The sequence below is a fragment of the Sporolactobacillus vineae DSM 21990 = SL153 genome (assembly GCF_000377985.1).
GTDB lineage: Bacteria > Bacillota > Bacilli > Bacillales > Sporolactobacillaceae > Sporolactobacillus > Sporolactobacillus vineae.
The window spans coordinates 1-52,150 of record NZ_KB899052.1 but is presented as its reverse complement, the minus strand read 5'-3'; the positions used below and the strand labels follow the sequence as shown (position 1 = coordinate 52,150).

Below are 52,150 nucleotides of genomic sequence, written 5' to 3'. Positions count from 1 at the left end.
TGCTTACTTTCATTGTAACTGAAAATGGCGATCGGCAAAACAGGTTTTCGAAATTTCAGATAAATCATGCTGAAATAGATAAACATGCGTTCCGGGAATGTCTTCTGATAATAGTTCTGCGCTTCCAGATGGATGATCAGGATCAGGTCTTTGGCTGATTTCAGTTTCGTTTCGGCAATGACATCGGCCCGTTTCTTGTCCCCGTCGATCAGATCCGGAAACAGCTCTTCCGAAAGAAACTTTTTATAGGACAGATCGAGCTGATGGTAGATCTTCGGGAAAAACGCTTCGAGAAATTCATCCAAAAAAGTGTGCAGCAATTCCTTAAACATACGGTCATGATCAATGGACATATAACGTCCTCCTGAGGAGTTTTTTTGCGGGGCCAATAAAAGGGGTTGGGGCTTATTGAGGATAGTTTCATTGTAACTGAGGATGAAGTGAATTGTCTGTGACGGTTTTCTGAAAAAAACCGGCTTAAGCTGTCGCCGGAACGTGATACTTCACAATCCTGAACTGATTAATTCTTCTGTCAACGCAATGTGACCCATTATATCGCACTGGGAGTCCTGCAAGGCACGAACTCACAACAATCATGAATTTTCACCTTATTCTCAAAAAAGAGTACTGTTTCCTCTGCGCGTCCAATTTGCTCTGAGTGATCAGTCTGATTTCACTTTTCTACAGGAGCAGCCGGTAAGAATGTCCCAGTTTTGTTTTCTTATCACTTTTAAATCCGCAATTCTGAAAAAGTTTCCTTGAACCCGTATTATAATCATAGATATCCCGGACATAGAGCTCGGTCATGCCTTGCTCTTTTGCCCTCCGGATCAGTACCTGAACCACCTGAGTCCCGATTCCCTTTCCCCTGAAATTCGGGTTGCCGATGACAATGGGCAGATCATCAGGTTCCAATGTGACGTCACCGATCGGCAAGAATACACCAGCTCTGATGGCCTCGATATAATAGAGCTCACCATGATGATCCAGAAATCGGTACATCCGTAACAAAAGGGTAGGATCATATGGCTTACGATTAGGTCCGTCAACCAGGCGCAGAGTCTGAGGATCCTGATACCAGTCAAGTGCCCGCCCATCCACCTCATGAAACTTGTGCAACCTCAGGTGCTGATTGATAGCAATAAACTCGGGCTGCTTTTCCTTAAAAATATCCATTTTCTCACCAAGTTTCCCCTGATCTCTTTTACTTTGCGTCGCCCCTCAGTGCATTACTTGTTTAACTTTTTTCCCGACTGCCGGGCTCTGTTCAGGAATTAGCAGCCTCATTGCGGCCAACCCGAGAACCAGAAAACATAACACCGAAAAAATAATAGTGACCAGCGGCGAGAGAAACTGAAACATGACGCTGTACACCAGCATGCCAAGCGGCTGTAAGGACGTTGCTCCGGTGGTCAGAATGGTGAACACTCGCCCCTGATAGTTCGCTGGAATCGTTTCCTGCATATAGGTTGGAACCAGAACATTGATGTAGACTATCGCAATCGAATTAATCAGGTACACCAGACCGAAAATAGTTGTGGTCGCCCAGGAATTCAGCGAAACAAGCAACGGAATAATAAGCACGATTGCCGGCACGCCGACAAAGAAAATGGCACGGCTCGCAGCTTTTAACGCATTCTCTCCGAAAGTCTGTTTTGCAACGATCAAACCGCCGAGAACGAGTCCGACCGAAAAGATCGATTCAGTCAGGCTGTACTGGAGATTCTCAAGCCGCAGCACATGGATGATCAAGTAGGGAAAACCCATATTAAATAAGGAAGTAAAAAAATTAAACAGAGAGAAAATCAGGATCAGATAGAGAATCACTTTCCGCTGCCTTACATAGGCGAGCCCATGCTGCATCGATGACCAGACCGTTTCCTGCCGAATGGCGCCGTCCTTCTCTTCTGGAACCTCTATTAAATGAAAGCTCATCGTGCTGACGATCAGAATGACCAGCAGCTCAGAAACGATTTCAAAATAGATGAAAATCTGAAACGGAACGTATGCAAAGATCACACCGGCCACAATTGGGCCGACAATCTGGGCCAGCGCTGTGGACGACTGTTCCAGCGAATTGAGTTTCTGCAGGTAAGGTGCGTCGACCATTCTCGACGCGGCTGCTCGATAAGTCACGGAAAAGATGCGAATGTTCAGACCAATCGTAGCGACAATCAGCAGAATCAGCAGAAAACGTGTTTGTGTTAAATTGACAAAAGCAGCACTGTACATGAGCAGCATGACGACACAGCCGGTCTGGGTAATCATCATGACGCGCTTATTGTCAAAATGATCCGACACAAAACCGGTGATCGGTGCAAAAATCAAACCGATCAGCGGACCGATCAGCAGCGTGATCCCGAAATTCAAAGCTGATCCGGTCAACCGCAGGATATACAGACTGATCGCGAAATTGAACAGAGAGCTGCTGAAACTGCCGATAAAATCACTTGTGACCGCTTTTCGGAATCTGTTTCATAGACGCGCTTTTCAAAGACATCGCCGACATCACTTTTCTCTGGGAACTGTTTTTTCTTTGCGAAGTGATCCTCGCTTGTAGATTGCTGCTCTCATATTGACTGCAAAAGGCGAACACCTGAAGCGCAGAATTGCCTGACAAATCTTCCTTAACTACCTTTTAATCATAACGCTGTGTGTCAACGGATCCATCGGTCTGCGGACGGAGTTTACAAATCTTTTTTCTCATAAATCTTGATCGACGCGTACATGGAAACAAAAGTAATCACTACAGCAAATACGTACATCAATAAAATTTGACCCGTCTGCGAAACAGGCAGCGAAAAAGAAAAATGGATGCCAAGCGACTGATACCAGCGCAGGATTGGCCCGAGTGAAAACGGGATTAAGAAAGCTAAGCCGAAAAAGATCCACCTGACCACGTCAAAACCGAACTTGATCTGGCATGGGATGAGCACGCCGAAAAGAAGACTCACCATCAGGAAAGCTGCACCAACTGCATTCAGGTTCAATCCTGTCTTAAGGGACGGCAACAGAAACGATGCGACAATCTGGGCGAACAATATCCCGACGAAAGTGACAAAGACAAAAAGATACTTTGCTTCAATGAAGGTCCGCCGTGTATAAGGTGTCGCACATATGAATGCGGCACCGCGAGAGATGCTTTCAAACTTTGATACTTGCAGGTACGTTGCGATTTCAGTGATCATTATGAGATAAAAGGGCATGAGAAATAATAGCGAGTCGTCCTTTGTCTGACTGGCAATGACAATCGGTGCAGCCAGTGCGAACAAGACGAGAAAAAGCAGATACTTTTTCATCAGCATGAAGTCTTTGATCACCAGATTAATGAGCAATCTCAGCACCTCCCACATAAGCCAGCATAATATCTTCAATCGTCGGTCGCTCGAAGACGGCATCGGGCATCTCCTGACGCAGCGCCTCTTTCTGATGGGTCAGGCCCTCAAATCCATACGGTGTCTCCCGCAAAGTCAGAAACAGGGGACGCGTTCGTTCGTTGATCCACCGGCTGTCGCCTTTTATCCGCGCATGGTTATCCAGCAGCGTATCTTTTTCTTCATTTAAAAGGATCTTTCCGCCATCGATCAGAATCAGCATGTCCGCGACTTTATCCAGGTCGGAGGTGATGTGCGTGGAGAAAAACACGCTCTTCCCCTCCTCCTTCATGAAATCAAGCAAAATAGCCATCAATTCACTGCGCATCATCGGATCAAGTCCGCTCGTCGGCTCGTCCATGATTAACAGATCGGCGTGATGCGACAGGGCCAGCGCAACGGCGAATTTCATCCGCATGCCCGTGGACAAACTGGCAATCTTCTGATTCGGATTCAGCCCGAACCGCCCGATCCAATTGGAAAAGGTCTGCTCGTCCCAGCTGCTGTAGGCCGGAGCAATCACGTTCTTCATTTCTTTCACGGTCAGCATCCCATAGAAATAGCCTTCATCCAGCACAAATCCGATCCGGTTCTTAATTTGCTTCTCCTGACGATTCATCTCCATCCCGTCGAAACGAATACTTCCGGCTTCTGGATTGATCAACCCGAGAATGGATTTAATCGTTGTCGTTTTTCCCGCCCCGTTCACTCCGATGAAACCAGTGATACAGCCTTTTTGCAATGAAAAGGAAAGGCGGTCCAGGCTGAACTGATCGTACGTTTTCGTCAGATTGTTCACTTCCAGAATCGATGTCATGATTCGTCGTTCTCCTCCTCCATCAACAGATCCAGCATCGTGTGAAGCTCTTCCGGCTTGATGCCGAGCTGTCGTGCCAGGCGGCAGACTTCGGTCAATTGCTTCTCAACCATCCGCCGCTTCGATTCCAGGTACAGTTCCAGATTTTCCGGCGCGACAAAAGAGCCCTTGCCGACGCGGCTCAGAATGAATCCTTCAGCTTCGAGATCGGTATAAACTCTTTTTGTCGTCAGAACACTGACGTGCAGATCGTTGGCCAGCGCCCGGATTGAAGGCAGCTGCTGCCCCGCCTTCAACTCGCCGTTCAGGATCGCTGTCTTGATCTGTTCCTTGATCTGCTGATACAACGGCAGATCGGATGAATTTTTCAGAATGATACGCATCGTAAAAACCTCACACTGAATCATTGTGATTTCTGTGCATGTACTATATATACAATATGAGCAATATTAGTTTAGCCGAACTCTTTTGATTTGACAAGTGTCCATTTGATTTAACATTCTTAGGCGTTTGTATTCAAAAGGGGGTACAGAGTATGGGAAAGCGACTATGCGCTTTAGATTTTAAGACAGCAAACATCATAATGAATAGAGGAACTTTCGTAAAAGGAGTTCAGGTACAGGTCTAATGATGCTTTTCCAAAAATCGAGATACCCGTTGAATCACACGGTCACTCTCAGGACCCAGACAAATGTGATGCCTTGAAAGCGGAAGATAGTGAAGTTCCTTATCTTTTGATGCGACAACCCGAAAAATCCATTCAGAACTTTTCGGATCCACGGTTTCATCCATTTCGCCATGAATAAGACAGATCGGAACAGAAATCTGGCGGAATACGTTTTTTGCCTGACGGACAACCTTCTGAAACTGGAAGACATTATGGACAGGAATCGAGAAGATGGAAAATGAATTTATCGTTTGGTCTAAAGGTGATTGACTCGGCACTGAAGCATGAAAGAATTCCCTCAGCCTCTTACTTAACAGGTGAGGTGTCAGCACATATACCGCCGGAGAAAGTAAGACTAGTGTCGTGATCTTATATCGATCTGCCATGATTGATGCGATCATGGCCCCCATGGAAAATCCGATCAAGTGAACGTGTTTTTCTTCATCAATGGCACGTTTAATGATCGTCTCAATCATCTCCAGCCAGTCCATCGCAGTGGCCTTCTCCATTCGATTTTTGTCCATGCTGTGTCCGGACAATAAGGGGGTGATGATTTCGTAATCCATTTTCACCAGGGCGTGTGCCAATGGCTCAACTTCGTGAGGATTGCCCGCAAACCCATGAATAATAATGCATAACTCCCGCTGCATGACGGCACTCCTTTGGCGACATGAATCAATTTTAGTGGCGATTCTTTTCAATCGACATTCGGATACAGGCAGAGAAATCGGGGAAGATAATCATGATTTCCCACTTATAGTATGGACAGGCTGAGGTGATCAGATGTGCCTTTTTTAACGAACGGCGATTGCAGGCTTTATTATACGGTTCAGGGGCAAGGGACACCGATCCTCTTTATTCACCCCCCGCTGCTGACGCACTTCAATTTTTTCAATCAAACAAAAAAATTATCGGAATCCTTTCAGATCATCACCTTTGATATCCGCGGGCATGGCAGAAGTTCCTATTCCAGACAGCCTTTGACGTATCCGCTGATTGTCGAAGATATGAAGCGATTACTGGATCATCTAAAGATCCGAAGAGCATATATTTGCGGCTATTCTACGGGTGGTTCAATCGCTCTTGAATTTTTACTGTCCCATCCGGATCGCGTGTATGGCAGCATTCTGGTCAGCGGTCTTCCCGAGATCAGTGACCGCCCGTTAATCATTCAAATACATATGGCGATCACACTTATTCGTCTCAAAGCGATGCCGCTGTTATCCCTGCTTATATTTGGCGGAAATATGAATACCATGGCTTCATTCTGGAAAATGATGAGGGAGGGGCGAAAGGGAAGTCCCCAAAATATTGAACAGTATTATCGGTACAGTTTGTCCTATAACTGTACCGATCAGCTGGAAGACATCAAAACTCCTGTTTTGTTGATTTATGGCCGCAATGATCAGGGCTTTTTCCGTTACGCTCAGATCCTGCACGAAAAACTCCCTCATAATGAACTTAAGTGGATTCGGGATGTGAAGCATCAGATCCCAACGAAAGCAGCTGAAGAATTAAACAATCTGATCAGGCAGTTTGTCTGTGCACAAGATGGATCCAGATAAGCATTCTCTCTGCTGTATGGCGCGTCAGGTGCACACATTTTTCAGTCAAATCTTCGGATCCCGGGGACAAGAAGAATCAGCAGGTTAGCCAGAATGATGCTGCCGCTCATCAGGAAAATAGTGGCAATCCCGCCAATCACTCCGGACAGCCAGCCTGTGAGCAGGAATCCGACGGGCAAAAGCGCAAAGGAGCCGACCATGTCGATACTGGCCACACGTCCGAAAGCCTCCGGCGCAACCAGTTCCTGCAGGCTCGTTTCCCAGATCAGCCCGAACAGCATCGTCCCCGCGCCTTCCAGCGCCATCAGCACGATCAGCAAAAAAGTTTGATGCGTCAGCGGCATGAGCAGCAGGGCCGCCCCCGACAGCGCGATCCCGCCATAGGCCAGCGGTCCCCGGAACCGCCACCTCTTTCTCGTCCCGAAAACAAAGGCGGTCGCAATCGCTCCCAGCGCCGACCCGGACATTGCCATCCCGTAAACGTACGCCGGCAGATGCTCGTGAACCTTGATCAGCCAGGGGATCAGGACAGCGACAATACCCGTGGAAAAAATATTAATGATACTGAAAAAAAGAATTGTGACCCAGAGCCAGGTATTTCCTTTAATGATCCGGATGCCGGCGAAACATTCACGGAAAAAGGATTCCGTCTGCCGCGGCCGGCGCTTCACCCTTCCTTCCTGTGTTAAAAACAGCACACAGATAAACGAGATAAGGTACGTGAGCCCGTCAATGCCGAAGCCTAATGAAGCGGTGGTCAGTGTAATAATCAGTCCTCCGACTGACGGGCCGAGAAGTCTTAATAGCTGTTCAGTAAACTGGCTCAATGCATTGGCGGCATTGCGAATATCCGGCACGAAAACGACGGCGCGCATCGCAGAAAACGCCGGTTGAAAAAGTCCGCTCACCAACCCCATCGCTGCCATCATCACCATTAGCGCGGGAATCGATAACCTGCCAGCCAGCCCGAGAACCATGACACTGAGTGTCAGGAGAAAACGGATCAGATCCGCCATCCTCATGATTTTCGCGCGGTTCAGCCGGTCGACGATGACCCCGGAAACGGGTAGGATCAGGAGCTCGGGGATCATATAGGCGGCCATAATCAGGCTCATCGCCATCGGTGAACTGGTCAGTTCATAGACCAGCAGCGGAAGAATGACATTTGTGATCGCCGAGCCGAATGTCGACAGTGAGTTGCCGATCCATAGACAGCGAAAAGCCTTTGAAATGATGACCGGACGGAACAGCTCCGGATATTTTTTTCTGTTTATGTTTACTTGCGTCATTTGATCACATCCAGCATGAATTTATTGCGAACGGAACTTACGGATCATTTCTCAGGAAAAAAGGCGAGATTCGTATAATATGTTTTCACCGGTTCCGTGGTCTTCCGCTCGCTCCGGCTCTGCATATATTGGTAGAGATCTTTGATTTTTTTTCGGACTTCCTGCTCCTCTTCCCTGGTCAGTTCGGCTCGGTAAGGAACAAACAGAAAATCCCGGTTTCGAAATTCTGCCCGGGCAATGTTCTTTCGAAGCTCCTCCAGGGCGCAATAGGCATTCTCTTTTAAAGCACTGTCCCAGTCCGGAACGTCTTCCCCGTTCAAAAGCGACGATACTTTCTCAAGCGAGATGTTTCGGGCCACAGGCCGGTAAAATTTCTGGAGAATACCGTTTTTGACCTCCGTGCGCACCACTTCAATCAATCCGACCCGTTCCAGTTCCGTTAAATGATAGCGGATTTTCGACGGCGACAGATGCATTTCTTCGGATAAGATCTTCCCGGTCTTCTCGCGTTCATCCAGCGACCAGAGAATTTTTGTCCGCAGCGGATCACTGATCACTTTCAACTGATCGAGCGTTGTAATATAGAAAAACTCTTTCATTTTATCCCGTCCGATAATTATATTTTAACGTACAATTTTATTTGTACGTTAAAATATATTTTATTCCCTTATCTTTCGGATGTAAAGTCAGCTTGGAGAGACATTCTACCTTATTGACTCGTCCAGATCCGCTTAATCTTATCCAGTGAATTCGCATCATGTCCTCGCACATCCGCAAATAGTTCCGGCAACAGATCACGCCGGCGGTATTGCCCGCTCGAATTTGAGGAGTAGATCGTTCACCCTGAGATCCAATAATTGATTATGCTATAATCATTTTGTTCAGTAAAAAGCGGCATATTTTCGCATTTCGTGCAGCACTTCGGGATTCGTCGATTTAAAAGTTGTGAGGTGACTTCTGTTGTATATTCTGAAAGATCGGGTCGGTGCGAGCCGGACAGGAGAAACCGGTCTGATGAGGTTTTCGGATGCGATTGAGGTGATTCAGGATTGTTCCATGTTCTGGCTGGAATCAGAGCCTTCCTTTCAGAATTTCTTAAAAGCGAACAATCTGGGGATGATTCTGCTCTCCAGGCAGGCAGACATTCTGCGTTTACCTGCTTATGGAGAAAAAATAACGGTGCGGACAAGTATATTCGGCTGCGATAAGTTTTCCGGATATCGCAATACCGTGCTGTATGGGGAAAATGACCGGCCTTGCGTGGCCACATGGTGCATCGGCGTATTTGTCAATTTGAAAACCGGAAAAATGTCGAAAGTGCCTGAAGAGGAGCTCGATAAAATCACCATCGATCGAAAAATAGATATGGATTATCTGCCAAAACATATTGTCGTACCGGACAGCCCCGGGCAGCGTCTTGACTCTTTTACCGTAAGACGCGGCGATATTGATATGTATCATCATATGAATAATGCCAAATATGTCAGGGCAGCGCTGGAATTCCTGCCGAAAGATTTTACCATGCACAGAATGCGGATTGAGTATAAAAGGTCGGCAAAAGCAGGATATACGCTGTATCCTGAACGAATACAGACCCCGTCAGGAAAATGCTACATCCTGCTTGAAAATGCAAAAAAAAGGCCCTATGCTGTTCTGGAATTTTCCTGATGCTTTAAAAATGGAATACCATCTGGAAAAGAATGTCTGGCGCTAACAGAGACAGATTTTCGTCTCATTATTCATCGGAACCCGATGAAATTAATGATGCTGGCCATTTTCCTTTTTCATCATCATTGGCATCATGAACAAATGCATGAGCGGGCAGACGAGCAGGGCGGCCAGAATCAGCAGACCATTTGATCCGGAGAGGCCTCCGGTGAAAAAGAGACCGGCAGCTGCAGCGACCGGAATCAGCAGGCAGCTCAGCATCATCAGCAGATGGCTGGGCCCATGCGCACCCTGAGTGCGACCCTCGGCCTGATTATTATGGCTCTGCTGGTCATGATTGTGATTTCCGCAGCAATTCATCATACATGCCCCTTTTCTCGTTTTCGATTAGTCTTTGTTCTTCAGCTGTTGAAGCTGTTCACGAAGTAGTGCGTTCTGTTCTTTGAGACCTTTCAGCTCGTTCCCGCCTTCCTGATGATCGTTATCTGAATGGTGTCCTTTCATCATCAGCAGCATCATCGGGAGCATCATCAGGGGACAGGCAAGCAGTGCCAGCCAGCTTAGATCCATTCGCGTTCTCCTCCTCTCATTCTCTGACTCTAAGTGTAGCCGGAAAATGTGGGGATTCTGTGTAGATTACAAAGGAAAATGGAGAAATCAGTGAAAAGTTTGAGGCATTCATTTTTTTCTCAGACTGCGGATTAAGAAGAAAAGAAGAAGGAGCGGGATCACCGGGCAGAGAAACCAGACGCAGACCCGGAAAAATGTCTTTCCAAAAGAGAGAAGGCTTTCCTGTCCGAAGGCCGTAGCCGAAAAAGTCATACAGGTGATGCCCATGAGGATCAGGAAGACTGCACAGAACCATTCAAATTTTTTCATGTCTCATCATCCCTCTCCCGCGGCCCTACGTCGGGGAAAAGCAGTGTAAACGTCGTCCCCCGGCCGACCTGACTGGTCACATGAACAGATCCGCCCTGCCGCTCGGTAAATGCTTTGACAATCGAAAGGCCCAGACCGGTGCCGCCGTATTGCCGCGCCCGCGATTTCTCCACCCGGTAAAAGCGCTCGAAAATATAGGGCAGCTCTTGTTCAGGGATGCCAATCCCCGTATCTGATACGGAGATTGCGGTGGTTCCTTCCTGTCTTCGCACGCGAACGGTAATCCGTCCCTTTTCCGTATAGCGAATCGCGTTCTCAAGCAGATTGAGCAGAACCTGAACCATCCGCTGCCGGTCGCCCCGAAGCGGCGGCACCGTGTCAGGAAGATCCGTCCGCAGGTTTAAGTGCTTTGTCTCTGCTTTAAGCCTGACCTTCCCGGCTGCTTCAAGAATCACGGATTTCAGATCCAGCGCGTCCCGTTTTATCGGAATTCGCCCCTCCTCCAGCTTTGCCAGATCAAACAGGTCGTTAATCAAATGACCCAGGCGAACCGATTCCTCATAAATAATCGACAGATACTGCGCTTTTTCCTGCTCAGAGGTGACCCGTCCGTCAGCCAGTACCCTGGCATAGCCCTGAAGATAGGTCACCGGAGTGCGCAGCTCATGCGAGACATTGGAGAAAAAAGCCTGCCGCGTGTCTCGATAGCGCTGAAGACTGGCTGCCAGATCGTTGATCGAATGGCCGAGTTTACCGACCTCGTCATGGCTGCCCTCATGCAGACGGACTGCCCAGTTACCCCTGGCCATCTTTTCCGTCATCTGCTGCATCCGGAGCAGGCGTCGGGAAAGCAGGTTGCTCAGGATCAGGATCAGCCCGGCGGCAAGCAGGTAGGCTCCGGCGCCGGAGAGAATCAGAAGACGGCGCAGCCGCCAGAGCGATTGGTCGGCGGACGCCATCGACGAAAGGATATAGATGGCGGCATTCCCGGATGCATTTGTTTTAATGGTCCGTCCGACTGCAAAATAGCGTCGGCCCTGCGCATCACGTACCGGAAATTCAACCTGCCGCCCGGATAACAGTTTCTGCGTTTCACTGGACGGAATCATGGAAAACCCGGCCGTTTGACCATCTTTGGTGAGCGCCTGAACTTTTCCATTCCCCTCCAGCCGATACACGCTGACGCCGGAGAATCTGGCGAATGTCCGGATCATCTCCTGAGAAGACGCACCGCCCGGCGACGCCATCTCCACAAAGTGCGCGGCCAGTTCTCTCGTTTGCTCTTTCATCTGCATCTCATAGAAATTCGTAAACAAACGGTCGACAGCCAGTCCGGAACAGATCAGGACAACAGCCATTAAGCCAAGAATGACAGACCCCAGTTTCAGTCCGATGCGGTTAATCGTCATTTTTCCTCAGCCCCGGCTGAAAATTGATAACCGACGCCCCATACCGTCCGGATCGGATCATAGGGCAAACCGGATTTTTTCAGCTTTTCTCTCAGATTTTTTATATGAATATCAACGACACGGGCGTCACCGTCAAAATCATAGCCCCAGTTCTTTTCGATCAGCTGTTCCCGCGAGAACACACGGCCGCTGTTCTTCGCCAGAACCGCCAATAGATCAAACTCTTTGGGTGTCAGCGCGACGCTCCGGCGGCCGACGAGAACCCGGCGCCCGTCCCGGTCGATCGTCAGATTCCGGAAATCCATCGTATCCGTCTCCTTCTGGCCGGCCGGTTTCAGAGACGCCCGGCGCAAAAGGGCGTGAACCCGGGCAATCAGCTCTTCGGGATCAAAGGGTTTGGTCAGATAGTCGTCTGCGCCCAGCCCGAGGCCCTGGACCTTTTCACGGGTTTCGCCAAGCGCCGTCAGCATCAGAATCGGAACCGACTGTGTCTTGCGGATCGACCGGCAGACTTCCCAGCCGTCCATCCCCGGCATCATCACATCCAGAATGATCAGATCATAGGCGCGTCTACCGGCCATCTGCAGTGCTTCCTGTCCGCCTGATGCCTCATCCGTTTCAAAGCCTTCCCCGGAAAGATAGATCCGCAGCAGATTACGCAATTTCCAGTCATCGTCAACCATTAGGACAGAACGTTTATTCACCGTCATCACCTGATTTCATTTTACCGCAGCTTCTGCCTGAACCACGAATGAGAGAGACAATTTTTTCATCGCTTTCATTTCTATCCGGTTCGTGAAACTCATGTGGAGATGATTCATTAGATCATGACTGTGCCTCGTACGCTGAGCGTCGGGGTCATTTATCTCATTTTACACCGCATAGCAAAACAGGGCAGCCTGAAGCAACAGCCGTCCTGCTTTCCTTCCGATCTGTATCCAAATTGCACGAGATGTTATCGGATCAGTGCTGGCCAACCACATCGTAGCCCTGTTCTTCGACGGCATCCTTCATGTTGTCGAACTGCACTTTTGATTCGTCATATTCGACGGCAGCTTTTCCATTTTCCAGATCAACGGACACGTTCGAGACCCCATCCAGTTCTTTCAGCGCATTGGTGACGGCCATTTTACAGTGGCCGCAGCTCATACCATGGACATTGAGTGTTGTTTTTGCCATAATTTTTTAACTCCTTCTTATGGTTTTACTTCCGAATCAGTGCTGGCCAACCACGTTGTAGCCTTGATCTTCAACAGCTGCTTTCATTTTGTCATACTGCACTTTCTTTTCATCAAAATCAACATCAGCATGGCCCGACTTCAGATCAACGGACACTGCGGAAACACCGTCAAGGCCTTCCAGTGCCTTGGTTACCCGCAGCCTGCAGTGCTCGCCCATCATACCTTTGACATCGAGTGTTGTTTTTGCCATGAATTTTTTACTCCTTCTATGATTTTGTCCCTTGTTACCATTTGATAAAATGTCTTTTCTAAAGTCAGATCTTCACGCGTTTCAGTCGCAGGCTGTTCGTGACGACCGAGACAGAGCTGAACGCCATCGCCGCACCGGCAACCCATGGGGCCAGCAGCCCGAGCGCGGCAACCGGGATGCCGACGGTGTTGTAGAACAACGCCCAGAACAGGTTCTGGCGAATGTTCCGCATCGTTTTCCGGCTCAGGTCAATTGCTTTCGGAATATGGAGCAGATCGCCGCCGACCAGCGTGATATCCGCAGCTTCGATCGCGACATCGGTTCCGGTGCCGATCGCCATGCCGATATCGGCCGTGGCCAGTGCCGGTGCGTCGTTGATCCCGTCACCGACCATCGCGACTTTCAACCCCTGTTCCTGAAGCACTTTCACTTTCGCTGCCTTTTCTTCCGGCAGCACTTCGGCAAAGACGTGATCGATCCCGGCCTGCCGGGCAATTGCCTGCGCAGTCCGTTCATTATCACCGGTGATCATGTAGACGGAGAGGCCGCGCGCCTTCAGTTGTTCGATCGCTGCTTTTGATGACGGCTTGATTGTATCGGCAACGGCAATGATGCCCAGAAGTTTCTCGTCGCCGGCGATAAACATCGCCGTTTTCCCTTCCGATTCGAGCTGCTTCATCCGGGGCTCAGCCTCATCAAAGGAAATGTTCTCCTTCTTCATCAGCCGCCGCGTACCGACAGCGAGTGTCTTGCCGGAGACAGTTGCTCTGATCCCGTATCCGGCGAGTGCTTTAAACTGATCCGGAGCCGGGAGCGCCGGATGTTTCAGCCGCCCATAATTAACGATCGCCTGAGCGAGCGGGTGTTCACTGGAAGACTCGGCGGCAGCTGCCAGCCGGATCAGTTCGTCCGGATCCGTACCATTCAGCGGTACGACATCCGTGACTTCCGGTTTCCCGTTAGTGATGGTTCCGGTCTTGTCGAACAAAATAGCCTGCAGATTTTGCGTCGTTTCCAGATATTCACCTCCTTTAAAAAGAATCCCGTTCTCAGCCCCTTTGCCGGTGCCGACCATAATCGATGTCGGTGTAGCCAGACCCAGCGCACACGGGCAGGCGATCACCAGTACGCTGATGGCAGCGACGAGCGCCGGTGCAAACTGGCCGGGTGTGACAAACAGGATCCAAGCGAGAAAAGCCAGTGTTGCGATACCGATCACAATCGGAACGAAAATTCCGGAAATACTGTCGGCCAGACGCTGAATCGGTGCTTTCGATCCCTGGGCTTCCTCAACAATTTTCACAATACCGGCAAGCGCTGTGTCCTTACCGACTTTTTCTGCTTGCATCGTCAGTGTGCCGTTCGCATTGACTGTAGCGCCGATGACCCTGTCCCCGAATGATTTTTCAACAGGGATTGATTCGCCGGTGATCATCGATTCATCAACCGATGAACTGCCGGAGGTCACTAGACCGTCCACAGGTATTTTTTCACCCGGTCTGACACGCAGGACATCACCGACGGAAACCTGATCAACCGGGATTTTCCGTTCCTTTCCATCCTCGATCACAGTCGCTTCTTTTGCCTGAAGGCCCATCAGTTCGGTAATCGCCGCGGTTGTCCTTCGCTTGGCGCGGCTCTCAAAGTATTTGCCTAACAGGACCAGTGTGATCAGGATGGCACTCGTTTCAAAGTAGAGATCCGGGCTGGTCAGGCCGCCGAACTGATAGCGGAACGTTTCAAACGCGCTGTAAAAGTATGCGGCACTCGTCCCGAGCGCGACCAGCACATCCATATTGGCGCTTTTACTCAGCAGCGCTTTGGTGCCGCTGACATAGAACTGACCGCCGATATAAAACTGTACAATACCGGCCAGAACAAGCTGGAACCATGGATTCATCAGCAGATGCGGCATCGGCAGCCCGGTCTGGAACGGCAGATGGCCGATCATCGTATAGAGCAGCGGCAGTGACAGGACGATGGACACGATCAGTTTCTGCAGTTTTCTCCGCAGCTCCCGGTCCTTTTCATCCGCTGCCTGCGCCTTTTTCGGCACGGCCTTATAGCCCAGCTTCTTCACCCGGGCATAGATCGCGTCGGGATCGGTAATTCCCGGCTGATAGATAAAAGTTCCGGACTCGGCAGCCAGATTCACCTGAGCGGACACAATCCCCGGCATCCGGTTCAGTCCCTTCTCAATTCGTGCGGCACAGGACGCGCAGGTCATCCCCATGATGTCAGTATCCAGGCGCTGTGTCCGCACGCCGTAACCGAGCTTTTCGATTTTCTGAACGATGTCGTCCGGTTTCGCTTTTTCTTCATCCAGAGAAACATTCGCCGATTCCAGTGCCAGGTTCACATTTGCAGCGACCCCGTCCATCCGGTTCAGCGATTTTTCTATCCGCGCGGAGCAGGACGCACAGGTCATTCCTGTGATCCCGATCTGTAATGTTTTTGAAGTCATTCGCTTCATCCCCTTAACTCTGTTCATCCGGAACAAGCGGTCCGGCACTTAAGGTATCTGTTTCTTCTTCCTCTTTACAGCTACATTATACCCACAGGGGGTATAGGTGTCAATGAGCGAACCCCGCAGATTTTCCTGGTTTTTTGATTTTCTTACGATAGTTAGTGTACTGCTTAAATATGATGATTCTGTTTCGAAAAGATTAATTGGATAAGTGTAAGATCTACACAGTTTCCCCACATTTGTGCGCTACACTGTAAGTAAAGATCAAATGATATAAAGGATGGTGATGAATCATGATGGGCTGGAACGGCGGAATGATGTACGGTTTTGGTGCAGGAATGGGATTGATCGGATGGCTTGTGCAGCTGGCACTGATTGTCGCCCTGATCTATCTGGCGGTCATTCTGATCCGAAAGCTGACCGGCAGCGCAGATGAAAGCAAAAAAAGCGAATCGATATTAAAGGAACGATTTGCCAGAGGAGAAATTTCAGAAGAGGAATACGAGCGAATGAAGAAGATTTTGCATCAGTAAAAAGAGTGAGGGCACCGATCCCCCACTCTTTTTTCATCTTCCTGAGTTCGCAGATGACGCGATTTCGGTCAAAGGATATACTGTAAGCATGACAGAACCCTGCAGATGTATCGGTTCCGTCACACCGCAGAGCTAACTGAAAGGGGTCCATTCATGGAAACAGCGACAAAACAGTTATTACAGACCTACCCGATCCTGCAGAAAATGAGCCGCTATGAAAAAATTTTCTGGAAAAATCCGCATGATCAGGAGCACGAAGAATTGCCCTTCTCGCAGGCATCCATTTTCGATGCGGCCGCCCGCTGGGACCGCTTTGCCCCTTATCTGGAGACAGTCTTTCCGGAAACCCGCGCGGCGCACGGGATGATCGAATCACCGCTGATTCCTATTCCAGGCATGAAAAAAGCCTGGGAGGCAGAAAACCAGACCAGGCTTCGCGGAGATTTATTTCTTAAGGCAGACCACCTGCTGCCGGTTTCCGGTTCGATCAAATCACGCGGCGGGATCTACGAAGTTCTGAAGTTTGCTGAAAAGGTCGCTCTGTCTGCAGGCGATCTGACCTTTATGGATGACTATTCCGTGCTTGCCTCAGAGCGCTATCGCCGTCTGTTTTCGCAGTATGGCATTGCCGTCGGATCGACCGGCAACCTGGGCTTAAGCATCGGCACAGCGGCCGCATCATTTGGTTTCCGGACAACGGTCCATATGTCGGCAGACGCGCGGCAGTGGAAAAAAGATCTGCTTCGCGCCAGAGGGGTCACGGTGATTGAACACCCGGGCGACTTCACAGAAGCGGTGACAAAAGGCCGCGCACAGGCCGCCGCAGATCCGAAGACCCATTTTATCGACGACGAGTCGTCCACCGACCTGTTTCTCGGCTATGCGGTGGCCGCCATTCGGCTGCAGAAACAGCTGAAGGATCAGCATATCTGCGTGGATGCGGATCATCCGCTGTTTGTTTACCTTCCCGCCGGCGTCGGCGGCAGCCCGGGCGGCGTCACGTTCGGTCTGAAACAGATTCTCGGTCCGCATGGGCACAGCATTTTTGTCGAACCCACACACGTCCCCTCCGTGACGCTCGGCATGATCACCGGTTTGAATGAAACCATCTCCGTCTATGATCTCGGACTGGACGGAAAGACCAGAGCAGACGGACTAGCCGTTGCCCGCCCGTCTGCTCTGGTCGGCCGGGTGATGCGGACGCTTCTGACAGGCGCGGCCACCTTTGACGATCAGGAGCTCTTCCGGTACCTGGCTCTGCTTGCTGATACGCAGCACCTTTTTGTTGAGCCGTCCGCAGCGGCCGGATTCACCGGAATCAGGCCCGTGCTTGACGCGTTCGGGAACTCAGACCAGGCGACCCACATTGTCTGGGCCACTGGCGGCAGTCTGGTTCCTGAAACGGAAAGAAAGCAGGACTATCAGACAGGTAAGAAACTGATTAACGGTTAAGCCGCATGTCAGTCACTGATCACGCCTCTGTTTTTCCGGTATGCATAGGCCGCTGCCAGCAAAATAAACCATACGGGTGTGACAAACAGGGCGACACGCGTATCCTGAGCCCAGCCGATCAGAACGAGCAAAAAGGCAAAGAACAGGAGGATCAGCCAGTTCATCACCGGAGCAAAGGGCGCCTTGAACTTGGATGATACGGCAAGGTCAGGCCTTTTCTTCAAATAGATGAGATGAGCGATCAGGATGATGCTCCACACCCAGATAAAACAGATCGCACTGATGCTCGTCACGAGTGTGAACACAAAATCCGGCAGAAAATAGTTAAGCACAACGCCGACAGACAGGGCAATCGTCGAAGTAATCAGTCCGAGGCTGGGCACAGAACTTCTTCCCAGTATCGAAAAAGACTTCGGCGCGTCGCCCTTTTTACCCAGTGAAAACAGCATCCGGCTGGTGGAAAAAAGGCCGCTGTTGCAGGCTGAAGCGGCTGAAGTCAGAACGACGAAGTTAATGACTCCTGCCGCTGCCGGAATGCCGATCAGCGTAAATACTTTGACGAACGGACTGCTGTCGGCGCTGAGCTGTGTCCATGGATTAATACATAGTATGACGAAAAGGGCGCCCACATAGAAGAGCAGCACACGGACCGGCAGACTGTTAATCGCGCGCGGCAGCGTTTTTTCCGGATCGGCCGTCTCGGCTGACGTGACGCCGACCAGCTCAATCCCGACGAAGGAGAATACGGCCATCTGAAAGCCGAGGAAGAAACCGGATAACCCGTTGGGGAACAGGCCGCCGTACGCCCACAGATTCTGGATGGAAACCCGGCCGGTATCTGTTTTGAAGCCCACGATGATCATGACGATCCCGACGAGTATCAATGCGACGATCGTGATCACTTTAATCAGTGCAAACCAGAACTCGATTTCCCCGTACATACGGACCGTCAGCAAATTCAGAATGGTTAAGACCACGAGACAGAGCAGTGCCGGAATCCACTGAGGTATTTGAAACCAGAACTGAATATATTTTCCTACGGCCGTAATATCTGCCATCGCTGTCATGATCCAGCAGAACCAATATGTCCATCCGGTGATAAAACCGGCCCATGGGCCTATGTACTCGTCAGCGAAATCGATAAACGATAAATGATCCAGATTGGACAGGAGCAGTTGGCCCAGTGCGCGCATCACGAAGAACAGCGCCACACCAATGATCAGATAGGCAAAAAGGATTGAAGGACCAGCCAGATGAATCGATTTGCCTGATCCGAGAAAGAGTCCTGTTCCGATTGCCCCGCCAATGGCAATCAGTTGAATATGTCTGTTCTTAAGCCGTCTCTCAAGTTTTGTACCGGCCAACGTCATTTCCTCCCAGTTTTTCTTTTTCTTAACGAACACTGCCGGACAGACGTTATTGTCGATGCCTGTCACTCATGGATTGAAACAGAAAGTGCGGGACTCCTGCGGGAACAGCGAGCGCAGAGGCCCACGGATCGCCCGCGGAAAGCGAGCGCCTGCTGCGGAAATCAACCAGGTTAACAGAGCATCTCAGTAAAACGTCGCAGTGTTTCTCCATTATAACAAAGTTCCATTCCTGATGTTTCGCTATTCATTGAATTGGCCAATGGCTAATGGAAGGAAAATGGTTCCGGAAAACGCTGACTTCCCGAATCGGACAGGTAAATCACGCACAGAAATTTCCTTCCATTTCGCAAAAAATGTTCACCGGCTTGACTTCACAAGTAAGCAGGATATACTAGAAAACATCGTATCCGGACACGCAGCCGCCTTGCCACGTCCGGATACAATTATTTTTATACTTGCAATTTGTTGGTTTAAAGCGTCTATGCAGAAAAAGAGAGAGTGAAAAAATGATGGGTCAGGCAACAGAAGAGAAACAGGAACTACGGCGCGGTTTGCAGCCGCGCCACATTATGCTTATGGCCATGGCCGGAATGATCGGCACGGGCATTTTCAAAGGGAGCGGCGATACCCTGAATATTGCCGGCCCGAGCGTGATTATTGCTTATTTGCTTTGCGGGCTGATCCTTTTTGTGGTCATGGTTGCTCTGGCGGAGCTGGCCATGGCCTATCCGGGGCTGAACATCCAGCATCTGATCCACAAAGCATTTGGATTTCGTACAGCGATTATTGTCGGCTGGCTGTACTGGATCAACTGGATGATCGTCACGGTTGTCGAAATCCTGGCTGCCGGCAGTTTTCTCGAGTACTGGTTTCCCCATACACCGCTCTGGATCCTGTCCGGACTCTGCGGTCTGTTTATTATCGGCATCAACCTTTTTCAGGTAAAAATGTATGGGGAATTCGAATTCTGGTTTGCGGGCATCAAGATTGCGGCTATTATTTGCTTTATCATGCTTGGATTTCTGATTTTGCTGGGAATCATTCCAACCCATGTCCAGCCGATAAAGAATCTCTTCGGGTACGGCGGCTTTTTCCCGCATGGTCTGTCCGGCATTGTTCAGGCTTTTCTCGTCGTCATTTTTTCTTACGGCGGTTCGGAGCTAATCGGACTGACGGTAACGGAGACACGGGATGTGGAAAAGACATTGCCTAAGGTGATCAAAAGCGTCGTCTTTCGCGTAGCCCTTTTCTACATCCTGCCGATCACGATCATCTGCGGACTGATGCCGTGGAACAGCGTATCCGCTACACAGAGCAGCCCGTTTGTCCAGGTGTTTGAAGCAGTCGGCCTGCCCGGCGTGCCCCAGCTGATGAATTTTGTTTTACTGACAGCGGTTCTGTCTGCGGCCAATTCCGGCATTTATGCGACGACGCGTACACTGTATTCAATGGCCGAACGCGGCGAAGCGCCGCGGTTTACCCGGAAACTCACGAGCCATGGGGTACCGATCGGCGGACTTGCCCTGACCGGCAGCTTCCTGGTTATCGGAGTCTTTCTTGCATTCCTTGTCAAAGATCAGATTATTGTGCAGCTGATGAGTATCCCGGGTTTCACCATCAGCATCGTCTGGATCGCGATCTGTGCGGCTGAATTGAAACTGCGGCCTGCTTATTCCAAAACACCGTTCTTCCATATGATCGGGTTCCCCTATACAACGATCATCGGCATTGTCGCGCTGTCGGCGATCTTCATTTCTTTTGTGTTCAATCCGGCGAACCGGGTCGGATCAATTACCTGCTTCGTAATCATCGCGCTGCTCGTCACGGCCTCGATGCTGATGAAAAACCGGAAAACCAGTGAACACGCTCAGGAAAAATAAGGCGGTTTATTTTCCGGCTGAAATGAACGTAAAAAAAGTCTCGGGCAGATCAAAATCGTCTGCCCGGGACTTTTTCATTTAAAGTGCTATTTCACGGATTATTGCCATGAACCGGCGGACACTTTCGGTAAGCTCAAGAGACTTCCGGTAAACCATCATGACGGTCAGCTCCGGGGCATTTTCATCGGTCAGCGGAATACTGATGATCGGATCATTGGGCAGAATCGACAGTTCGGCGATGTAGCTGACGGCCACGCCGCGGGAGACGATGCGCTTCAACGTGTCAATATTGCTGCTGCGATAGATGATGTGCGGGCTGACGCCGGCCTGGCCGGCAATTTGTGCAAACGCCACCGGATTGGCAAAATGCTGGCCAAGCACGACAAAAGGATAGCTGCTCGCTTCCTTAAAGCTGACCGCCTCTCGCTTCGCCAGCGGACTCGACGGCCCGACGACAAGCCTAAAATGCATCACCTTCAGACTTTCCGACGCTAACTGGTCATTCAGCAGCGGGCGGACTCTGCCGATCAGGCCGATATCCACCTGGCCTTCCAGAATCAGCCGCAGCACTTCACGCGATCCGTCTTCATAGGTATACAAATGATTGAGCAAACCTGTCTGAATCAGCCGGTCCGTCACGCCCGGAAAGAAATAGTTGCTGATGGTCGGCGACATGCCGAAACGGATCATCTGCCGGTTAAGCGCCCGGATTTCCTGATGCGCCAGATGCCAGTCGTTCAGCATCCGGTCGACATGCTGATTGAGCTGCATGCCGCTGGAGGTGATCCGCAGTTCACTATGGGTATGATTCCGCTCAACCAGTTTGGTGTCGAACTCTTTTTCCAGTCTTTTAATGGCAAAAGTGATCGTCGGCTGGCTGACGTTAAAATGAACGGCTACCTTTGTAAAATTACGGTCGCGGACGAGCTGATGAAAATAATTTAGATCCCGAAGGTTCATTCCAGTCCATCCAATCATAAATAACTTTTATGAACTCATCAATATTTGACTATGATTCTAGCATAGATGTATGATCGTGGATACCCAAAAGATGCAGAAAACCTGACAAACTGCTTTCCGATTGCTGATCCTGTTCCTTGCAAAAATTTCAGTTTACCTGATCTGGATAAATAATATTAATGTCATCGTTCGGATACTGCAGATTTCCTGTAAAACTCATTTGGTGATGGAGGCTCATCCGTTGGGAACTTTTTTTCAAGGCATACAGGGTATTCTTGTCATTCTTGTGATGATCAGCGTCGGCTATCTTCTTGCGCAGCGCGGCTGGTTCGATAAGAATGCCAGTAAACTGATTGCCAGGCTGGTTACACAGATCGCGCTGCCGGCTTATATGATCAGCACGATCACGAACGACTTTACGACCAAAGAGCTGATTGAGTTATTGCCGAATCTCCGCTTTCCGGTTCTTTCCATGATCATTCTGTTCGGCATTTCTTTTTTGGCTGTAAAAATCTTTGCGGTACCCCGGAATCACAGTGGGCTGTTTAAATCAATGTTCTGCAACTCAAATACGGTGTTCATCGGTCTGCCGGTGAATATGGCGCTGTTCGGAAGCCAGAGCCTGCCTTACGTCCTCGTTTATTACATGGCAAACACGACGTTCTTCTGGACCTTAGGTGTGTACCTGATCCAGACTGACGGGGACAGCAAGACCAGGTTCAGTCTCAAGACCACGCTGAGCAAAATTTTTTCGCCGCCGCTGCTTGGCTTTATTGTCGGTGTATTGCTCGTCCTGTTCCATATTAAACTGCCGACGTTCCTGATGTCTGACTTCAGCTATATCGGCGGGCTGACGATTCCGCTGTCGATGATCTTTATCGGCATCGCCATTGAGCAGGCCGGACTTGGCGAGATGCGGCTGAACAAAGATAACCTTGGTGTCCTGATCGGCAGGTTCATCGCAGCCCCGATACTCATGACACTGCTTGTCCTGCCGGCACCGATGCCGGCGCTGATGAAGGAAGTCTTCATCTTACAGTCGGCTATGCCGGTGATGACCAATGCGCCGGTCGTTTCCGAGCTCTACCATGCCGATTCGGATTACGCGGCAATCATGGTCACCGAAACCACGCTCTTCAGCATGGTCGAAATTCCGATATTGATGGCAATCATTTAATTTGAGTATCCCTTTCACTCATTCCGAAATGAATATTTCGCCTTTCACGAAAATATATCGACGCTCAGCAGAATATATCGCCCTTCGTGAAAATATATCGACGCTCAGCAGGATATATCGCCTTTCGTGAAAATATATCAACGCTCAGCTGAATATATCGCCTTTCACGAAAATATATCGACGCTCAGCAGAATATATCGCCTTTCGCGAAAATATATCGACGCTCAGCTGAATATATCGCCCTTCGCGAAAATACATCGACGTTCAGCTGAATATATCGCCTTTCACGAAAATATATCGACGCTCAGCAGGATATATCGCCTTTCGCGAAAATATATCGACGCTCAGCAGGATATATCGCCTTTCAAGAAAAATGTACTAATGGAATAATCAGTTAATGAAACCGTAAAAAGGGCCCGGGAATCTCAGAGATTCCCGGGCCCTTTTATTTGGATTAACGTCCCGCAGCCGCTTGCTGCTTAATCCACTGATCGAGCGCTTTAAGTAACCGGACTTGCCGCTGCCTGTCCCTGTATTCAGGCCGAAGCACCTCTTTCAGGCAGGCTGCTCTAAGCTCGCGATTCAGCTCCTTGCTCAGAAGCTGCTTCCGGAACGAAGCTAAAAAGTCAAGATAGCCTTCAATATCGCTGTCCAGCGTCTGCGCCAGCTGATCGCGCAGCTCTCGCGCATAAGCCGGGCTTGCGCCGCCGGTCGCGATGGTGACGGTCAGCCGGCCGCGGCGGATGACCGCGGGGACCGAACAATTTCCGGCCGCGTGTCCCGCCGTACAGATCAGCTGATTCGGCTGTGCGGACGCCGCAATCGCAGCATTAACCATTTCGCTGCCTGTCGCCGCAAGAATCAGAAAAGCCGCTTCAGAATCGGTACGTTCCCAGCAGCGTTTCTTCCAGATAATCGCCTGCTCCCCGGCCCACTTACGGATCCGGTCCGATGCCTGAGGACAAATGACGGTGATCCGCGCGCCGCAGTCCAGCAAGGCTTCAAGTCTCCGGGTCGCTACAGGCCCGCCGCCGGCAACGACCACATTTTTTCCCTGCAGATTAATATTGAGCGGATAGCCGTTCATGGACGGACGCCTCAATTCTCTGCCTGAGCAGACCGATCAGGGCAGGATGGTACCCGAGCGGCGGGCACAGCGTGAAGGACGTCCGGTACGCACTTTCCGCAATTTCTTTTCTGATCGTTCGCATCAGTATCCCGGGAAAGAGCAAACAGGGGAGTATATAAACGGTGCCCGTATTCTGCCCCCCTGCCTGTGCCAGGCCTTCATGAATCAACGGTTTTGCGGCAGCCATGTAGCAGACCGAGACTGGAGAAATACCCTTCCCCGTCAATTCGGCACTGATCCGGGAGAATGTTTTCGGCGTTTCCGGGTCGCTTGATCCCCGCCCGACAATCAGCACTCTGCCTTCACTGTCCGGTGTTCTTCCTTTTTCGGCAAGCCGTTCCAGCAGTATATCGATGATACAGTCGGCAACGCCGAACGGTTTTCCATAGGTAAATCGGACATGCGGGTAGATCGCCCGGGCTTTTTCAATGGCACCGGGAATATCCCGCTTGTCGTGCCTTGCCGACAGCAGCAGAATCGGCTGGACAATGATCCGGTCGGCGCCCGCAGCAACACACTGGCCGATCCCTTCCAGAATATCCGGCTTCACCAGTTCCAGGTAACAGATCCGCTGAATCGGCACGTTCACCTGATCCATACAGCGTTTCAGGAATTGATTGGCTTTGAGCACACCTTCGGCAACTCGGGTCCCATGACTGACATACAGAACGGCCAGCATCAGAAAGCCTCCCTGAGTCCGTCTTCCTGCTGTTTCCGCGCTTCAAACCATTTCAGCCGGTCTCTGAGTCTGACCGTCTCACCGATGACGATCATTGATGGGCTCTGGACGTGTTCCCGGGCGGCGACACGGCTTAACTCGGACAGAGGTGCGGTGAACGTTCTCTGGCGTTCTGTAGTTCCCCATTCAATGATCGCCGCCGGAGTGGACGGCTCCCGCCCGCCGGCAATCAATTCAGAAGCGACACGCTCAAGCGTCGCTACACCCATGTAGATGGCAAGCGTATCGGCAGCCCATGCAAGTTTCGACCAGTCTGTCTGATCCTTGCTGCCCGCTTTAAAATGGGCCGTAACGAACGCGACGGATCCGGAGATATCGCGGTAGGTCACCGGAATGCCCGCATAGGCCGGTGCGGCGATCCCGGCAGTGACACCGGGCACGATTTCGAACTCGATTTTCTCCGCGGCCAGCACAGAGGCTTCCTCCCCGCCCCGTCCGAAGATAAACGGGTCACCGCCCTTCAGACGCACCACAACGGCATGGCTACGGGCATATTTTACGAGCAAATGATTGATGGCATCCTGATTCAACGGATGCATGTGCGGCAGTTTCCCGCAATAGACCAGTCTGGCGGAATGTCTGGCTTCCTTAATAATCTCTTGACTGACAAGCCGGTCGTACAGCACGACGTCGGCTGCCTGCAGAATCCTCAGACCCTTGACCGTCATCAGCCCGGGATCTCCCGGCCCTGCACCGACAAGATAAACTTTTCCCATGCTGCACACCTTCATTCGTATGATTTGCGCGGCTGGATCAAGTAACCCGCGCCATTTTTCGTGATGTTCTTCTTCTCGACCAGAGCCAGATCATTGATCACCGGTTTTTTCAGCAGCTGATGCTCGATCTCCCGGTCGGCAACGCGAAATGCTCTTTCCTCACTGTCCGCGGCCACAACGATCGCTGTTTCCCCATGCTCCGTCGTCGCAATGAAACGATACAATTCCAAGGATCGTTCCCCCATTCCCTGTTATTTGCTGTACATCTTCGCAATCGTATCCAGAACTTGCTGCAGTTTCTCTGTACCGATTCTGGTTTTAAACGCGAAGAAGGTTTCCCCTTTTTCCTTTTCCTTTTTAAAGAACAGAAGAAAATCCTTTAGCACATCGTAAATCTGCGTTGCCGGGATTCTTCCCTTCAGGCGTTCGTTGAACTGCCCGCCGTCGATCAGTGTACCGCCGACGAATAGTTCATAAGCATCGACCAGCTGTTTATCCTTCGTCCGCAGCTTCAGGCCTTGAATGCCGATGTCGGCGATCTGGCGCTGGCCGCAGGAGTTCGTGCAGCCAACCATATAAATTCTGACCGGGACGTCCAGACTGACTTCCTGATCAAGCCGGGCCGCAATTTCTTTCATTTTATCCTTTGTATTTGTCAGTGCGAGATTGCAGAATTCATTGCCGGTGCAGGCCATCGCATATCCGGTGAAAGGCGTCGGGTGAATCGGAAATTTTTGAAAAAGTTCATCTGAAAGCAGGTTGTCCAGTACTGCGTCAGGAATATTGGGAAGAATCAGATTCTGAGAATTGACGGTTCTCAGTTCACCATTTCCATAGTTTTGCGCCAGTTCTGCGAACCGAAGAAAGTCCTCCGCGCTGATCCGTCCTACCGGGATGCTGACCCCGACATAATTCAGCCCTTTCTGTTTCTGAGGATGCGCGCCGAAGAAGAAGCCGCCGTTCCAGCCCCTGGTCTCATCATGACCTGCTTCAGGCAGCGGTCCGGTCAGTGCCAATACTTTTTCCTCAAACTTCTTTATACCCCAGTCGGCGACCAGATATTTCAGCCGTGCACGTGCCCGGCTCTTGCGATACCCATAATCTCTGTAGATCGTCGTCACGGCGGCAGATACATTTTTAACCTGATCGAGCGTCACGAAAATGTTCAGCTGTTCGGCCAGATAGGGTTTCGCCGCCAGTCCGCCGCCAACCTTGACGTGAAAGCCAAGCACTTTTTTACCATCGATGGTTTTCGAGGCAGGGATAAATGACAGGTCATTGATTTCCGCATGTCCGGCATTCGACGTATTGGCATTAATCGATATCTTGTATTTTCTTGGCAGATTGGAGAAATCGGGGTTATCCTGGAAAAAGTGATAGATTTCTTCCACTACCGGCCGTGTATCAAAAAGTTCATCCGGATCGATCCCGGCAAGCGGGTTGCCGACAACGTTCCGCGGTGCGTCACCTTCAGCTTCGCTCGTCGTCAGACCGACTTTCTTCAGTCTGTCGAAGACATCGGTCAGCTTCTCAAGCGGTACCCAATGATACTGAACCGACTGGCGCGTGGTAATATCGATGATTCCGCGGCCGTAGTCGCGGCCGATACCTGCCAGCGTCACTGCCTGATCGTGATTCAGGATGCCGGTCGGCACCTTGACCCGAAGCATGAACAGCCCTTTATCCTGAGGTTTTTGCACGGTCAGACCGGCATATTTAAAATACATGTACTGATCTTTAGGAATCGATGCAAAACCGCTTTTGGCATATTTCGGGATATCGTCAAAAATAGTCAGTCCGTCTTTTTTGAGCTTATTGACCTCATTCTTATTCAACTGCTCATTATCCGCCCATACTTTGGTGTAACTCAAGCCAATCATCCTCTCCCTATTTTATCCAGGAACATAAAAAAGCCTCATCCATTTGGCTGCTGGATAGGCTTTTCTCTTAATTTTCCTATCTTCCAAAATGGATCTCCATTTTGCTGGAATTAGCACCTTACAGCTAACAAAACTGCAGGTTGCCGGATATCATCGGGCCAGTCCCTCAATCGCTCTGGATAGTTATTTAGTTAGTTTCATTTATTCTAAATGGCTGCGGGAAGAATGTCAATAATTCCAATTAGTTTTGTCAGGTATTGAGAATGGCTGTCGCAGATTGTCTGAAAAAAATTTTAAATAGAGATTACATTATTCAAAGTAACATGATAGGATAAATCCAATTTAATCGACTCTTATCACGAGAGACGGAGGGAATTGGCCCGATGAAGTCCGGCAACCACTTTACATCCCGGTAAAGTACAGGTGCTAAATCCAACAGGTTTTCCTGAAAGATAAGGCTGTTTTGGACACTGATCCGGTGCCGGACCCCGTTCTTTCAGAATGGGGTCATTTTATACCTGGAAAGTGAAAGCGGGGTGGGCAGCATGGAGCGTTGCATGATCGATTATTGCGTATAACCAAGTATTCGTATGTTTTTAGTTATTTATTAGGATAAGAGTCCTTAAATCGTCTTCATAGTTCTTATGTCCCTTATTCGGTGAATCATGAAATCCAGCACTCAGGGAGGAATCACAAATGTCAATCGACCTCACTTCAGAACAATCAAAACCCGTCAGAAAAAGCGGCTGGTTCGAGCTAATCCGTAAAGAGGACTGGTGGGCCGTATGGATCGGCCTGTTCCTGGTTCTCGCCGGAATTATCTTCTGGACTGCCGGAAGTTCGATTAAAGTCCTGACGGCACAGATCCCGAAATGGACTGATTTCCCGGCGCTGGGAAGTGCTTTGCAGGGACATCTGGGCTCGATCATCCTGCTCTATCTGACGTTCCTTGTACTTTTCTCGATTACTGCATCCTTTCTTCATATTAAAACCGGTCCGTTCGCAGCCGGCTTCACGCTCTTATTTATCATCAGTGTCGCCATCAATATTTTCAGCTCATGGGGCTGGGCATCGCAGTATAATCTTGAAGCGCCGATTGTCGCCCTGGCGATCGGTCTGATCGTTGGCAATCTGATCCCGCTGGGGGGCTGGTTCTCCTCTGCACTCCGAACCGAGCTCTATGTCAAAGTCGGTATCGTTTTGCTCGGCGCAACATTACCGTTCACGCTGATTATCCAGGCCGGACCTGTCGCCTTTCTGCAGGCGACATTCATCTCGGTGATTACTTTTCTCGTGATCTATTTTGCCGGTACCCGATGGTTCGGACTTGATAAGCACTTTGCCGCGACACTCGGCGTCGGCGGTTCGGTCTGCGGTGTCTCTGCGGCGATTGCCGTCGGTGGTGCGATCAAAGCGAAAAAGGAACATGTATCGATCTCCATTTCACTTGTTGTTATCTGGGCTGTAGCCGCCATTTTCCTGCTTTCCTTTCTGGTCAAGGTGCTTGGCATTTCCGCAGGGCCGGCCGGTGCCTGGATCGGCACGTCCGAATTTGCCGATGCCGCCGGCGTTACAGCCGCAAGCACATTCGGCGATCAAGCGCTGAACTCGTTCACTTTGATGAAGGTCATCGGCCGTGATATCTTCATCGGCGTCTGGTGCTTCATCCTGGCACTCATTTCGATTACTTTCTGGGAAAACAGGAAGGCAGGAACCAAAGCAGATGCGACTGAGATCTGGCGCCGTTTTCCAAAATTTATCATTGGCTTCTTCGCTGCTTCCATTCTGCTGACGATTGTCATTGCCGCTACTACTTCCGTCGCCGGACGTGCGGTCATCAATACCGACGTGATTGCGCCGATCAAGGAATTCAGAACCTGGGCGTTCACCTTCACATTCCTTTCGATCGGGCTGACCACGCGCTTCCGGAAACTGACTTCCTTCGGCTGGAAACCGTTCGCCGCATTCAGTACTGGTGCCGTCGTCAATATTGTGCTCGGCTATATTCTCTCGGTCGTGATTCTTCACAACTTCTGGGCATCGCTGTAACCCATTCGGCTGGATTCAAAAAAGGAGTATCGGAAAATGAAAGTAGATGCACTTACCTGTAAGCAAAGCGTAACCCTTATATTTGATTACTATCTTTTGCCTGGTTCAGCAGAAGATCGCAGCAGGAGCCGGAATCCGGTCGAACCGGAAGCGCTCAGAAAATTAGGTGCCGCCTTCTCTGAACGGATCGATCGCATCGCACAGATGATCGAGATTCTTCAGTCTGTTCATCACCAGTGGGCGATTACCGGAAAGAAGGATAAGATTGTTCTGGAAACCGACAGCTTCGATTTCCACTCTGTGAGAAAAGTGCTGGAGGAACAAGGTTTTCTGCTATCTGAATATCAATTACTAGTGACCTACGAACGAAAATGGGGTATACTTTGAACCTGGCTGAACCTTGCGCTCACCAATAAGTATGAAAAGCTGCGAGCTGCTGCCGGCACATACGTGCGGGCAGCACCGCAGCTTTTTTCTGCCAATTGATTAGTTGGCGTTGTGATCAAGGCGCAGCAGCGGCAAAATGTCTGAGCCAACAATTTGCACATAAATCCGGTCGCAGGAAGCAGCAGAATGCCGTGTATTATTGGAACCGGTTACATTATAATGAAACCATAAATTGAAGGAAGTGAAAAGCACATGGCAGAATTATCATTAAGGCATATTTATAAAATTTACGAAAATAGTACGGAACCGTCCGTCACCGACTTCAACCTGGAAATCGCCGACAAGGAATTTATTGTCTTCGTCGGACCATCCGGATGCGGCAAGTCGACGACTCTGCGGATGATCGCCGGTCTGGAAGATATCACCAAGGGCGAGCTGTACATTGACGGGAAAAAGATGAATGATGTGGCACCTAAGGACCGGGACATCGCCATGGTCTTTCAGAACTATGCGCTCTATCCGCACATGACGGTCTATGACAACATGGCGTTCGGCCTGAAGCTCCGGAAAGTCCCGAAGCCGGAAATCAAGCAACGCGTGGAACATGCCGCCGAGATTCTTGGAATCAAGGACTATCTAAGCCGAAAACCGAAAGCATTGTCCGGCGGCCAGCGTCAGCGTGTTGCTCTCGGCCGGGCGATCGTCCGCGATGCAAAAGTTTTCCTGATGGATGAACCCCTGTCCAACCTGGATGCAAAACTGCGCGTACAAATGCGTTCGGAGATCAGCAAACTGCACCAGAAGCTGCAGGCAACAATGATCTACGTCACCCATGATCAGACCGAAGCGATGACGATGGCGACACGTATCGTGATCATCAAGGACGGCGTGATTCAGCAGGTCGGCTCACCGAAGGAAGTCTACGACAACCCCAACAACTTGTTTGTCGGCGGGTTTATCGGATCGCCGCCAATGAACTTCTTCCATGGCCGGCTTGAAGGCAGCCGCTTCAAGGGGGACGATATCGATCTTGAAATTCCGGAAGGCAAACTGAAAATACTGCGCAGTAAGGATTTCGCCGATAAACCGATCGTTTTCGGCATCCGCCCGGAGGATATTCATGATGAACCGGTTGCCATTAACGCCTCGCCGGACAGCGTCGTTCATGCTAAAGTAAACATCGCCGAGCTGACCGGCGCCGAGTTCATGCTCCATTCTCAGGTCGGCCGTCACCCGTTTATCGCCCGTGTCGATGCGCGCAATGACTACCATGCCGGTGATGCAGTTGATCTGGCCTTCAACATTAATAAGACCCATTTCTTCGATCCGGAAACTGAAAAGTCGCTGACAGCCGAATAAGACAGAACCATTGTGCTTCGATCGTGACTTCACGACCGAAGCTTTTTTTTACAGTGTAGACAGGTAGGCCATCGTCAGGCCGTCCATCCGTTTCAAAGAAATCCCGGTGATTTCATAAAATTTGTCGATGCGGTTCAGCAGTGTATTTCGGTGCATGAATAGATGCTTCGCCGCCATGCTGAGATTGCCCTGATTCTCCCAGATCGCACGGATGATCGGCCGCCAGCTTTTCTCTGCGCTGATCAGATCGCTCAGCTCATTCAGCACGACCCACTTCCCCGCGAGCGGCTTTAAGAAATCAAAAAAGGCATGTTCCACGGTGGTCACTTCCCGGGATTCAGCCTGATCCATGCGCTGATCAAACAACTTTTTTTCCTCCAGATAGGCCGCTCTGAGCTGCGGCGACAGCGGATAGCGGAGCCCGATCTGAAAACAGGTCTTCACCGAAAAGTCGTTGCGCAGCGTATTGGCAATCGCCTTAAGCGAGGCCTCCTCGATGAACTGATCTTGCTCGACAATCAGCCCGTCATGTTCTGAGAGGTAGATAAAATCTGTTTGAACGCCAAAGAAAGCTTCAAGCGCCGCCCGCCATTCCTTCAGGTCCGATTGTTCCAGACGTTTCGTCAGATGAAACTGAATGATGCTGATTCTTTTACCGGGGTCCGGCTGCGACAGCGGCTTCCCCTCAATCAGCAGGCCGTACCAGCAGCGGGCTCTTTCCGAATAAACAGGCGGTGTTTCCTGATCCAGCAGGAGACTGAGCAGCCGACGTTCCGACTCAGAGAGGGAACGCGACGGGATTCCGATATAATAGGGCCGTTCATAAAAATAAAACATATGCCTGTCCGGGTGAAAAGGCTCCCGCTTCATCACCGTCCCCGGATAATGCTGAACCAGTTTCTGAATATCCACATTACGGACTTCCTTTCCTGATGTCCATGGCGAGCCGGACCCGGTTCATGGGTTGATCAGCTTCTGCTTCCGGATAAAATTCCAGTTCAGGGCATCCAGGGTCAGTGCTTCCGTTGAGGGGATCGTCCAGTCGGCATGCGCCGACGCCGGAACACCGATGCCGACCGAGAAAAGGCCTGCGCCATTAATCGACTGGATGCCTGCCACAGCATCCTCAATTCCCGTACATTGTTCTGGCTGGAAACCCAGCTGATTGACGGCGGTTGCAAAAATTTCCGGATCCGGCTTCCCTTTTTTCAGTTTGGACGGATCGACAATCGTATCGAAAATCGCCGTGATTCCCAGATTTTTGAGAATTAAGGGTCCGTTTTTACTCGATGAAGCCAGACCGATCCGGATCCCCGCATCCTTCAGCTCGGCTAAAAAGTTTTTAATACCCGGCAAGAGATCGGCAGGCGTCATTGTTGCGATCAGCCCGCGATAGGTCTGATTTTTTTCTTCAGCCAGCGACAGCTTCTCCGCTTCGGAAAAGTCGTGTTCCCGGCCGCCGAATTTGAGGATCCGCTCGAGCGACCCCATCCGGCTGATTCCTTTCAACTGCTGATTCAGATTCTCACCTATTTCAATGCCGATCGACCGGGCAAGATCTTTCCATGCCTGAAAATGATAGACTGCCGTATCCGCAATCACTCCGTCCAGATCAAAAATCACTGCTTTCATGGTCGGCGTACCTCCGATATTCTTGTATTCTTCCAATCATATTATATTATAAAATGCCTATGTAATCGTTTACAATAATAAGCACCCGATCACTTTCTCATTTTTACCCGGATGACTAAAACCTTTCCCGCAGCATTGTTCTGATCGTCTTCCCGTATTTCCCGCTGACCGCCATGATGAACAGGACCAGACCCATCGGGAGAAACGCCGAGTATTGAAACAAGTGGAGCACCAGACCGATTGACAGCGCGGTACTCTGCTGGATGCCGAGTCCGGCCAGACCGATGATGACCCCGTACTCATAAAGGCCGACGGCGCCCGGCGATGAGGGAATCAGATTGACCAGGTTCGTTGCCGCAAAGACCGCAAAAGACAAACGAAGCGACGGCAGCCAGTGAAAACCGCAGGCCACAAGCCCGATCCAGATTGCAAGCAGGAGCGCCGCCCAGGAGAGGAAGACCCAGAACACCATGTTCAGCATACCCACATTGAGGAATTCATTAAAATAATTGCGGAGCCGCGGAACAAAGTATGTGACAAGTAACGTCAGCACGATCGCAATGATACAGATAAAAAAAAGTATCCATAAGATCCGGACCAGCCGATGATCCCTGAACCCGGAAAACGGCACGGCCAGCAGTGAGAGGGTAATGATGACGACAAAGTCGGCCAGTGCAGGAATCATCACTAATTTCGTTCGTCGCAGCGCATTATAATCACTTGGAAAAAAGGCGAAACGCAAGCCGTCACCAATATTCAGCGGCAGGATCATGTTTGCACCGTGACCGATACTGACGATCTGGAGTGCCGTGATCCGGTTGATATTCGGGTCGATGCCCCGCGTGTACCCCATGGCGCGCAAGTAGTTTGAGAACATTTGCAGAAAAACGGAAACGGCGGCAAGAAGCCAGTTGATTTTTATCGTCAGCAGATGATTCAGATTCAGGCTGCGGCCCAGTTTCCGGAATAAATAATAAAATACAAGTACAGTAAGTAAAGAGCCCAGGAATAATTTGATTTTTGTTTTCGCTGACATTCAAAGACTCCCTGCCTGAATCACTTTTTTTGCCTCGCGATCAGCCGAATGCCGGCCCCTGTTTACAATGATCACAGCTGGGACGCGGTGTGAGCCTGATCAGGCTGCTTTGGAACGGCACCCTCTTTTTCATGAAGGGTGCTAACGAGCAAATCGGTGATCTGACGGGCCGATTCCGGTTTTCTGAACCGGTACTCATTCCGCGCGATCTGCAGCAATTTTTCACCATCGTTCGCCAGCAAGCCGGAGATCAGCTCCGGCAGTTCATTTACATCGCGGCAATAGCAGCCCAGCTTATTTCTTAGCACAAACTGAGGGTTCTTCTCCTCCTGCCCGCGTAAGGCTCCGGTGACGATGACCGGTTTGCACAGATTCACCGCCTCCATCAGCACATTCGGACTCGCTCTGAGGATGAGCAGATCCGCTTCATCCATCCGTTCTTTGATCTCTTTGATAAATCCGTAAACGGTCAGTCTGTTTCCAACATATTTTGAGAAATGTTTTTCAATAATTTTCTTCAGAACCGTATTATAGCCGGCAAGGATCGTCAGGTGAATCCGCTCATGTTTCAACAGCGAGTTGATGATTCTGAGCACCTGCGGCGAGCCTTGACTGCCGCTGACCAGAAGCACGGAAAGGGATTTTCTCCCGGTTTCGCTCCAGGCCAGTGGTTCCGGAAGACACGGATCACAGAACTCACGGCGTACCGGAAAACCAGTCAGAAACAGCTGCTCATTTGTCATTCCTGCCTTCAGCATACTCCTTCTGGCTTCTTCAGAAGGGCAGACAATGTATTTTACGTCTTTGTCCGCCCAAAGATTCGTGACATTATCCAGATCGGCCACCAGTGAAATGACAGGGATGTCCAGACCTTCCTTTTTCAAAATACGGATAACTGATCCGACAAAAATCTCATGGACGGAGACGATTAAGTCCGGCTGAAACGTACGGATCTGTTCTAAAAATGATCTCTTTATGTTTCCGGCAACAGCCCGGTTCACCAGCCATCTGAATGGATTGCTCAGCCGGTAAATGAACCCCCACAATGCGGGCAGCCCAACGGCCAGCGTGTCATAGGTATGGCTTGGAAGCCGGAGCAGCCAGTTGCCCAGCATGAATCCGTCGATGACTTTGAATTGGATCTCCGGATCATGAAGCGAAAGCTGTTCGCATAAGGCCTTTGTGATGCTTCTGTGCCCGCCGCCGGTGTACTCAGATGAAAGAAACAGAATCTTTTTCAAAACAAAATTCCCCTTTAATTAATGAAACACTTCTACATTGTTTTTCATATTTTCATTGATATGGATCTTTCGGTTGGCCAGTATGTCCAGCACTCTGGGGCGGTTGTACCGTTGAATGACGACATAGGGCAGATTCAGCGCGACCGCGATGAAGAGCACGAGGATCGAACTGTGCGTCCCGCGCCATAAGCTGTACGCAAGCATGCTCCAGATGATGCACCAGTGCGTCAGCTCGGCGCGGCAGGTTTCCAGAACAAACAGGTACAGATAATCCTGATCCAACTGCGCCATTTTCTTCTTTGAGAAAAGGAACGTCAGAAAGTCGCTCAGTTCCGGCAGTTGATTCTTCCACTTTTTCACCCAGACGTAATCCTGATAAATCTGACCCTTCCGCTCCCAGCTTCTTTCACGGTAAAGCCAGCTGTCGGCGTGAAACAAAGAGATGGGTAATTTTATAGAAATGAATGTATTTATAAGAGACAGGATAATAAAGATTATCAGGTCATGAATCAGCATAGTGACTGTCACATCGATCAATTCTCTTTTCGCAGCATAGATAATTAATTTTAGATATGGTTGGAAGAAAGTCGAAAAAAGGGAACTCTGTTTGTTATCTATTATCTACGATTTAGGCGGATCAATCAAACGACGGACCTCTCGTTAGCGCCGACAATCCTGATTCATGACCAATTTGTGACAGAATTGCCAGTAACTTTTAGCAAATTAAAGCGTGGCAAGCCGCTTTCGAAGTTCAGGATTGCCGGCATAAATATATAAGCCGCGCATCCCGCGTGTCAGCAGGACATTTATCGAATTTAAAATGATTTGTTCTTTGACCGCTTCCGGATGAGGGACATCATCTCTCCGGGTAAAAGCAGCCTGATCCTCGTACTTTTTGGTGTCGATCGCAATCTGGTCACAGCTTTCGTCATACACCACCGACGGGCCGAGGATGACGCCTGCAAAATTCAGATCAAACCCCTGGATCGTATACACCGATCCGACCTCATCAATCGACTCCGGCCGTTCCGCCCACGGCTTCCGCTCATTTGGTTTCGACCGGTCCCAGCGCAGTGTGAAGTTTTTCTCATGAATGAAGTGGTCCTGTCCGTCCAGCTTATACGGGTAATCATAGGTAGCAATCATCCTTGAGAGTCCGCAGGCTGAATTTTTTTCTTTTATAAGATGATACATCTCGCCGGCGTCTTCAAAGATTCTGAAATCAAACCGCTGTTTCTTCGGCAGCGGAAGAAGCTTTTTATGAACAAATCCGGAAATCCATTCTGATACGTCCGGTTCTGCATGAATTCTGAACTGACGCGTCAGCCGATATTCTTCGCATGGATATTGCGCGATAAAACGTTGAAGCGCTGCTTCATTCCAGTAACTTTTCATTTTCAGAACCTGTCTGTCGTCAAATACAAGTATCACAACCCGGCTGCGCCTGATGATCTCCAGAAGCTGATTCTCTTGATTGAACCGGTTGTACGAATCACGCTTGGTCAGGAGCAGATGGGCTTCGTCAATCAGTACGATATCTGCGGTCTGATGATTCCTGTCCAATCTGTTGATGAATGGCGTCGGGCGATCGATATCTTTCTTTCGGACGTCAGGAAGATCTTCTGAAAGCTCCCTGTACAGTTTGAACATTTCTGCATGATTCACAATCAGCCGATTGTCGGTGTGAGAAACGGGATCATCCGGAGCACCGCTTCTCGACAAGTGCTGGATTTCATTAAATACAGCACTTAACACGACGCTTTTCCCTGTGCCGGCACGGCCGCGAATCACAAATAAAGCAGGCGAACCGGCCCTCACATGTTCCCGGCAGAATCGGATCACTTTTTCCTTCAGTGCTGACTGCTCCGGAGATAAGGTTTTAAAGGGGGATAATTTAAAAATGGATGAATTGGTGCTGCTCACTTCAGTCTGACTCGTATTCATTTGCCGCAGACACTCCTCGCTATTCTTTTTTCGGTTGACGGCCGAACTCCATTTTAGCGCTTGAGGCGTTTTTTCTGGTACGATTCTGGAAGCTTTATTTTCACACAGGCAGAGCCTGTGGTTTTTAAGACTGTTAATAAAATATTCGTGTTTCCGCCTACAAACCATTTACAAAATCGGATCGAAGAAAAACTTGGGGGCTGGAGTCCGATTAACTATCAGATTTCAACCTCCGAGCAAACAGCGTAATTAAGCTGTCCAACTTTTGGGGTTTGCATCACCACTGAAAAAAATGAATCCCGGCAAAGTGAGACCCATCACTTTGCAAATTTTTATGCCAATTTTGTAATCTAAAAGGTCCTTTTAGATCAACAGATGTTATTCCCGATGTATCTCATTCCACAAAACGATAGCCGACGCCCGGCTCCGTAAGAATCATTTTGGGCTGAGTAGGGTTTTCCTCGATTTTTTTGCGGATATGCCCGATATAGACGCGGAAATAGTTACTGTCGGTGTTGATCATTTGCCCGCCCCAGACCTGCTTGAGCAGTTCCCGGTATACCAGATAGTGCAAGCTCTGATCGCATCAACTGCATGTGATCCCCGGTGTATTTGCCTCCATGATTGAAAATTGCCAGTTGCACTGCATTTAAGCCTTGTGATAATCGCCTTAAACTCATTTGTTTTGTTTCTTCCGATCCTACAATAAATTGCCGATCACTAAACCAATTGTTGCGCCAAGTGACACAATGAGCCCGTTCACTACCGGAATATCATGGGGCCTGAACAGGAGCCCGACAACGACGATGAGCAAAAATAGAGATACAAAATACAGGATATATGTCACGACTCGCTTTCTCATATTTCTCAAACTCTATCATGAGCAGATCTTCGTTAAACTAAATAAGTACTATGGCAGCAGGGACACTTCAGAATTTCGCAAATGTATAAACGCAGAAATATTTTAGGCAGCAAAAAAACCATCCTTCCGAAGAAGAACGGTCCTTTTTCAATCACCACTATTTACAGTCGAACGACATTAGCAGCCTGTGGGCCGCGCTGGCCATCAACGACATCGAATTCAACCTTTTGGCCTTCATCCAATGTCTTGAAGCCATCGCCCTGAATAGCGCTGAAATGTACGAATACATCATCATTGCCTTCGGATTCGATGAAACCATAGCCCTTGTCTGCATTAAACCATTTAACATTACCGATCAAATAAATCACTCCTAATTAAAAAATTTTGATATGTGCACATTCCACTTAAAAAACGATTGCTCTGCTTAGTATGATAAGCCGAATTTTCGCTCTGAAAAATAAAAAATTCACATATTATAAAAAAGTACCAATAAAATAACGACTAACATTGATAACCCTTTTATAATAAATGAATTATGAATGTTGAACTTCATTATAAGACAAACATAAACCCACTAACAACGCTTCAATTATTTTCATATTCTATCCATATTATTTAATATACACTGAATTTTAAGCCAAGTCAAGTTGGCCGGGAATTTTGTTCAGGAATATCAAATTATGTATTGCAATTAGCTAATTACCTGCCGAATTGATTCAACTGGTTTTCAGATTAAGAAAGCGGCCGTATGATTTGACGATAATGAATTTCTTGTACAACTTGAAATAATCCCTTTTTCCTTGAAGAACATCAAAGACCAGATTCAGTAATTTTGGAAAACGGGCAACCATCTTTTGCATGAATTTCGGATCTTTATAGAATTCTCTTCCGAACTGATCCAATGCTCTGAGTTCAGGTAGGATAAGCTGGTCGACATCGTTTTGATAAGCTGCGAATGCATCTCGATGACCATCTTTAATTGTCTCTTTTAATCGTTCAGCAAGTAATGCAGCACTCCACAAAGCATAGTAGATGCCCTCCCCGGCAAATGAATCGACCAGTCCGGCGGCGTCTCCGATTAATGCGGTTCGTTGCGTCATGATTTTCTGCCGTACTCCTCCTGCAGATAAAAAGGATCCCTTCGCACTTAACAGATACCCGCTTAATTTCCGCTTATCAAGAAATGAAAGTAAGTAGCGGCTCATTTGTTTCTGATTTAAGGAATAGGAGCCGATGCCTGCTGATAAAATATCATTTTTTGGAAAAACCCACGCATATCCATCAGGAACACTTGTATAATCAATAACCACCTTATTTTTATAATTTACGGTTGTGATCCGATCACATTTTAATTCATATTCCAGTGCCAGAGCTTTTCTCCGTCCGGACATTAAACCGGACTGTTTCGCAACAATGCTGTTCACACCATCGGCGCCAATCAAATATCGGCATGAGTATTGCTGATTTCTTGTGTACACGTTAACTTGATCATTGTGCTCGACAACTTTTATGACAAAGGCGTCCTCTTTCAGTTCTGCGCCACAGTCAACGGCATGTTTCGCCAGTAATTGATCCATTTCGGTTCGCATCACCATGTAAATAAAAGGTGTTTTATGTTTAAACTCCTGAATCTCTTGATCTCCTTCAACCGTAACAAACGTAGTGATCTGATCACGGATAACCGGCGAGATATCAACCGGCATTTTCAGAAGGGCTCTTCTGGTTACCCCGCCCCCGCAGACTTTATATCGAGGAAATCTCTGTTTCTCCAAAATCAGAACATGAAGTCCGGTATTCGCGAGGCTTGCCGCCAGCGAAGTACCGCCGGGACCTGCGCCGGTAATAATCACGTCATAAATCTTTGAGTCCATTTTGTTACCTCCATACTTGCCCTTAATCATTTTATGGCAATTTATTCATATCACTGTGATTATGGTCGTGTGTACCTATATTGCCGGGATTCTGTGTATTTGAAGGAGACTGAATGATCATACTGACAGTTTGGGGTACAGCCGAAAATACGATTACAATTGAAAGAATTGAAGAGACAACATACACCCATGCAACAGACCGTTCAGATTTCCATTTGCGTTTTGCTACGAAAATAAAACGGATTGAAACCGCCAGCGAAATAATCAGCAGAATGATTCTTAAAACAGGAGGCAAATTAAATAAAGCCGCCCCGACCGAAGTCAAGCCAAGGGAGATCAATAATACATGCAGCCAATGGTGCGATGTCGCAATTATGGCAAACAAAATGGAAACGATAGACTTCAACAGTGCTTTCCTCCGACCTGGCTTTTTACCATTTGGGGTTGATCCGAATCCTTCTTTTTTCATATTTTTGTTTCCCCTCTGACTTTTTTCGTTCTTTCAACTATTCTCTCTGCGATATGCTTTCATTTGCCTGAAACGCCGGATCATAAAACCAACAGCGATAAAGATCGTTACCATAGCAGTCAGCTGGGCGACTTTTAAATTAAGAACCGTTCTGAGACTGTCGCCTCTCCAGAACTCTAACGTAAATCTCAATACCGAATAGAGTTCCAGCATTAACAAGAATAGAAAACCCTGGAATGGTTTTCTGTTTTTTATCAAGAGCATGATGCCCAAAATAACCAAGTCACCAATCGCTTCAAATAAAGGCATCGGCAAAACCGGCTGGCTACCAAATACATTGTAGACAAACGTTCCCGGGGGATACTGTACAGCCAGAAATGAATGACTTGGAATCCCATAGGCATCGCCAGTCAGAAAATCCGAGAAACGGCCGATGGCCATTCCAAGGATCAGTGGAGACGCCACGATATCAGCGACCTGCCAAACTGGCAGCTTCCTCTTCTTTGCGAGCCGGATACCTGTCAAAATCCCTCCAAGAATCCCCCCCTGTATTGCCAATCCCCCCATCCAGACCATTAAAACCTCACCAGGATGAGCGGCATAATAGGACCAGTTGAAGAGTACGAACCATAATCTGGCCCCTATCACTCCGCCGAGTACAGAATAAACAGAGAGCTCCAGCATAGAATCAGTATCAATGCCCTGACTCTTTGCATCGCGGTCTGCGAGCAGCAATCCGATGAGTGTGGCTAGTGCAATGGCTGTCCCCAATGTATTAATCGGTGTTGATCCGATTCTGAATAAAACAGGTCCTGGAAACCACATGAATGTTTCTCCTCTCGAAAATAATAACTTTATAGCCTGAATCTTATCGAAAAAGTATGTGGAAACGATGTGGTATCAAGATGTGATTCTCAATAACAATTCTGATCCAAAGCTGATCGGGACGAACCGTGATGAAAAAAAGAAGCCGGCATTCAGTATGCTGCCAGCTTCTCTGATTGTATCTTCTTAACCTCTGAACTCAGTAAGAATTTTTTTAAAACAAATGAATCTCCGTCACCGCTTGCCTGGATAAATTCTCCACGATCATACAAGGCCCTAATCTGTCCGGCTTCCAGGGTTTCAACCTTCAGCAGCGTTTGCGCCATCAATTCAAGTTTATCCCTATGTTCCATGAGCAATTGCTTGCAGCGTGCATATTGCTTTTTAATGATTTGTTGAACTTCGGTATCGATTTCATAAGCAATCCGGTCACTGTTCGTTTGTTCACCCTGTATCATGCCGAGAAAGGGCTGACCGCTGCTATTGCCAAACTGCAGCGGACCAAGCTTCTCACTCATTCCCCACTCCGTCACCATGCGTCTGGCGATACCGGTAGCCCTCTGAAAGTCATTGCTTGCGCCTGTTGATACTTCACCGAAGATAATTTCTTCAGCCGCACGGCCGCCAAGCAGTCCGGCAATCTTCTCCAGCAACTCCGATCGGGTTATTAAATGCCGGTCTTCTTTTGGCAAGGAAATTGTATATCCGCCAGCCTGCCCCCGGGGAATAATCGTCACTTTATGCACTTCATCGGCACCATTCAGTGCAAGACCCATGATTGTGTGTCCGGATTCATGATACGCAACAATATTCTGCTCTTTTTTTGAAATCACACGAGATTTTTTTGCGACACCGGCAATGACACGCTCAACAGCTTCATTAATATCTTCCATATCAATAACGATTTTGTTTGCACGGGCTGCAGCCAGAGCTGCTTCATTCAACAGATTCTCAAGATCGGCTCCGGAAAATCCAGGTGTCAGTTTTGCTACGGTCTTCAACTCAATTTTTCTCGACAGGGGTTTATTACGCGCATGAACCCTGAGGATTGCTTCGCGTCCCCTCAGATCCGGTCGGCCAACGACAATCTGGCGATCAAAACGACCCGGCCTCATCAAAGCGGGATCTAAAATATCCGGCCTGTTGGTCGCTGCAATAACAATAATTCGTTCATCAGCAGCAAAACCATCCATTTCTACAAGAAGCTGGTTCAGAGTTTGTTCCCGTTCATCATTTCCACCGCCCAGTCCTGCACCCCTCTGCCTGCCAACAGCATCAATTTCATCTATAAAGATGATACATGGCGGATTCTTTTTCGCCTGTTCAAATAAATTGCGCACTCTGGAAGCACCGATACCCACGAACATTTCTACAAAGTCAGAACCGCTGATCGAAAAAAATGGTACACCCGCCTCTCCGGCAACCGCCCGGGCCAGTAATGTTTTCCCTGTTCCCGGAGGACCCTCAAGCAAGACGCCTTTTGGAATTCGTGCACCCAGAACAGAAAATTTTCCAGGATCTTTCAGGAAATCAACAATCTCGACTAACTCTTGCTTTTCCTCATCCGCACCAGCCACATCGCTGAACGTGACTTTATGATTATCTTCTTTGTAAAGTTTCGCCGTACTCTTGCCGGCACTCATCATCTGGCTGCCGCCCCGCGTACGGTTCATCAGAAAGAAAATCAGCCAGGTCATCAGAATAAACGGCACCAGTGAAGTAAGAAACAGGATCCATCCAGGGGTGGATGCTTCCGGTTTAATCGTCAGATTGGATTGCTTCGCCAATGAGGTAATCTGATTGATTTCCTTTTCACTTGCCGGAACATAAGCTCTAAAGGTGGTCTTCTTGCCTGCATTATTTAACCGGCCTGTTGCTGTATAGACGCTTCCATAAGGCTGAAGTGCCAGTTCTCTGACATCTCCCTTGACCAAATGTTGCTGAAAGGTGCTGAACGACATTGGTTCAACACCAGTCGTCGGACCGGTGAACCATTTGATGATGCCCATAACAACCAGAACAGTAAATGTATAAATGATGATATTTCTATACGCGTGTTTCATGTGTTTCCCCCGCTCAATGTAAGAACCTTGCCAAGATGAATGCCACTCTCATTTTCACAAATCCTTATAAATATAGAGACGAAAAACCCGGTCGAGTTTTCGTCTCTGTGAGGAATCATCGATTATAGTTCTGATTTTACAGCTCAATGATGGTGCTCGTTCCCTTTTTTCATTATCGATGGCATCATGAACAGATGCATCAGCGGGCAGATCAGCACCGCTGCGAGTATAAGCAAACTGTTTGATCCTGTGAATCCTCCTGTAAAAAGCAAACCGATGATGACCGCTATCGGGATAATGAAGCAGACTGCCATCATCAGCAGATGGCTGTGCTTATGTGTTCCATGGCCATTGTGGTCTTCATTGTCCGGATTGTCGCCTGAATTTCCGCAGCAATTCATTACCAACCCCTCCTCAAATAGTTACGCTTGCTTGGTTATTAGTTGCTTAAGCTCGCTCTTCAGCCGACTGTTCTCTTCTTTTAACGCATCAAGCTCGCTCTGTTTCTGCTGGCTTTCATGCTTATGCGCTTGGTGATCGTGATTACCGCAGCAATTCATTACTATCCCTCCCTGTCATTGTTCAAGATTCATCCTTGTGTTTCAACTGCTGAAGTTGTTCCCGCAGCAGTTTATTCTGTTCTTTCAAGTCGGCCGACTCGTTTGCGCCGTGCTGGTGTTCTGAGTGGTCGGTGTCCGAATGGTTTCCCTTCATCATCATAAACATCATTGGGAGCATCATCAGGGGACAAGCAAGCAACAGCAGCCAGGACCAGTCCATCGATTCCTTCCTCCTCTCGTTCTACAATCATGAGTGTAAACAAGAATTGTGTGGAATCGATGTGGAACCCATGTAGAAACTGAGTAATTCCCAAAAAAGTAAAAGAAGAAAAAATTATCCTTTGTTTCTATAGTGAAACCAAAGATACAGACTACCAAAAAGGACAATCGGGCAGGCTGCCCACATGCAGACCTTGAACAGTGTTCTTCCAAATGCCAGAAAACTCTCGTGGCCAAACGCACTGGCCGAAAAGAGCAGGCAGGTCAGACCCATAATGATCAAAAAAGCAGAAAAGAACCAGTCTGTTTTCTTCATCGTTTCATCCCGCCCTTTCTCTGGCTTTGCTCCAAAGGAAAGCTCACTATGAACGTCGTCCCCGCTCCTGTCCGACTCTCGGCGTGAACGGTTCCGCCCTGCATCTGCACGTATTTTTTTACAATCGACAGGCCGAGACCTGTCCCGCCGTATTGACGCGAACGTGATTTTTCCACACGATAGAATCGTTCAAAGATATACGGCAGTTCGTCTTCAGGAATGCCGATGCCGGTATCTGCTACGGAGAGAACGACCGCTTTTTGATTCGCCGTCAGCCGAATCAGAACATGGCCCTTGTCCGTATAGCGGATAGCATTTTCAAGCAAATTTAACAGGACCTGTTCCACCCGCTTACGATCGCCGCGGATCAGCGGAATGTGATCGTGCACATCCATCTGAAGACTGAGCCGTTTCTGATCTGCTTTAAGCCGGACTTTCTGAACAGCCGCCTTGATGATTTCTCTAAGATCAAGCGGCTCCATATTCAGTTTAATCTGCCCTTCCTCCATTTTCGCGAGGTCAAACAGATCATTAATCAAATGTTCAAGACGAACGGACTCCTGATAGATGATTCCGAGGTACTGCTTCTTTTCCTTATCAGAGTCGACCAGTCCGTCTGACAGAACCTTGGCATACCCCTGCAGATAGGTTACCGGTGTCCGAAGTTCATGAGAAATATTTGAAAAAAATGCTCGCCGCGTGTCACGATATCTTTGCAGACTGGCAGCAAGATCGTTTATCGAGTAGCCGAGCATGCCGATTTCATCCTTGCTCCTGACCTGAAGCCGCGTATCCCAGTCTCCCCTGGCCATTTTATCCGTCATCTGCTGCATCTGAAGCAGCGGCCGGGAAAGCAGTTTGCTCATGATCAGAATCATCCCTAAAGCAAGCAGAAAAGCACCCAGTCCGGATAACATAAGCAAGTTTCGCAGTCGCTGCAAAGAGGCATCGATCTTCTTCATCGAAGAGACAATATAGATCGCAGACCCTGTAGCTTTTCCCACTTGTACAGGTCTGCCGACAATATAATACCGGTTTCCATGGACATCCTTATCTTGAAAAGCGACCGACTGGCCGGAGAGCAGCTTCCGGGTATTCTTTGCCCGCATCAAAGGCACATCCGGCTGCTTTTCACCTGGAAAGGCCGCTGCTTTTCCGTCTTTGTTCAGCCAGTAGACTTTCACGCTGGAAAATCTGGCAAAATCCCGAATCATGGATTGTGAGGAAGTGCCATTGGATTCGGCCATCGTCGCGAAGTGTGCGGCGATTTCCTGTGTATTGTTTTTCACCTGAGTATCATAGAAACTGGCGAATAATCGATCTACTGCAAGACCGGAAGACACGAGAACAACAATCATCAGAATAAGGGCAGCGGCACCTAGTTTCAGCCCGATCCGATTGATCGTCATGATGCTCCGGCCTCGGCCTCAAATTTGTACCCTACGCCCCAGCTTGTCTGAATCGGATTATAAGCCAGACCGGATTTCTTCAGCTTTTCTCTGATGTTTTTCACATGGATATCAACAACACGCAGATCGCCTTCAAAATCGTACCCCCAGATCAGTTCGATCAGCTGTTCCCGAGACAGAACGCGACCTTTGTTCTTAGCGAGTGTCAAAAAAAGATCGAATTCTTTCGGCGTCAGATCAAGCGGCTGATCAGCAATAAAAACCTGACGTCCATCGCTGTCAATTTTTAATGACGGAAATTGCAGCGCGTGGTTGTTTGTCTGACCGGCAGTCACGGCTGACGCGGCACGGCGGATCAATGCATGAACACGAGCAATCAATTCTTCCGGATCGAACGGCTTCGTCAGATAATCATCGGCCCCAAGCTCGAGGCCGTGGACCTTTTCTTTTGTCTCACCAAGAGCTGTCAGCATCAGAATCGGGACAGACTGTGTCATGCGAATCGACTGGCAGACCTGCCAGCCATCCATCTTCGGCATCATCACATCAAGGATCACCAGATCAAAAGATTGATCTTTAATTTTCAGCAACGCTTCAGGACCATCTGATGCTTCAACCGTATCAAAGCCTTCTTTGGCCAGATAGATCCTCAGCAGATTACGTAGTTTCCAGTCATCATCGACCATCAGGATTTTTATTTTTTTCACATCCATCACCTTCTTCCATCATACAGTAAATTTTTTCCCCTTGATATTATTCAATCAACTGAGGTCGAACAGGCTGAAACTTTTTCGATCCCAGTGATTATTGAAATCAGTGCGTTCTTTTCTGTGATCAGCGTACACAACAAATATGTAGAAACAGTGAACGGCATCAGGAATCTCTTCACCCAGTTGAATCATGCAAAAATATGACTTATATCATTGCATTGTGTACTTCAATGTCAATTAATCATGAGATAAATTGATTAACTGCTGAAATTCTTTCCACGATTCTATAACACATTGTAAATCTTCACAGTTTCTCAACAATTGTCCGATACACTTTTAGCATTGAGATAAGATAGGAGATGGCAGTATGAAAAAGTTTCTTTTAATTGTAATAGCCGTTTTTGCACTGCTCATTATTAATGCGTGTTCTGCGTCGACAGAGAATAAGAATGCAGCCAGTCAGCAAACGGCAGGCAGCAACTCAGCTGCTTCAAAATCGCCTTCGATATTAAGGGGCCCGAATATTACACTCGTAGCTGAAAAGGGGACACAAAAACTGAGCAATGGGGTGACCGTCCCAGTCTGGACGTTCAACGGGTCAACACCCGGCCCGGAGATCCGGGTAAAAAAAGGTCAGAAATTTCGTGTTACTTTAAAAAATGAGCTTTCTGCTCCCGTTTCTATCCACTGGCACGGCTATAAAGTTCCCAATCAGATGGACGGCATACCGGGCGTCACACAAGACGCTGTAGCACCCGGAAAGAGCTTTACTTATGAATTTGTTGCCAGTCAGGCGGGCACCTACTGGTATCATTCCCACCAGGATTCAGTAAATCAGGTGGATCGAGGATTATACGGCGCCTTCATCGTGGAAGACCCGAAAGAAAAATTCGACAAAGATTATACCTTAATGCTGGATGAGTGGGTGACCGATCAAAATCAGATCAACAGCCAAGTCAAAGCCATGACACCCGGGGGGCAGAATAAAAACAGTGACAGCTCAGGAATGGGCAGCATGCCTGGTATGGACATGGGGAGTTCCGATCAAGGGAGTTCCGGCGGCGGGAACAGCGGAATGAACATGGATAATATGGGGAACGGAAGTTCAGGCAGTGGAGACAATAATAGCAATAACATGCTGCCAAATATGATGGCCGACAATATGAGTATGTACAATCTGTACACGATTAATGGAAAAAGCGGCAGTCTGGTCAAACCTCTGACCGTGTCGACGGGCGATAAAGTACGGCTGCGTTTCATTAATGCCGGCTACCTTCCGCACAACATTCATATCCATGGCCACAGTATTAAAGTCATCGCAACCGATGGTCAGCCTGTCAATAATCCGCAAGCCGTAAAAAATCAGGTTATTTCCATCGCTCCAGGTGAACGGTATGATGTTTCCTTCACCGCGGACAATCCGGGGAAATGGTATATTGAAGACCATGGGACAGCGAAGGGTACGAATAGAATGAAGGCGCTGATTAATTATAAAGGCAGCACGAAATCAACCGATCAGCCCGATGCAGGTACACAATTACCGGCCATCAACTTTGCCGACTATGGTACTAAAACAAAACCTGAGTTCACACTGAATCAAAAATACGATGTCTCATACACCATGAGCCTTAACGCAGGCATGAATAATAACGGGATGATCTATACGATCAACGGAAAATCCTTCCCCAACACAGATCCGATCAAGGTCAAAACCGACGATCGGGTGAAAGTCAAGCTGGTTAGTCGTGATCATATGAATAACCATCCAATGCATTTGCATGGTCATGAATTCCAGGTACTGAGCAAGAATGGCAAACCGGTCACCGGATCACCGATCTATAAAGATTCGTTAAATGTTAAGCCGGGCGAAACTTATGAAGTTGCTTTTCTGGCGGACAATCCCGGCATCTGGATGTTCCATTGCCATGATCTGCATCATGCGAACGCCGGGATGGTGACCGAAGTCAACTATACCGATTACCATTCAGACTATGTTCCCAAGGCTTCAAACAATAATAAACCTGAGTAAGTTTTCTGGAGATCATGAATTGTGGTTCAGGAAATTGTGAGGGGGAAAGTTAAAACACTTTTCCCCTCATTTTTTTGCATAGAAATCAGATGGTGCTCTCTGACCGCATCGTTTACTCTTTGAGAACAGATCAGGATATTGATCATCTCACGGATATGTATTTCGGCTATAATAGGTCTATACATGTTTTCCGGAGGTATGCGCGTTGGCCAGCAGTATGATGAGTCAAGTGGTTAAGGAGTACATGCAAGACACGGAATCGGTTTATCACACCTGGTTCATTAACAATGATGAACGTCTCAAAGCATTCCGAACGATTAAAAAAGGCGTTAATCAGGTCGTTACAGAGATTGAAGCCCGTACCTTTGGCAATGATTTTAAGGGATCCAGTCTGGAGATTGTTGTGACTGCGATCTCTGAGCAGAAACAAATCTTTGAGGGTGCGGCGCATCCGTTTTTCTGGAAACCTAAGCTCCGGATTCCCGATATTTATGAAAATGCAACGAATCAGCTGGCCTTTGGAAGATTTCTGAATACATGTCTGCAAGCAAATAATGAGAAACAGATTTTTGAGGGGATTGTTAAGCTTAATCAATTACGGATTAAGGGATTAGGCCCTGCCGTTGCCAATATCATCTATTTTCTCCACCCCACCTGGTTTCCACCGTTCAATACTGCCATTGTCCGCGGGTTCAATGAACTTTTCAACAAGAAAATAAAGCTGGGTTCCTGGCCGGCTTATCTCGAAATGAGAGCGTACATTCTGTCGGTGAATGAACGTCACAGTCTGTCGAAAGATTTAGGCGCGTTCACCGGTTTGCTGTTCGAAATCGGATCAGGCCGGCTCGTCATTCCAGAAAATGCGGAGCATGTGCTGGACATTGAAGAGAAAAAGCGATTAAAAATGCTGAAAAAACGGCATGACCAGGTTCTCAAAGATTCTGCAGAAGAAAATGCACACAGCGAGATGCAGTATCATCTGGCAAGACTGGGAAAGTCACTAGGGTATAACGTATGGATCGCACAGAACGATCACAAAAGAGAATACAACGGGCAAAAGCTGGGGGAATATTCGATCTCCGGCCTGCCTTTATCCGGTATTGACAAAAATGTATCTGATACGATTTCACTAATTGATGTCCTGTGGCTGAATCAGAACAACAAAATCATCAGCGGCTTTGAGGTGGAGAAAAGCACATCGATCTATTCTGGAATTCTCAGATTGTATGATCTGTCTTTATCGGTCGATCAAGCTTGCAAACTGTTTCTTGTTGCTCCTGACACACGTGAAGAAGAGATCAGAGCACAATTACTCCGCCCCTCGTTTCTGAAAGAAGAAGCATTGAAATCAGCCATGTCGTATATACTGTTTTCCGATTTAAAATGTGACTGCGATGCAATGTGCAAGTTCGGTGCTGATGTATCCGTTCTCAATCCAATTTCTAAAACAGTCTAAGCGAGCGGCATCCTGAGGAAAATTAGCTTAGCGGTGCGAAAACTTACCATGTCCAAAAGGAATCTGAATATTGGCAGGCTCCCTTTGGACATTATTTTTTCTTATAGAATGACAAATATAGTCCACAGAGCGAGAGCAACAGAATGATATACATTGATCCTTTTGTCACTGCAATGATCTTTTCTTTACCAAAAACATCAGATCGTCTAAGGGAATATTCACAACCTCCGGGATGGTGCCGTCCTCATATTTCTGGACAAACTTCTTTCAAAACAGGCACATTATAATACCCATATGGGTATATTTTCCCCCATAAAAAAGTTAGAACCAGTGATTCATTCCACCGCGAACATTGGTTACTTTTTCATAACCTGCTTTTTTTAAAACCTTACAGGCAACCGAACTTCTCATACCGCTTTGACAAATGACAACCACTTCTTTTTCTTTCGGAATCCTGTTGAGATGATTACTCAGGGTCTGCAGTGGAATATTGACAAAACCCGGAATGGACTGGCCACTGAATTCTGCTTTCGTACGTACGTCAAGAAAATATTTGCCCTTTTTACTCGTCAGATAGACTTTCTTTAGTTCGGTAGTGCTGATCTTTTTAATTTTTGGTTTGCAAAAGAATAGGCATCTCATGAATACATTTCTCCTTAGTCAGAAACTACGATATCCGTTGTCTTTACATTTGATTTTGCTGCTTCGCCTAAATAGCTGGCCACACCGCAACGCTCAATTTCATCATACCCCCATCGGGTATAATGATTACAAAACCTTCAGGTGATAAAAAGAGAAGAGGTTCATCTTCTCTTTTTATCGACTATTGAATTTTAAGTAAATCGTATTCCATAATGAATTTATTGCCTTACTCACTCATGAAATCATCGGTATAAATTTTCTCGGAATGTTGTCTGACAGCCGAAATCATGACTGAACAAACCCCATGATTCGGTCAGGATCGTATCCGATCACCCATTGGCCATTGACATTTGTTTGCGGCACGCCCATTTGACCGGTAGTTTCCACAAGACGTTGACCGGCAGCAGGATTTTGCTGCACATTGACTTCTTGAAATGGCAGCCCTTGTTTTTTTAGAAAATGCTTCACCATGTGGCAATAGGGACAAGTTGTGGTCGTGTACACTGTAATCTGATTCATTATCCAAAACCCCTTTATAAAATTTTTCATAATCTTACTATTTGAATTTCTTATCTCCGGCGAGCCGAAAACTCAGTTTTTTAACTACTCGTTCCGAATACATTTGTAGTATATACCCGTATGGGTATTTCGGAAACAGTTTTGCTCACCGATTTTTTTCAATCAGTTCTCATTTAGCTATCATGGCATTAGTCTAACGAAGGCTACTTAAAGTGTGACAAAAGCAAACCGCGTGATGTTTTTGATCCTGCGATTTGCTCATTCTACTCGATTTAATTTGTTACTTTGCTATTTAATCATCAGTTTACCATACATGCCCTTTTGTGCATGGCCTGGATACTGACAGATATAATAAAATGTACCTAGCTGACTGGCCTGGAATGTGGTCGTTGCCATTGCGTAATGGCCGCCTGAGGTTTTGGGCAATGCACGTATGACACTTCCCGGGTAGATACCTCCGTCCATCATCGACATATAGTCATAGGGCGGTACAGCATCGGTGATTTCGAAGGCGTGCGGCACGTCTCCGTCTTCGTTTACAAACTCCACCGTGACATCAGAACCTCTAGGAATGATTAGCTTCGGATTGACCAAACCGTTTATGACAAATTTGCCATCTGCTTTTTCAGGACTCCCCGCAATGACAAGCTTCACACTATTGCCTGAATAGGTAATGGTATTCGTTTTTTCGTCAATCTGTGCATTCTTCTGTGCAGCTGCTATATCCTCCTGAACGGAAGATTTGCTGACTCCGAACTGGGTCTGCGTTTTATTTTGCAGGGAAACAGCAGAAACTGTATGAATAGCCCCAAAGATGATTAATCCGATAGCAAATAGGCTGGTAACAGACAACGCAGCGATTGTTATTCTCATTTTCACGATCCATCCCTCCTCGTATATTAGTAATAAGAGCTCGATCTAGAGTAATTTCCAGTTGGATCCGGATACCTGGAATGTCTCTGGATTCCTATAGGATTTGCTTTGAAAGCCCCCCGGCTTCCCTGTCAATTTAATATTGTTTTACCCTTTGTTTTGCCCTTGTTATGCCCTTGATGGGGAAGCCAGGGGGAGACAATCCTGTTTCCCAATCACTCATGAGAAAGGTCTGATCAGCTTTTGATCTACAGAAGATCATGTTCTTCTGTCTCTT

The 52,150-nt window shown here is 48.4% G+C and carries 56 protein-coding genes, 1 pseudogene and 2 riboswitches; of the genes and pseudogenes, 12 read left to right on the top strand and 45 right to left on the bottom strand.

Translation table 11 applies throughout. The features are described 5' to 3' along the window. The 8 genes and pseudogenes from D889_RS0111670 to D889_RS0111635 form a co-directional block, all read right to left on the bottom strand. Positions 1–353: hypothetical protein (locus D889_RS0111670; RefSeq protein WP_018962356.1), on the bottom strand; the 353-nt coding region annotated here is incomplete at its 3' end. Between the two features lie 163 nt (positions 354–516). Continuing rightward, positions 517–597: pseudogene (locus D889_RS15970) on the bottom strand (2-thiouracil desulfurase family protein); the annotation flags it as partial. Positions 598–681: 84 nt separating this feature from the next. After that, entirely contained in the window at positions 682–1,176 is a 495-nt protein-coding gene (locus D889_RS0111665) for a GNAT family N-acetyltransferase (protein ID WP_010632701.1), read from the bottom strand. A gap of 45 nt (positions 1,177–1,221) precedes the next feature. Beyond that, positions 1,222–2,442 (bottom strand): MFS transporter, encoded by a 1,221-nt coding sequence (locus tag D889_RS0111660; protein ID WP_081498665.1) that lies wholly within the window; start codon positions 2,440–2,442, stop codon positions 1,222–1,224. Positions 2,443–2,687: 245 nt separating this feature from the next. Next, complete coding sequence (locus D889_RS0111655) at positions 2,688–3,344, bottom strand: ABC-2 transporter permease (protein WP_248676836.1); 657 nt, start codon at positions 3,342–3,344, stop codon at positions 2,688–2,690. After that, positions 3,325–4,191 (bottom strand): ABC transporter ATP-binding protein, encoded by an 867-nt coding sequence (locus D889_RS0111650; RefSeq protein WP_010632704.1) that lies wholly within the window; start codon positions 4,189–4,191, stop codon positions 3,325–3,327. Before D889_RS0111650 ends, D889_RS0111655 begins: the two co-directional genes overlap by 20 nt. Further along, on the bottom strand, positions 4,188–4,574 hold the full coding sequence (locus tag D889_RS0111645; RefSeq protein WP_010632705.1) for a GntR family transcriptional regulator: 387 nt from the start codon (positions 4,572–4,574) through the stop codon (positions 4,188–4,190). Before D889_RS0111645 ends, D889_RS0111650 begins: the two co-directional genes overlap by 4 nt. Positions 4,575–4,815: 241 nt before the next feature. Further along, positions 4,816–5,508, bottom strand: coding sequence for an alpha/beta hydrolase (locus tag D889_RS0111635; protein ID WP_010632706.1), 693 nt, complete (start codon positions 5,506–5,508; stop codon positions 4,816–4,818). 135 nt (positions 5,509–5,643) lie between these two features. On the opposite strand from D889_RS0111635, the gene D889_RS0111630 reads away from it, so the two are divergent. After that, entirely contained in the window at positions 5,644–6,423 is a 780-nt protein-coding gene (locus D889_RS0111630; protein ID WP_010632707.1) for an alpha/beta fold hydrolase, read from the top strand. A gap of 41 nt (positions 6,424–6,464) precedes the next feature. On the opposite strand, the gene D889_RS0111625 is transcribed toward D889_RS0111630, so the two are convergent. Both D889_RS0111625 and D889_RS0111620 read right to left on the bottom strand, forming a co-directional pair. Beyond that, on the bottom strand, positions 6,465–7,712 hold the full coding sequence (locus tag D889_RS0111625) for an MFS transporter (RefSeq protein WP_010632708.1): 1,248 nt from the start codon (positions 7,710–7,712) through the stop codon (positions 6,465–6,467). Between the two features lie 44 nt (positions 7,713–7,756). Next, positions 7,757–8,311, bottom strand: coding sequence for an ArsR/SmtB family transcription factor (locus tag D889_RS0111620; protein ID WP_010632709.1), 555 nt, complete (start codon positions 8,309–8,311; stop codon positions 7,757–7,759). Positions 8,312–8,672: 361 nt separating this feature from the next. Here D889_RS0111620 and D889_RS0111615 point away from each other — a divergent pair, with 361 nt between their 5' ends. Then, positions 8,673–9,380, top strand: coding sequence for an acyl-[acyl-carrier-protein] thioesterase (locus D889_RS0111615; RefSeq protein WP_010632710.1), 708 nt, complete (start codon positions 8,673–8,675; stop codon positions 9,378–9,380). Between the two features lie 90 nt (positions 9,381–9,470). Here D889_RS0111615 and D889_RS0111610 read toward each other — a convergent pair whose 3' ends face one another. The 8 genes from D889_RS0111610 to D889_RS0111575 form a co-directional block, all read right to left on the bottom strand. Continuing rightward, positions 9,471–9,740, bottom strand: a complete 270-nt coding sequence (locus D889_RS0111610) for a DUF2933 domain-containing protein (protein ID WP_010632711.1) — start codon at positions 9,738–9,740, stop codon at positions 9,471–9,473. A 27-nt stretch (positions 9,741–9,767) separates the two neighbouring features. Next, positions 9,768–9,950, bottom strand: a complete 183-nt coding sequence (locus D889_RS0111605) for a hypothetical protein (RefSeq protein WP_010632712.1) — start codon at positions 9,948–9,950, stop codon at positions 9,768–9,770. A 108-nt stretch (positions 9,951–10,058) separates the two neighbouring features. Further along, positions 10,059–10,259, bottom strand: a complete 201-nt coding sequence (locus tag D889_RS0111600; RefSeq protein ID WP_010632713.1) for a hypothetical protein — start codon at positions 10,257–10,259, stop codon at positions 10,059–10,061. Further along, a complete protein-coding gene (locus D889_RS0111595) occupies positions 10,256–11,668 on the bottom strand; it encodes a sensor histidine kinase (protein ID WP_010632714.1) in 1,413 nt (470 codons plus the stop codon). The genes D889_RS0111600 and D889_RS0111595 overlap by 4 nt, the downstream gene beginning before the upstream one ends. Continuing rightward, positions 11,665–12,378, bottom strand: a complete 714-nt coding sequence (locus D889_RS0111590) for a response regulator transcription factor (protein WP_051001352.1) — start codon at positions 12,376–12,378, stop codon at positions 11,665–11,667. The genes D889_RS0111595 and D889_RS0111590 overlap by 4 nt, the downstream gene beginning before the upstream one ends. Positions 12,379–12,631: 253 nt before the next feature. Then, on the bottom strand, positions 12,632–12,847 hold the full coding sequence (gene copZ / locus D889_RS0111585; protein ID WP_010632716.1) for a copper chaperone CopZ: 216 nt from the start codon (positions 12,845–12,847) through the stop codon (positions 12,632–12,634). A gap of 36 nt (positions 12,848–12,883) precedes the next feature. Continuing rightward, positions 12,884–13,099 (bottom strand): copper ion binding protein, encoded by a 216-nt coding sequence (locus tag D889_RS0111580; RefSeq protein WP_010632717.1) that lies wholly within the window; start codon positions 13,097–13,099, stop codon positions 12,884–12,886. A gap of 64 nt (positions 13,100–13,163) precedes the next feature. Next, complete coding sequence (locus D889_RS0111575) at positions 13,164–15,563, bottom strand: heavy metal translocating P-type ATPase (protein ID WP_010632718.1); 2,400 nt, start codon at positions 15,561–15,563, stop codon at positions 13,164–13,166. A 296-nt stretch (positions 15,564–15,859) separates the two neighbouring features. Between D889_RS0111575 and D889_RS15900 the strand changes: the two genes are divergently transcribed. Together D889_RS15900 and dsdA are read left to right on the top strand one after the other, a co-directional pair. Then, complete coding sequence (locus D889_RS15900) at positions 15,860–16,099, top strand: SHOCT domain-containing protein (protein ID WP_010632719.1); 240 nt, start codon at positions 15,860–15,862, stop codon at positions 16,097–16,099. A gap of 153 nt (positions 16,100–16,252) precedes the next feature. Continuing rightward, the gene (dsdA, locus tag D889_RS0111565; RefSeq protein ID WP_010632720.1) at positions 16,253–17,551 is read left to right on the top strand and encodes a D-serine ammonia-lyase; all 1,299 of its coding nucleotides are present in this window, start codon (positions 16,253–16,255) and stop codon (positions 17,549–17,551) included. An 8-nt stretch (positions 17,552–17,559) separates the two neighbouring features. Here dsdA and D889_RS0111560 read toward each other — a convergent pair whose 3' ends face one another. After that, positions 17,560–18,915, bottom strand: a complete 1,356-nt coding sequence (locus D889_RS0111560; protein WP_010632721.1) for an amino acid permease — start codon at positions 18,913–18,915, stop codon at positions 17,560–17,562. A gap of 512 nt (positions 18,916–19,427) precedes the next feature. On the opposite strand from D889_RS0111560, the gene D889_RS0111550 reads away from it, so the two are divergent. After that, positions 19,428–20,801: an amino acid permease gene (locus tag D889_RS0111550; protein ID WP_010632723.1), complete on the top strand. Its 1,374-nt coding sequence runs from the start codon at positions 19,428–19,430 to the stop codon at positions 20,799–20,801. 78 nt (positions 20,802–20,879) lie between these two features. Here the strand turns inward: D889_RS0111550 and D889_RS0111545 are convergent, their stop codons facing one another. Beyond that, positions 20,880–21,761 carry a LysR family transcriptional regulator gene (locus tag D889_RS0111545; RefSeq protein WP_010632724.1) on the bottom strand — a complete coding sequence of 294 codons (882 nt, stop codon included), beginning with the start codon at positions 21,759–21,761 and terminating at the stop codon, positions 20,880–20,882. Between the two features lie 241 nt (positions 21,762–22,002). On the opposite strand from D889_RS0111545, the gene D889_RS0111540 reads away from it, so the two are divergent. After that, complete coding sequence (locus tag D889_RS0111540) at positions 22,003–22,938, top strand: AEC family transporter (protein WP_026039131.1); 936 nt, start codon at positions 22,003–22,005, stop codon at positions 22,936–22,938. 454 nt (positions 22,939–23,392) lie between these two features. On the opposite strand, the gene D889_RS0111535 is transcribed toward D889_RS0111540, so the two are convergent. From D889_RS0111535 to D889_RS0111515, 5 genes are read right to left on the bottom strand one after another with little or no spacing between them, the layout of a single operon-like run. After that, the gene (locus D889_RS0111535; protein WP_010632625.1) at positions 23,393–24,025 is read right to left on the bottom strand and encodes an NAD(P)-dependent oxidoreductase; all 633 of its coding nucleotides are present in this window, start codon (positions 24,023–24,025) and stop codon (positions 23,393–23,395) included. Beyond that, positions 24,000–24,746, bottom strand: a complete 747-nt coding sequence (locus D889_RS0111530) for a sirohydrochlorin chelatase (RefSeq protein WP_010632624.1) — start codon at positions 24,744–24,746, stop codon at positions 24,000–24,002. Before D889_RS0111530 ends, D889_RS0111535 begins: the two co-directional genes overlap by 26 nt. Then, a complete protein-coding gene (gene cobA, locus D889_RS0111525; protein ID WP_010632623.1) occupies positions 24,746–25,522 on the bottom strand; it encodes a uroporphyrinogen-III C-methyltransferase in 777 nt (258 codons plus the stop codon). Before cobA ends, D889_RS0111530 begins: the two co-directional genes overlap by 1 nt. Positions 25,523–25,533: 11 nt before the next feature. Beyond that, on the bottom strand, positions 25,534–25,752 hold the full coding sequence (locus D889_RS0111520) for a DUF3906 family protein (RefSeq protein WP_010632622.1): 219 nt from the start codon (positions 25,750–25,752) through the stop codon (positions 25,534–25,536). Between the two features lie 21 nt (positions 25,753–25,773). Continuing rightward, positions 25,774–27,393, bottom strand: a complete 1,620-nt coding sequence (locus D889_RS0111515; RefSeq protein WP_010632621.1) for a nitrite/sulfite reductase — start codon at positions 27,391–27,393, stop codon at positions 25,774–25,776. A gap of 82 nt (positions 27,394–27,475) precedes the next feature. Beyond that, positions 27,476–27,588, bottom strand: a riboswitch (SAM riboswitch). Positions 27,589–27,752: 164 nt separating this feature from the next. Continuing rightward, positions 27,753–27,861: riboswitch (SAM riboswitch) on the top strand. Positions 27,862–28,098: 237 nt separating this feature from the next. Between D889_RS0111515 and D889_RS0111510 the strand changes: the two genes are divergently transcribed. The 3 genes from D889_RS0111510 (at position 28,099) to D889_RS0111500 (ending at position 31,197) form a co-directional block, all read left to right on the top strand. After that, the gene (locus D889_RS0111510) at positions 28,099–29,451 is read left to right on the top strand and encodes a YeiH family protein (protein WP_010632620.1); all 1,353 of its coding nucleotides are present in this window, start codon (positions 28,099–28,101) and stop codon (positions 29,449–29,451) included. A 36-nt stretch (positions 29,452–29,487) separates the two neighbouring features. Continuing rightward, positions 29,488–29,838: a hypothetical protein gene (locus D889_RS0111505; protein WP_010632619.1), complete on the top strand. Its 351-nt coding sequence runs from the start codon at positions 29,488–29,490 to the stop codon at positions 29,836–29,838. Between the two features lie 252 nt (positions 29,839–30,090). Next, positions 30,091–31,197 carry an ABC transporter ATP-binding protein gene (locus tag D889_RS0111500; protein ID WP_010632618.1) on the top strand — a complete coding sequence of 369 codons (1,107 nt, stop codon included), beginning with the start codon at positions 30,091–30,093 and terminating at the stop codon, positions 31,195–31,197. 48 nt (positions 31,198–31,245) lie between these two features. On the opposite strand, the gene D889_RS0111495 is transcribed toward D889_RS0111500, so the two are convergent. From D889_RS0111495 to D889_RS0111455, 10 genes are all read right to left on the bottom strand, one after another. Then, on the bottom strand, positions 31,246–32,109 hold the full coding sequence (locus tag D889_RS0111495) for a helix-turn-helix domain-containing protein (RefSeq protein WP_010632617.1): 864 nt from the start codon (positions 32,107–32,109) through the stop codon (positions 31,246–31,248). A 45-nt stretch (positions 32,110–32,154) separates the two neighbouring features. After that, positions 32,155–32,829: a beta-phosphoglucomutase gene (gene pgmB / locus D889_RS0111490; RefSeq protein ID WP_010632616.1), complete on the bottom strand. Its 675-nt coding sequence runs from the start codon at positions 32,827–32,829 to the stop codon at positions 32,155–32,157. Positions 32,830–32,944: 115 nt separating this feature from the next. Then, positions 32,945–33,865, bottom strand: coding sequence for a lysylphosphatidylglycerol synthase transmembrane domain-containing protein (locus D889_RS0111485; RefSeq protein WP_010632615.1), 921 nt, complete (start codon positions 33,863–33,865; stop codon positions 32,945–32,947). 71 nt (positions 33,866–33,936) lie between these two features. Beyond that, entirely contained in the window at positions 33,937–35,106 is a 1,170-nt protein-coding gene (locus D889_RS0111480; RefSeq protein WP_010632614.1) for an MGDG synthase family glycosyltransferase, read from the bottom strand. Positions 35,107–35,124: 18 nt separating this feature from the next. After that, positions 35,125–35,622, bottom strand: a complete 498-nt coding sequence (locus D889_RS0111475) for a glycosyl-4,4'-diaponeurosporenoate acyltransferase CrtO family protein (protein WP_010632613.1) — start codon at positions 35,620–35,622, stop codon at positions 35,125–35,127. A 207-nt stretch (positions 35,623–35,829) separates the two neighbouring features. Continuing rightward, entirely contained in the window at positions 35,830–37,050 is a 1,221-nt protein-coding gene (locus D889_RS0111470; protein WP_010632612.1) for a DUF2075 domain-containing protein, read from the bottom strand. 394 nt (positions 37,051–37,444) lie between these two features. Further along, a complete protein-coding gene (locus D889_RS0111465) occupies positions 37,445–37,624 on the bottom strand; it encodes a winged helix-turn-helix domain-containing protein (RefSeq protein ID WP_010632611.1) in 180 nt (59 codons plus the stop codon). A gap of 126 nt (positions 37,625–37,750) precedes the next feature. Next, positions 37,751–37,912 (bottom strand): hypothetical protein, encoded by a 162-nt coding sequence (locus D889_RS15640; protein ID WP_154649989.1) that lies wholly within the window; start codon positions 37,910–37,912, stop codon positions 37,751–37,753. A gap of 161 nt (positions 37,913–38,073) precedes the next feature. After that, entirely contained in the window at positions 38,074–38,271 is a 198-nt protein-coding gene (locus D889_RS0111460) for a cold shock domain-containing protein (protein ID WP_010632610.1), read from the bottom strand. Positions 38,272–38,628: 357 nt separating this feature from the next. Further along, complete coding sequence (locus tag D889_RS0111455; RefSeq protein WP_010632609.1) at positions 38,629–39,783, bottom strand: NAD(P)/FAD-dependent oxidoreductase; 1,155 nt, start codon at positions 39,781–39,783, stop codon at positions 38,629–38,631. A gap of 113 nt (positions 39,784–39,896) precedes the next feature. On the opposite strand from D889_RS0111455, the gene D889_RS0111450 reads away from it, so the two are divergent. Continuing rightward, positions 39,897–40,271 carry a hypothetical protein gene (locus D889_RS0111450; protein ID WP_010632608.1) on the top strand — a complete coding sequence of 125 codons (375 nt, stop codon included), beginning with the start codon at positions 39,897–39,899 and terminating at the stop codon, positions 40,269–40,271. A gap of 14 nt (positions 40,272–40,285) precedes the next feature. On the opposite strand, the gene lgt is transcribed toward D889_RS0111450, so the two are convergent. From lgt to D889_RS0111410, 7 genes are all read right to left on the bottom strand, one after another. Beyond that, positions 40,286–41,077, bottom strand: a complete 792-nt coding sequence (lgt, locus tag D889_RS0111445) for a prolipoprotein diacylglyceryl transferase (RefSeq protein ID WP_010632607.1) — start codon at positions 41,075–41,077, stop codon at positions 40,286–40,288. 152 nt (positions 41,078–41,229) lie between these two features. Further along, the gene (gene ftsH / locus D889_RS0111440) at positions 41,230–43,140 is read right to left on the bottom strand and encodes an ATP-dependent zinc metalloprotease FtsH (RefSeq protein ID WP_010632606.1); all 1,911 of its coding nucleotides are present in this window, start codon (positions 43,138–43,140) and stop codon (positions 41,230–41,232) included. Between the two features lie 143 nt (positions 43,141–43,283). After that, positions 43,284–43,541, bottom strand: coding sequence for a DUF2933 domain-containing protein (locus tag D889_RS0111435; RefSeq protein ID WP_010632605.1), 258 nt, complete (start codon positions 43,539–43,541; stop codon positions 43,284–43,286). 181 nt (positions 43,542–43,722) lie between these two features. Continuing rightward, positions 43,723–43,920: a hypothetical protein gene (locus D889_RS0111425; protein ID WP_010632604.1), complete on the bottom strand. Its 198-nt coding sequence runs from the start codon at positions 43,918–43,920 to the stop codon at positions 43,723–43,725. Between the two features lie 114 nt (positions 43,921–44,034). After that, entirely contained in the window at positions 44,035–44,235 is a 201-nt protein-coding gene (locus tag D889_RS0111420) for a hypothetical protein (protein ID WP_010632603.1), read from the bottom strand. After that, positions 44,232–45,644, bottom strand: a complete 1,413-nt coding sequence (locus D889_RS0111415) for a sensor histidine kinase (protein ID WP_010632602.1) — start codon at positions 45,642–45,644, stop codon at positions 44,232–44,234. Before D889_RS0111415 ends, D889_RS0111420 begins: the two co-directional genes overlap by 4 nt. Next, positions 45,641–46,357 (bottom strand): response regulator transcription factor, encoded by a 717-nt coding sequence (locus D889_RS0111410; protein ID WP_010632601.1) that lies wholly within the window; start codon positions 46,355–46,357, stop codon positions 45,641–45,643. The genes D889_RS0111415 and D889_RS0111410 overlap by 4 nt, the downstream gene beginning before the upstream one ends. Positions 46,358–46,721: 364 nt before the next feature. Here D889_RS0111410 and D889_RS0111400 point away from each other — a divergent pair, with 364 nt between their 5' ends. Both D889_RS0111400 and D889_RS0111395 read left to right on the top strand, forming a co-directional pair. Next, entirely contained in the window at positions 46,722–48,383 is a 1,662-nt protein-coding gene (locus D889_RS0111400) for a multicopper oxidase family protein (RefSeq protein ID WP_010632600.1), read from the top strand. A gap of 205 nt (positions 48,384–48,588) precedes the next feature. Then, positions 48,589–49,839 carry a hypothetical protein gene (locus tag D889_RS0111395; RefSeq protein ID WP_010632599.1) on the top strand — a complete coding sequence of 417 codons (1,251 nt, stop codon included), beginning with the start codon at positions 48,589–48,591 and terminating at the stop codon, positions 49,837–49,839. A 321-nt stretch (positions 49,840–50,160) separates the two neighbouring features. On the opposite strand, the gene D889_RS0111390 is transcribed toward D889_RS0111395, so the two are convergent. The 3 genes from D889_RS0111390 to D889_RS15260 form a co-directional block, all read right to left on the bottom strand. After that, the gene (locus D889_RS0111390) at positions 50,161–50,481 is read right to left on the bottom strand and encodes a rhodanese-like domain-containing protein (protein ID WP_010632598.1); all 321 of its coding nucleotides are present in this window, start codon (positions 50,479–50,481) and stop codon (positions 50,161–50,163) included. A gap of 285 nt (positions 50,482–50,766) precedes the next feature. Continuing rightward, on the bottom strand, positions 50,767–51,000 hold the full coding sequence (locus D889_RS0111385) for a glutaredoxin family protein (RefSeq protein ID WP_010632597.1): 234 nt from the start codon (positions 50,998–51,000) through the stop codon (positions 50,767–50,769). 288 nt (positions 51,001–51,288) lie between these two features. Further along, complete coding sequence (locus D889_RS15260) at positions 51,289–51,873, bottom strand: sulfocyanin-like copper-binding protein (RefSeq protein ID WP_248676835.1); 585 nt, start codon at positions 51,871–51,873, stop codon at positions 51,289–51,291. Between the last annotated feature and the right edge of the window lie 277 nt (positions 51,874–52,150).

Bases quoted from the DNA above. Each gene is read 5' to 3' on its own strand.
- D889_RS0111665 (WP_010632701.1), bottom strand. From the start codon at position 1,176: ATGGATATTTTTAAGGAAAAGCAGCCCGAGTTTATTGCTATCAATCAG.
- D889_RS0111650 (WP_010632704.1), bottom strand. From the start codon at position 4,191: ATGACATCGATTCTGGAAGTGAACAATCTGACGAAAACGTACGATCAG.
- D889_RS0111645 (WP_010632705.1), bottom strand. From the start codon at position 4,574: ATGCGTATCATTCTGAAAAATTCATCCGATCTGCCGTTGTATCAGCAG.
- D889_RS0111635 (WP_010632706.1), bottom strand. From the start codon at position 5,508: ATGCAGCGGGAGTTATGCATTATTATTCATGGGTTTGCGGGCAATCCT.
- D889_RS0111625 (WP_010632708.1), bottom strand. From the start codon at position 7,712: ATGACGCAAGTAAACATAAACAGAAAAAAATATCCGGAGCTGTTCCGT.
- D889_RS0111620 (WP_010632709.1), bottom strand. From the start codon at position 8,311: ATGAAAGAGTTTTTCTATATTACAACGCTCGATCAGTTGAAAGTGATC.
- D889_RS0111610 (WP_010632711.1), bottom strand. From the start codon at position 9,740: ATGAATTGCTGCGGAAATCACAATCATGACCAGCAGAGCCATAATAAT.
- D889_RS0111605 (WP_010632712.1), bottom strand. From the start codon at position 9,950: ATGGATCTAAGCTGGCTGGCACTGCTTGCCTGTCCCCTGATGATGCTC.
- D889_RS0111600 (WP_010632713.1), bottom strand. From the start codon at position 10,259: ATGAAAAAATTTGAATGGTTCTGTGCAGTCTTCCTGATCCTCATGGGC.
- D889_RS0111595 (WP_010632714.1), bottom strand. From the start codon at position 11,668: ATGACGATTAACCGCATCGGACTGAAACTGGGGTCTGTCATTCTTGGC.
- D889_RS0111590 (WP_051001352.1), bottom strand. From the start codon at position 12,378: ATGACGGTGAATAAACGTTCTGTCCTAATGGTTGACGATGACTGGAAA.
- copZ (WP_010632716.1), bottom strand. From the start codon at position 12,847: ATGGCAAAAACAACACTCAATGTCCATGGTATGAGCTGCGGCCACTGT.
- D889_RS0111580 (WP_010632717.1), bottom strand. From the start codon at position 13,099: ATGGCAAAAACAACACTCGATGTCAAAGGTATGATGGGCGAGCACTGC.
- D889_RS0111575 (WP_010632718.1), bottom strand. From the start codon at position 15,563: ATGACTTCAAAAACATTACAGATCGGGATCACAGGAATGACCTGTGCG.
- D889_RS15900 (WP_010632719.1), top strand. From the start codon at position 15,860: ATGATGGGCTGGAACGGCGGAATGATGTACGGTTTTGGTGCAGGAATG.
- dsdA (WP_010632720.1), top strand. From the start codon at position 16,253: ATGGAAACAGCGACAAAACAGTTATTACAGACCTACCCGATCCTGCAG.
- D889_RS0111550 (WP_010632723.1), top strand. From the start codon at position 19,428: ATGATGGGTCAGGCAACAGAAGAGAAACAGGAACTACGGCGCGGTTTG.
- D889_RS0111545 (WP_010632724.1), bottom strand. From the start codon at position 21,761: ATGAACCTTCGGGATCTAAATTATTTTCATCAGCTCGTCCGCGACCGT.
- D889_RS0111535 (WP_010632625.1), bottom strand. From the start codon at position 24,025: ATGAACGGCTATCCGCTCAATATTAATCTGCAGGGAAAAAATGTGGTC.
- D889_RS0111530 (WP_010632624.1), bottom strand. From the start codon at position 24,746: ATGCTGGCCGTTCTGTATGTCAGTCATGGGACCCGAGTTGCCGAAGGT.
- cobA (WP_010632623.1), bottom strand. From the start codon at position 25,522: ATGGGAAAAGTTTATCTTGTCGGTGCAGGGCCGGGAGATCCCGGGCTG.
- D889_RS0111510 (WP_010632620.1), top strand. From the start codon at position 28,099: ATGTCAATCGACCTCACTTCAGAACAATCAAAACCCGTCAGAAAAAGC.
- D889_RS0111505 (WP_010632619.1), top strand. From the start codon at position 29,488: ATGAAAGTAGATGCACTTACCTGTAAGCAAAGCGTAACCCTTATATTT.
- D889_RS0111500 (WP_010632618.1), top strand. From the start codon at position 30,091: ATGGCAGAATTATCATTAAGGCATATTTATAAAATTTACGAAAATAGT.
- pgmB (WP_010632616.1), bottom strand. From the start codon at position 32,829: ATGAAAGCAGTGATTTTTGATCTGGACGGAGTGATTGCGGATACGGCA.
- D889_RS0111485 (WP_010632615.1), bottom strand. From the start codon at position 33,865: ATGTCAGCGAAAACAAAAATCAAATTATTCCTGGGCTCTTTACTTACT.
- D889_RS0111475 (WP_010632613.1), bottom strand. From the start codon at position 35,622: ATGCTGATTCATGACCTGATAATCTTTATTATCCTGTCTCTTATAAAT.
- D889_RS0111470 (WP_010632612.1), bottom strand. From the start codon at position 37,050: ATGAATACGAGTCAGACTGAAGTGAGCAGCACCAATTCATCCATTTTT.
- D889_RS15640 (WP_154649989.1), bottom strand. From the start codon at position 37,912: ATGAGAAAGCGAGTCGTGACATATATCCTGTATTTTGTATCTCTATTT.
- D889_RS0111455 (WP_010632609.1), bottom strand. From the start codon at position 39,783: ATGGACTCAAAGATTTATGACGTGATTATTACCGGCGCAGGTCCCGGC.
- D889_RS0111450 (WP_010632608.1), top strand. From the start codon at position 39,897: ATGATCATACTGACAGTTTGGGGTACAGCCGAAAATACGATTACAATT.
- lgt (WP_010632607.1), bottom strand. From the start codon at position 41,077: ATGTGGTTTCCAGGACCTGTTTTATTCAGAATCGGATCAACACCGATT.
- ftsH (WP_010632606.1), bottom strand. From the start codon at position 43,140: ATGAAACACGCGTATAGAAATATCATCATTTATACATTTACTGTTCTG.
- D889_RS0111435 (WP_010632605.1), bottom strand. From the start codon at position 43,541: ATGAATTGCTGCGGAAATTCAGGCGACAATCCGGACAATGAAGACCAC.
- D889_RS0111425 (WP_010632604.1), bottom strand. From the start codon at position 43,920: ATGGACTGGTCCTGGCTGCTGTTGCTTGCTTGTCCCCTGATGATGCTC.
- D889_RS0111420 (WP_010632603.1), bottom strand. From the start codon at position 44,235: ATGAAGAAAACAGACTGGTTCTTTTCTGCTTTTTTGATCATTATGGGT.
- D889_RS0111415 (WP_010632602.1), bottom strand. From the start codon at position 45,644: ATGACGATCAATCGGATCGGGCTGAAACTAGGTGCCGCTGCCCTTATT.
- D889_RS0111410 (WP_010632601.1), bottom strand. From the start codon at position 46,357: ATGGATGTGAAAAAAATAAAAATCCTGATGGTCGATGATGACTGGAAA.
- D889_RS0111400 (WP_010632600.1), top strand. From the start codon at position 46,722: ATGAAAAAGTTTCTTTTAATTGTAATAGCCGTTTTTGCACTGCTCATT.
- D889_RS0111390 (WP_010632598.1), bottom strand. From the start codon at position 50,481: ATGAGATGCCTATTCTTTTGCAAACCAAAAATTAAAAAGATCAGCACT.
- D889_RS0111385 (WP_010632597.1), bottom strand. From the start codon at position 51,000: ATGAATCAGATTACAGTGTACACGACCACAACTTGTCCCTATTGCCAC.
- D889_RS15260 (WP_248676835.1), bottom strand. From the start codon at position 51,873: ATGAGAATAACAATCGCTGCGTTGTCTGTTACCAGCCTATTTGCTATC.